Origin of the sequence: Comamonas sp. BIGb0152 (assembly GCF_024809975.1) — a bacterium.
In the GTDB taxonomy this organism is placed as follows: Bacteria; Pseudomonadota; Gammaproteobacteria; order Burkholderiales; family Burkholderiaceae_C; genus Comamonas.
In genome coordinates this window covers 171,347-223,399 of sequence record NZ_JANUDY010000011.1, presented here as the reverse complement: position 1 = coordinate 223,399, position 52,053 = coordinate 171,347, and the positions used below count along the sequence as shown (strand labels likewise).

55 protein-coding genes and 1 tRNA gene (1 of these 56 running past the window's edge) are annotated in these 52,053 nt (G+C 61.9%); 46 read left to right on the top strand and 10 right to left on the bottom strand.

Annotated elements, in window-relative coordinates; all coding sequences use genetic code 11:
• Positions 1-981, top strand: a 981-nt coding sequence (locus tag M2375_RS20050; RefSeq protein ID WP_259169859.1) for an SDR family oxidoreductase, incomplete at its 5' end; no start/stop codon positions are given.
• A 170-nt stretch (positions 982-1,151) separates the two neighbouring features.
• Here M2375_RS20050 and M2375_RS20045 read toward each other — a convergent pair.
• Positions 1,152-1,478 carry a hypothetical protein gene (locus tag M2375_RS20045; RefSeq protein WP_259169858.1) on the bottom strand — a complete coding sequence of 109 codons (327 nt, stop codon included), beginning with the start codon at positions 1,476-1,478 and terminating at the stop codon, positions 1,152-1,154.
• Between the two features lie 85 nt (positions 1,479-1,563).
• Between M2375_RS20045 and M2375_RS20040 the strand changes: the two genes are divergently transcribed.
• The 4 genes from M2375_RS20040 to arsH are packed head-to-tail and all read left to right on the top strand — an operon-like array spanning position 1,564 to position 4,187.
• Positions 1,564-1,902: a helix-turn-helix transcriptional regulator gene (locus tag M2375_RS20040; RefSeq protein WP_259169857.1), complete on the top strand. Its 339-nt coding sequence runs from the start codon at positions 1,564-1,566 to the stop codon at positions 1,900-1,902.
• A 2-nt stretch (positions 1,903-1,904) separates the two neighbouring features.
• On the top strand, positions 1,905-2,402 hold the full coding sequence (locus M2375_RS20035; RefSeq protein ID WP_259169855.1) for an arsenate reductase ArsC: 498 nt from the start codon (positions 1,905-1,907) through the stop codon (positions 2,400-2,402).
• Between the two features lie 22 nt (positions 2,403-2,424).
• Positions 2,425-3,471: an ACR3 family arsenite efflux transporter gene (gene arsB / locus M2375_RS20030; RefSeq protein ID WP_259169854.1), complete on the top strand. Its 1,047-nt coding sequence runs from the start codon at positions 2,425-2,427 to the stop codon at positions 3,469-3,471.
• Entirely contained in the window at positions 3,471-4,187 is a 717-nt protein-coding gene (gene arsH, locus M2375_RS20025; protein ID WP_259169853.1) for an arsenical resistance protein ArsH, read from the top strand. The genes arsB and arsH overlap by 1 nt, the downstream gene beginning before the upstream one ends.
• Positions 4,188-4,273: 86 nt before the next feature.
• Here arsH and M2375_RS20020 read toward each other — a convergent pair whose 3' ends face one another.
• Positions 4,274-4,636, bottom strand: coding sequence for a VOC family protein (locus M2375_RS20020; protein ID WP_259169852.1), 363 nt, complete (start codon positions 4,634-4,636; stop codon positions 4,274-4,276).
• A gap of 409 nt (positions 4,637-5,045) precedes the next feature.
• On the opposite strand from M2375_RS20020, the gene M2375_RS20015 reads away from it, so the two are divergent.
• Complete coding sequence (locus tag M2375_RS20015) at positions 5,046-7,439, top strand: TonB-dependent siderophore receptor (RefSeq protein WP_259169851.1); 2,394 nt, start codon at positions 5,046-5,048, stop codon at positions 7,437-7,439.
• A 143-nt stretch (positions 7,440-7,582) separates the two neighbouring features.
• Here the strand turns inward: M2375_RS20015 and M2375_RS20010 are convergent, their stop codons facing one another.
• Positions 7,583-8,539 carry a LysR family transcriptional regulator gene (locus tag M2375_RS20010; RefSeq protein ID WP_259169848.1) on the bottom strand — a complete coding sequence of 319 codons (957 nt, stop codon included), beginning with the start codon at positions 8,537-8,539 and terminating at the stop codon, positions 7,583-7,585.
• Positions 8,540-8,628: 89 nt separating this feature from the next.
• Here M2375_RS20010 and M2375_RS20005 point away from each other — a divergent pair, with 89 nt between their 5' ends.
• From M2375_RS20005 to M2375_RS19990, 4 genes are all read left to right on the top strand, one after another.
• Positions 8,629-9,984, top strand: a complete 1,356-nt coding sequence (locus M2375_RS20005) for an MFS transporter (protein WP_259169847.1) — start codon at positions 8,629-8,631, stop codon at positions 9,982-9,984.
• Entirely contained in the window at positions 9,977-10,381 is a 405-nt protein-coding gene (locus tag M2375_RS20000) for a DUF4440 domain-containing protein (RefSeq protein WP_259169846.1), read from the top strand. Before M2375_RS20005 ends, M2375_RS20000 begins: the two co-directional genes overlap by 8 nt.
• 148 nt (positions 10,382-10,529) lie before the next feature.
• Positions 10,530-11,789 (top strand): MFS transporter, encoded by a 1,260-nt coding sequence (locus tag M2375_RS19995; protein WP_259169844.1) that lies wholly within the window; start codon positions 10,530-10,532, stop codon positions 11,787-11,789.
• Positions 11,790-11,915: 126 nt separating this feature from the next.
• The gene (locus tag M2375_RS19990) at positions 11,916-12,476 is read left to right on the top strand and encodes a GIY-YIG nuclease family protein (protein WP_259169841.1); all 561 of its coding nucleotides are present in this window, start codon (positions 11,916-11,918) and stop codon (positions 12,474-12,476) included.
• Positions 12,477-13,030: 554 nt separating this feature from the next.
• On the opposite strand, the gene M2375_RS19985 is transcribed toward M2375_RS19990, so the two are convergent.
• From M2375_RS19985 to imuA, 3 genes are read right to left on the bottom strand one after another with little or no spacing between them, the layout of a single operon-like run.
• Positions 13,031-16,159 (bottom strand): error-prone DNA polymerase, encoded by a 3,129-nt coding sequence (locus tag M2375_RS19985; RefSeq protein WP_259169839.1) that lies wholly within the window; start codon positions 16,157-16,159, stop codon positions 13,031-13,033.
• Positions 16,160-16,183: 24 nt separating this feature from the next.
• On the bottom strand, positions 16,184-17,665 hold the full coding sequence (locus M2375_RS19980; protein ID WP_259169837.1) for a DNA polymerase Y family protein: 1,482 nt from the start codon (positions 17,663-17,665) through the stop codon (positions 16,184-16,186).
• The gene (gene imuA / locus M2375_RS19975; protein ID WP_259169835.1) at positions 17,583-18,404 is read right to left on the bottom strand and encodes a translesion DNA synthesis-associated protein ImuA; all 822 of its coding nucleotides are present in this window, start codon (positions 18,402-18,404) and stop codon (positions 17,583-17,585) included. Before imuA ends, M2375_RS19980 begins: the two co-directional genes overlap by 83 nt.
• Positions 18,405-18,574: 170 nt before the next feature.
• Here imuA and M2375_RS19970 point away from each other — a divergent pair, with 170 nt between their 5' ends.
• Both M2375_RS19970 and M2375_RS19965 read left to right on the top strand, forming a co-directional pair.
• A complete protein-coding gene (locus M2375_RS19970) occupies positions 18,575-19,618 on the top strand; it encodes an MlaD family protein (RefSeq protein WP_259169831.1) in 1,044 nt (347 codons plus the stop codon).
• On the top strand, positions 19,615-20,295 hold the full coding sequence (locus M2375_RS19965; RefSeq protein WP_259169830.1) for a hypothetical protein: 681 nt from the start codon (positions 19,615-19,617) through the stop codon (positions 20,293-20,295). The genes M2375_RS19970 and M2375_RS19965 overlap by 4 nt, the downstream gene beginning before the upstream one ends.
• 46 nt (positions 20,296-20,341) lie before the next feature.
• Here M2375_RS19965 and M2375_RS19960 read toward each other — a convergent pair whose 3' ends face one another.
• Positions 20,342-20,557, bottom strand: coding sequence for a hypothetical protein (locus M2375_RS19960; protein ID WP_259169829.1), 216 nt, complete (start codon positions 20,555-20,557; stop codon positions 20,342-20,344).
• 216 nt (positions 20,558-20,773) lie between these two features.
• Between M2375_RS19960 and M2375_RS19955 the strand changes: the two genes are divergently transcribed.
• Positions 20,774-20,902, top strand: a complete 129-nt coding sequence (locus M2375_RS19955) for a hypothetical protein (RefSeq protein WP_259169828.1) — start codon at positions 20,774-20,776, stop codon at positions 20,900-20,902.
• Positions 20,903-20,953: 51 nt separating this feature from the next.
• The gene (locus M2375_RS19950) at positions 20,954-21,274 is read left to right on the top strand and encodes a plasmid stabilization protein (protein WP_259169824.1); all 321 of its coding nucleotides are present in this window, start codon (positions 20,954-20,956) and stop codon (positions 21,272-21,274) included.
• Positions 21,275-21,328: 54 nt separating this feature from the next.
• On the opposite strand, the gene M2375_RS19945 is transcribed toward M2375_RS19950, so the two are convergent.
• Positions 21,329-21,478: a hypothetical protein gene (locus M2375_RS19945; protein WP_259169823.1), complete on the bottom strand. Its 150-nt coding sequence runs from the start codon at positions 21,476-21,478 to the stop codon at positions 21,329-21,331.
• A gap of 182 nt (positions 21,479-21,660) precedes the next feature.
• Here M2375_RS19945 and M2375_RS19940 point away from each other — a divergent pair, with 182 nt between their 5' ends.
• Positions 21,661-22,725, top strand: coding sequence for an SDR family oxidoreductase (locus M2375_RS19940; RefSeq protein ID WP_259169822.1), 1,065 nt, complete (start codon positions 21,661-21,663; stop codon positions 22,723-22,725).
• Positions 22,726-22,833: 108 nt separating this feature from the next.
• Complete coding sequence (ykgO, locus tag M2375_RS19935) at positions 22,834-22,983, top strand: type B 50S ribosomal protein L36 (RefSeq protein ID WP_116925897.1); 150 nt, start codon at positions 22,834-22,836, stop codon at positions 22,981-22,983.
• A gap of 45 nt (positions 22,984-23,028) precedes the next feature.
• Here ykgO and M2375_RS19930 read toward each other — a convergent pair whose 3' ends face one another.
• Both M2375_RS19930 and M2375_RS19925 read right to left on the bottom strand, forming a co-directional pair.
• Positions 23,029-23,424 (bottom strand): low affinity iron permease family protein, encoded by a 396-nt coding sequence (locus M2375_RS19930; RefSeq protein WP_310473191.1) that lies wholly within the window; start codon positions 23,422-23,424, stop codon positions 23,029-23,031.
• 72 nt (positions 23,425-23,496) lie between these two features.
• Positions 23,497-24,402, bottom strand: coding sequence for a LysR substrate-binding domain-containing protein (locus tag M2375_RS19925; RefSeq protein WP_259169819.1), 906 nt, complete (start codon positions 24,400-24,402; stop codon positions 23,497-23,499).
• 137 nt (positions 24,403-24,539) lie between these two features.
• Here M2375_RS19925 and M2375_RS19920 point away from each other — a divergent pair, with 137 nt between their 5' ends.
• From M2375_RS19920 to M2375_RS19775, 30 genes are all read left to right on the top strand, one after another.
• Positions 24,540-25,772, top strand: coding sequence for an amidohydrolase family protein (locus tag M2375_RS19920; protein WP_259169815.1), 1,233 nt, complete (start codon positions 24,540-24,542; stop codon positions 25,770-25,772).
• A gap of 23 nt (positions 25,773-25,795) precedes the next feature.
• Positions 25,796-27,154 carry an MFS transporter gene (locus M2375_RS19915; protein WP_259169811.1) on the top strand — a complete coding sequence of 453 codons (1,359 nt, stop codon included), beginning with the start codon at positions 25,796-25,798 and terminating at the stop codon, positions 27,152-27,154.
• Positions 27,151-27,687, top strand: coding sequence for a GAF domain-containing protein (locus M2375_RS19910; RefSeq protein ID WP_259169809.1), 537 nt, complete (start codon positions 27,151-27,153; stop codon positions 27,685-27,687). The genes M2375_RS19915 and M2375_RS19910 overlap by 4 nt, the downstream gene beginning before the upstream one ends.
• A gap of 143 nt (positions 27,688-27,830) precedes the next feature.
• The gene (locus M2375_RS19905) at positions 27,831-28,553 is read left to right on the top strand and encodes an AzlC family ABC transporter permease (RefSeq protein ID WP_259169807.1); all 723 of its coding nucleotides are present in this window, start codon (positions 27,831-27,833) and stop codon (positions 28,551-28,553) included.
• On the top strand, positions 28,550-28,879 hold the full coding sequence (locus M2375_RS19900; RefSeq protein WP_259169805.1) for an AzlD domain-containing protein: 330 nt from the start codon (positions 28,550-28,552) through the stop codon (positions 28,877-28,879). Before M2375_RS19905 ends, M2375_RS19900 begins: the two co-directional genes overlap by 4 nt.
• A 132-nt stretch (positions 28,880-29,011) precedes the next feature.
• A complete protein-coding gene (rpsO, locus tag M2375_RS19895) occupies positions 29,012-29,278 on the top strand; it encodes a 30S ribosomal protein S15 (RefSeq protein ID WP_182324383.1) in 267 nt (88 codons plus the stop codon).
• A 208-nt stretch (positions 29,279-29,486) separates the two neighbouring features.
• Complete coding sequence (pnp, locus tag M2375_RS19890; RefSeq protein WP_259169800.1) at positions 29,487-31,733, top strand: polyribonucleotide nucleotidyltransferase; 2,247 nt, start codon at positions 29,487-29,489, stop codon at positions 31,731-31,733.
• Between the two features lie 99 nt (positions 31,734-31,832).
• Positions 31,833-32,828, top strand: a complete 996-nt coding sequence (locus M2375_RS19885) for an NAD(P)H-quinone oxidoreductase (protein WP_259169882.1) — start codon at positions 31,833-31,835, stop codon at positions 32,826-32,828.
• Positions 32,822-33,565, top strand: coding sequence for a triose-phosphate isomerase (gene tpiA / locus M2375_RS19880; protein ID WP_259169880.1), 744 nt, complete (start codon positions 32,822-32,824; stop codon positions 33,563-33,565). Before M2375_RS19885 ends, tpiA begins: the two co-directional genes overlap by 7 nt.
• A 43-nt stretch (positions 33,566-33,608) precedes the next feature.
• Positions 33,609-34,079, top strand: coding sequence for a preprotein translocase subunit SecG (gene secG, locus M2375_RS19875; protein ID WP_259169799.1), 471 nt, complete (start codon positions 33,609-33,611; stop codon positions 34,077-34,079).
• Between the two features lie 115 nt (positions 34,080-34,194).
• Positions 34,195-34,279, top strand: a tRNA-Leu gene (locus tag M2375_RS19870).
• A 73-nt stretch (positions 34,280-34,352) separates the two neighbouring features.
• The gene (locus tag M2375_RS19865) at positions 34,353-34,712 is read left to right on the top strand and encodes an NADH-quinone oxidoreductase subunit A (protein ID WP_182324376.1); all 360 of its coding nucleotides are present in this window, start codon (positions 34,353-34,355) and stop codon (positions 34,710-34,712) included.
• 22 nt (positions 34,713-34,734) lie between these two features.
• Positions 34,735-35,214, top strand: a complete 480-nt coding sequence (locus tag M2375_RS19860) for an NADH-quinone oxidoreductase subunit B family protein (RefSeq protein WP_021028558.1) — start codon at positions 34,735-34,737, stop codon at positions 35,212-35,214.
• Between the two features lie 8 nt (positions 35,215-35,222).
• Positions 35,223-35,831, top strand: a complete 609-nt coding sequence (locus tag M2375_RS19855; RefSeq protein ID WP_259169797.1) for an NADH-quinone oxidoreductase subunit C — start codon at positions 35,223-35,225, stop codon at positions 35,829-35,831.
• Between the two features lie 27 nt (positions 35,832-35,858).
• Complete coding sequence (locus M2375_RS19850) at positions 35,859-37,112, top strand: NADH-quinone oxidoreductase subunit D (protein ID WP_259169793.1); 1,254 nt, start codon at positions 35,859-35,861, stop codon at positions 37,110-37,112.
• On the top strand, positions 37,109-37,600 hold the full coding sequence (nuoE, locus tag M2375_RS19845; RefSeq protein WP_259169792.1) for an NADH-quinone oxidoreductase subunit NuoE: 492 nt from the start codon (positions 37,109-37,111) through the stop codon (positions 37,598-37,600). The genes M2375_RS19850 and nuoE overlap by 4 nt, the downstream gene beginning before the upstream one ends.
• Complete coding sequence (gene nuoF, locus M2375_RS19840) at positions 37,597-38,952, top strand: NADH-quinone oxidoreductase subunit NuoF (protein WP_259169791.1); 1,356 nt, start codon at positions 37,597-37,599, stop codon at positions 38,950-38,952. The genes nuoE and nuoF overlap by 4 nt, the downstream gene beginning before the upstream one ends.
• 14 nt (positions 38,953-38,966) lie before the next feature.
• Positions 38,967-41,081, top strand: coding sequence for an NADH-quinone oxidoreductase subunit NuoG (gene nuoG / locus M2375_RS19835; protein ID WP_259169790.1), 2,115 nt, complete (start codon positions 38,967-38,969; stop codon positions 41,079-41,081).
• Positions 41,078-42,154: an NADH-quinone oxidoreductase subunit NuoH gene (gene nuoH, locus M2375_RS19830; protein ID WP_259169787.1), complete on the top strand. Its 1,077-nt coding sequence runs from the start codon at positions 41,078-41,080 to the stop codon at positions 42,152-42,154. The genes nuoG and nuoH overlap by 4 nt, the downstream gene beginning before the upstream one ends.
• 15 nt (positions 42,155-42,169) lie before the next feature.
• The gene (gene nuoI / locus M2375_RS19825; RefSeq protein ID WP_259169784.1) at positions 42,170-42,682 is read left to right on the top strand and encodes an NADH-quinone oxidoreductase subunit NuoI; all 513 of its coding nucleotides are present in this window, start codon (positions 42,170-42,172) and stop codon (positions 42,680-42,682) included.
• 35 nt (positions 42,683-42,717) lie between these two features.
• Positions 42,718-43,386: an NADH-quinone oxidoreductase subunit J gene (locus M2375_RS19820; protein ID WP_259169782.1), complete on the top strand. Its 669-nt coding sequence runs from the start codon at positions 42,718-42,720 to the stop codon at positions 43,384-43,386.
• A complete protein-coding gene (nuoK, locus tag M2375_RS19815) occupies positions 43,383-43,691 on the top strand; it encodes an NADH-quinone oxidoreductase subunit NuoK (RefSeq protein ID WP_133854614.1) in 309 nt (102 codons plus the stop codon). Before M2375_RS19820 ends, nuoK begins: the two co-directional genes overlap by 4 nt.
• 28 nt (positions 43,692-43,719) lie before the next feature.
• Complete coding sequence (gene nuoL / locus M2375_RS19810) at positions 43,720-45,759, top strand: NADH-quinone oxidoreductase subunit L (RefSeq protein WP_259169780.1); 2,040 nt, start codon at positions 43,720-43,722, stop codon at positions 45,757-45,759.
• A 12-nt stretch (positions 45,760-45,771) separates the two neighbouring features.
• A complete protein-coding gene (locus M2375_RS19805; RefSeq protein ID WP_259169778.1) occupies positions 45,772-47,241 on the top strand; it encodes an NADH-quinone oxidoreductase subunit M in 1,470 nt (489 codons plus the stop codon).
• A gap of 27 nt (positions 47,242-47,268) precedes the next feature.
• Positions 47,269-48,762: an NADH-quinone oxidoreductase subunit NuoN gene (gene nuoN, locus M2375_RS19800; protein ID WP_259169777.1), complete on the top strand. Its 1,494-nt coding sequence runs from the start codon at positions 47,269-47,271 to the stop codon at positions 48,760-48,762.
• 30 nt (positions 48,763-48,792) lie between these two features.
• Positions 48,793-49,119: a DUF2818 family protein gene (locus M2375_RS19795; RefSeq protein WP_259169774.1), complete on the top strand. Its 327-nt coding sequence runs from the start codon at positions 48,793-48,795 to the stop codon at positions 49,117-49,119.
• A 23-nt stretch (positions 49,120-49,142) separates the two neighbouring features.
• Positions 49,143-49,658, top strand: a complete 516-nt coding sequence (locus M2375_RS19790; protein ID WP_259169773.1) for a DUF1178 family protein — start codon at positions 49,143-49,145, stop codon at positions 49,656-49,658.
• 329 nt (positions 49,659-49,987) lie between these two features.
• Positions 49,988-50,758, top strand: a complete 771-nt coding sequence (locus M2375_RS19785; protein ID WP_182324354.1) for an ABC transporter ATP-binding protein — start codon at positions 49,988-49,990, stop codon at positions 50,756-50,758.
• Between the two features lies 1 nt (position 50,759).
• On the top strand, positions 50,760-51,482 hold the full coding sequence (locus M2375_RS19780) for an ABC transporter ATP-binding protein (protein WP_259169769.1): 723 nt from the start codon (positions 50,760-50,762) through the stop codon (positions 51,480-51,482).
• 75 nt (positions 51,483-51,557) lie between these two features.
• Positions 51,558-52,053, top strand: the 5' end (the start) of a protein-coding gene (locus tag M2375_RS19775; protein ID WP_259169767.1) for an ABC transporter substrate-binding protein. 701 nt of this gene lie beyond the right edge of the window; the window shows 496 of its 1,197 coding nt (coding positions 1-496); its start codon is at positions 51,558-51,560; the stop codon falls past the right edge of the window.

Below are 52,053 nucleotides of genomic sequence, written 5' to 3'. Positions count from 1 at the left end.
AAGCCAAGCCAAGCCAAGCCAAGCCAAGCCAAGCCAAGCCAAGCCAAGCCAAGCCAAGCCAAGCCAAGCCAAGCCAAGCCAAGCCAAGCCAAGCCAAGCCGGGGCGATTATCCAGGCCAGCGCATACAGCACACTTACCGCGAGAACCCCCATTGCCCGGCCTTCCAAGAGGCGAAGAACCAGAGGTGTTGGCCAAGACATGCCTCATTGCCACTATCAGGACCAGATAGACTAAAAGAGCTCCCAGTAATGTCAAATTCTCAGCGCGCTGTCGCAATAAAACCCATGGTAAAAAATATTCTGATCATTGGTGGAACCTCCGGCATCGGACTTGCACTTGCCACCCACTATTCCCAAGCAGGGCATAAAGTATGTGTCACGGGCCGCAAAGATCCCTATCTGGAAAACGTCCTATTTTTCCCTCTTTGTATTACCGCGTCATCCACCGATTTATCCCGAGACCTTGATTCCTTGGTAAAGGTATTTCCTGGGGTGCATACCTTAGTTTATTCTGCTGGGTTTCTGCAGCGCAGCACCATAGATGATCTGGATGACGACGCACTGCTGACCATGAGCTATATCGGTCTTGTTGCACCGATGCTGCTTGCGGCACGCCTAAAGCCGCTCGCCCCCACACCGCTAAAAATCATGCTGGTGACCTCTAGTTCACAGTACACGCCGCGGGCGCTTGAACCAGCTTATGCCGCAACTAAAGCAGGCCTTGGAATGCTTGGAGCTTCGCTTGCAAGGGATTCAGCCATTGGGAAAGTACTCGTTGTCGCTCCTGCCGGCACTCGTACGCCGTTCTGGGACAACACGCAGGAAGATACTTCTACCATGCTCGACCCTGACTGGGCCGCCCAACAGATTGTGGAACTGTCGGGAGGCGCATTCAAATACCGCTACGCCAAGCTGCAGCGCAATCCTGCCCGCGTTGAAGTGGTGGAAACACTGGACAATAAATTCAATTCCAGTGACTGAAAGGTCTGGTCCCGTTGCTCAGGCGGGAACATTCACGACTTGAGCCGCCTATTCTCCGTATCAAATCCATCTTAAGGACAAGTGGGCTTCCCCCGGTTTCCCGGACGATTTGCTTAGTCCATTCAGCGCTGGGTGCTGGAGTCCCATGGCAGTGTGCTTCGGCTTAAGCCTCATGGATTAGCTATGGAGTACAGCATCTGCAAGAAGACCAAACCATTGGACTGCTGCAGCGAATTCTTGGCAACAGAGCCAAGGCTTTTATAGACCGGCACTGCGGAAAGGGCCTGGCTGCCGCGATGTTTGCGCAGTTGCGACGACTGGAGCCAGGGCGTGAGGGGGTACTTTTCATCCGGGCCGACAACGAGGCATCGCTGCGCGCACACAGGCGCATGGGGATGCGGGAGGTGGCGCAGTTCAAACTCGATGGCGCCGATTTCGCTGTTTTCTCTTACATCGGCTAGTTTGGGCAGCGACGGCCGGTGGTGCCAAACTGCCATCCTGGCTAGCGGCCTGCGGCGGATAACAACCCTTTGAACGCTCTTGTTATCTGCATAATTTCAATATTTCAACTATCATTGAAATATGAATGAAGACCATGTCATCAAATCCCTGGCAGCGTTGGCCCACCAGGTGCGCTTGCGTGTCTTTCGTGCGCTCGTGGTGGCGGGGGCTGAAGGGCTCACCCCGTCCGTGTTGGCCGAGCAGTTGGAGGTGGCATCCACGGCCCTGTCCTTTCATCTCAAAGAACTGGTGAATGCGGGCTTGATCACGCAGGAGCGCGTGAGCCGCAACCTGGTCTACCGGGCGGACTTTGCGCGCATGGATGGTGTGCTTGGCTACCTGACCGAGAACTGCTGCGCGGGTGCGGGCTGCGGGCTGACCGAAGTGCTATGCTGCCCTGCCAGCGACAAAGGCTGCTGAGTATGACCACCCATGTACTGGTGCTGTGCACCCATAACTCTGCCCGCAGTGTGCTGGCCGAGGCCATGTTCAACCACTGGGCTAGCAAGCTGGGCGTGGATGCCAAGGCTTTCAGCGCGGGGGCAGCGCCAAGTGGCCGTGTTCACCCGCAGGCCATTGCCGTGCTGACGGCTGCCGGGGTGGATGTGTCCTACCTCTCCAGCAAGAATATGGACCTGTTTGCGCAGGCAGGTGCGCCAGAGATGCGTGCCGTCATCACCGTCTGCGACAGTGCGGCCGCTCAGCCCTGTCCTGTCTGGCCGGGTGCGCCTGTCCGTGCCCATTGGAGCTATCCAGACCCCTCAGCAGCGCCTGCCGACGAACAAGCCCAGCGTTTTGAGCTGACGCGCCAGGCCATTGCCTACCGCATGCTGCAGCTGCTGCAGCTGCTGCAGCTGCCGTTTGATGCGCTTGATAACCAGGCACTGCAGCAGCGGGTGCTGGGCGTGGGCGGGCTCTGAGATGCCAAAGGCAAAGCCCGCCATGGGATGGTTTGAGCGCTACCTCACGCTGTGGGTGCTGCTGTGCATCGTCGCTGGGATTGGCCTGGGCCATAGGTTGCCGGGGCTGACCCATGCGGTGGCTGCGATGGAGCTGGCCCAGGTGAACCTGCCGGTGGGCCTGCTGATCTGGGTGATGGTGATTCCCATGCTGCTCAAGATAGATTTCTCGGCCTTGTCGCAGCTGAAGTCCCATGCCCGGGGCATGGGGGTGACCTTGTTCATCAATTGGGCCGTCAAGCCGTTTTCGATGGCCTTGCTGGCCTGGCTGTTTTTACGCCATGTCTTCGCGCAGTGGCTTGACCCGGCGCAGCTCGATAGCTACGTGGCGGGCCTGATTTTGCTGGCAGCCGCACCGTGCACGGCCATGGTGTTTGTCTGGAGCCAGCTGTGCAAGGGCGATCCGTATTTCACGCTGTCGCAGGTGGCCTTGAATGACGCCATCATGCTGCTGGCCTTTGCGCCCATCGTGGCCTTGTTGCTGGGCGTGTCGTCCATCACCGTGCCTTGGGACACCTTGCTGGCCTCCGTGGTGCTCTACATCCTGGTGCCGGTGGCAATTGCCCAGCTGCTGCGCAAGTACCTGCTCAGCCGGGGCGACGATGCATTCGAGCGAGCGATGCGGGCCATGGGGCCGGTCTCCATCCTCGCCTTGCTCGCCACGCTGGTGCTGCTGTTCGCTTTCCAAGGCGCATCTATCCTGGCGCAACCCTTGGTGATTGCGCTGCTGGCGGTGCCCATCCTCGTTCAGGTCGTCCTCAATGCAGGGCTGGCATATTGGCTCAACAAAAAGCTGGGCGTGGCCCATTGCGTGGCTGGCCCTTCGGCCCTCATTGGTGCCAGCAACTTCTTTGAACTGGCTGTGGCCACGGCCATCAGCTTGTTTGGCCTGAATTCTGGTGCCGCGCTGGCCACGGTGGTGGGGGTGCTGATTGAAGTGCCCCTGATGCTGGCCGTGGTGGCTGTCGTCAACCGGTCCAAGCGTTGGTATGAAGCTGCATTGCCTGCGGCGCCTACCCAAGAACTCTGATGTCTTCTGAATCCCTCCCCAGCCACCTCGACGCCAGCAGCTTTCATGCGCCGGCACAGCAGGCACTGCGCCCTGCACAGGCATCGCGCCATGCGCCCCGCATCCTGATGCTTTATGGCTCCTTGCGTGAGCGCTCCTACAGCAAGCTCTTGACCCAAGAGTCCGCCAGACTGTTGGAGGGCATGGGGGCCGAAGTCCGTATCTACGATCCCGCAGGCTTGCCGCAGCCTGACACGGCGCCAGCGGAGCACCCCAAGGTGCAGGAGCTGCGTGCGCTGGTGAGGTGGTGCGAAGGCATGGTCTGGACTTCACCGGAGCGCCACGGCGCCATGAGCGGCATCATGAAAACCCAGGTGGATTGGATACCCTTGTCGGAAGGGGCGCTGCGCCCCACGCAGGGCAAGACGCTGGCCGTGATGCAGGTCTGTGGCGGCTCCCAGTCTTTCAACACCGTGAACCAGTTGCGCATTCTGGGGCGCTGGATGCGTTTGCTCACCATTCCCAACCAAAGCGCGGTGGCCAAGGCGTACCAGGAGTTTGAGGAAGACGGGCGCATGAAACCCTCTGCCTTTTACGACCGTGTGGTGGACGTGATGGAGGAGCTGCTGAAGTTCACCCTGCTGACCCGAGACATCGCCCCGTACTTGGTGGACCGCTACAGCGAGCGCAAAGAGGAGCGGGCCAAGATGCATGCCCAGACCTTGGCAAAGATGTAAAGCGCGCAATGGCCGCTCCTGGTCGGCAGCCAGGCATCGCTCTGCATCCCCTCAGGCCCGGGCGGCTTTCTTGCCCACCTTGTCTGTCAAGCCCGGTATTGGCGGCTGGAGACGCTGATGGCGTTGCCATCGGGGTCTTTGGTGTTGGCAAAGGCATAGCCATTGGCCCGGTGCACCGGGCCGACCTCGAGCCCCGCCGTGGCGGCGTTTGAAACGAACTCATCGACGTCGGGCACGCTGAATGAGAGCTTGAGCACGGCGGAGCCAAACTTGAGGCTTTTTGCGGCCTGGTGGACCAGGATCTCTGCGCCCCCGTTGGCGGGCTTGAGCTCGATCAGCCCATCCACCACCGCATAGTTGCTGGCATAGCCGAAGTGCGCCACATAAAACCGCGCAGTGCGCTGCATGTCTTTGGCATAGATGATCAAGGTGGTCAGGGCAATGGTCATGGCGCGCCATTATGGCCGCTGCGGCGGTCGCCTGCTGGCATCACGATGCAGCAGGGCGCATGGGGGTTCTGGCGCCTGCATGCCGGATCGATGGGCCCGGTTATTTGCGCAAACTGTTGCTGAAATGTCACTAAATAGTATTGAGTATGAGACTGATTCTCATTTGAATAAGTATCATTGATCCCGCCTTCCACAGGGCCACTGTTGGCTTTGGCAGTGCCAGTGCTGCAAGGCTTGGGCGGGGATGTCTGGCGCTGGGCTGCGATGCCATTGCGTCAGAACCCCATCAGGCATGGGTTGCGCTGGGTGTTCTGGAGCCGTTGATCGCTTGCTTTGTGCGTGCAGCGCGCCCTGACCAGCGCTGTCTTGGCAAGCGGCTGCTTTTTCATCTGACGAGAATATTTCTTTCATGTCTTCATTCACTTTCAAGCCCCGCCGCACCGTGCTGGCACATGCGGCTGTCTGCCTGGGTCTGGCCTTGCACATGCAGGCCTCCATGGCGCAAACCGCCAACTTCGACATTCCCGCGCAACCCCTGGCCAGCGCGCTGGAGCAGTTTGCCCGCCAAGCGAACCTGAAGCTTGCCGCCGCCCCCGCAGGGGCCCAAGGCCGCCAGGCGCCAGCGCTGCACGGTGCGCAGGATGTGGCGCAGGCTTTGAAGGCCTTGCTGCAGGGTTCGGGCTTGCAGGGGCGGGTGGATGCGGGCGTGCTGAGCGTGCAGCCGGCAACGTCCTCTGCCGCGAGTGATGAAGTGACCTTGTCGGAGGTGACGATCCGCTCCAACCAGCTCGGCGAGATCACCGAAGGCTCGGGCTCTTACACGCCCGGAGCCATTGCGACGGCGACACGGCTGGTGCTCACGCCGCGCGAGACGCCGCAGTCCGTCAGCGTGGTCACCCGCCAGGTGATGGATGATTTCCAGCTCCACTCCATCGACGATGTCATCAACCACACGCCAGGCGTGAGCATCGTGACCTATGACAGCGAGCGCACCGAGTATTACGCACGCGGTTTTGCGATCCAGAACTTCCAGTACGACGGTATTCCGATGACGCGCAACTCGGCTTACTCTGCTGGCAACACGCTGACCGATATGTCGATCTATGACCGGGTGGAAGTGCTCAAGGGCGCCACCGGCCTGCTCACCGGCAGTGGTGACCCGGGCGCCACCATCAACCTGGTGCGCAAAAAACCCACCAAGGAGTTCAGCGGCCATGCAACGCTGAGCGCCGGCAGCTACCAAAACTACCGCGGTGAGCTGGACGTCAGCGGCGCGCTCAATGAAAGCGGCAGCATCCGCGCGCGCGGTGTGGCGACCTACCAGGACAAGCATTCGCAGCTGGACCGCTACGAGCGCAAGACGGGCGTGCTGTACGGCATCGTCGAGGTGGACCTGACGCCGCAAACCCTGCTGACCGTGGGCGCCGACCGCCAGGACAACAAGCCCACGGCATCGACCTGGGGCGGTATCCCCTTGCTCGATGCCAAGGGCAATTTCAACGCCATGCCGCGCTCGTTCAACAACGGGGCGGACTGGAGCCATTGGGACCAGTACACGCGCACCACCTTCGCCACCCTGGAGCACAACTTTGCCAGTGGCTGGGTCACCAAGCTGCAGCTCAACCACCAGATCAACGGCTACAACGCCAACCTGGGCGCTGCTGCGGGTGGCAACCCCGATCCGGTGACCGGCGCTGGGGTGAGCATGTGGCGGGGCCAGTACATTGGCCGCACCACCAGCGATGCGGCCGACCTGTACGCCAGTGGCCCGTTCTCGCTGCTGGGGCGCCAGCATGAGCTGGTGGTGGGCGGCAGCCTGGCCAAAAGCCGTTGGAAAAACGATGGCTACTTCAACGACAACAGCGGTTTTGACGGCTCGGTGGGCAATTACTACCAGTGGAATGGCAAGGTGCCGGCCCCGGTATGGAACAGCAAGCCCGACTACACCGATGATGAAACCACGCATGAGAGCGGCATCTACACGACGGCCCGCTGGAACCTGCGCGATGACCTCAAGCTCATCACGGGCGGGCGCCTTTCCAATTACAAAAACCGGGTGCAGGACCAGAAAGAAAAGAATGTCTTCACACCCTATCTGGGCGCGGTCTATGACCTGAACCAGAACTACTCGGTCTATGCCAGCTACAGCGGCATCTTCAAACCCCAGTCTTACCAGACGGAGCTAGGCCAAACCCTGGACCCCTTGGAGGGCAAGAACTATGAGCTGGGGGCCAAGGCCTCGTTCCTGGGTGGCCGCCTCAACGCCAGCGCTGCCGTCTTCCAGACGCAGCAGAACAACTTCGCCATCGAAAGCGGCGGCATCACCCCCAGCGGCAATCCTGCCTACCGGGCGATCCAAGGCGTGAAGACCAAGGGCTGGGAGGCCGAGGTGTCTGGCCAGATCACGCCGGCATGGCAGATCCAGGCCGGCTACTCGCACAACATTGCGCGCAAGGATGGCGAGCGTGTCTCCACCCTCACGCCGTCGAACCAGTTCAATCTGTACACCAGCTACAAGCTGGCTGGTAGCCTGAGCGGTTTGACCTTGGGCGGCGGCGCCCGCTGGCAGGACAAGACCTGGGGCACCATCAATGTGCCGACCGGTGGCAAGGCCGTCCATACCGTGCAGGACTACTGGGTATGGGATGCCATGGCCCGTTACGACTTCAACAAGCAGCTGTCGGCCTCGCTCAGCGTGAAGAACCTGTTCGACAAGAAGTACTACACCATCTTCAGCTGGTACAGCACCTACACCTGGGGTGAGCCACGCACGGTGAATGTGAGCTTGAACTACAAGTTCTAAGCGGTTCCAAGCGCTGCGAAGCAGCGTTGACGCTGCGGCTATGACGGTATGCACCACGGGTCTGCAAGGGCCGGTGGTGCATTTTTCGCGGGCCCGGGCGATCCGCTGCCTTGTCTTCCTCGGCAACAGCTGCAGCTATGCCTTCAAAACACGCGGTGCGGCGCATCCCGATCTGCGTCCATTCCCTTGGGCGAGGGTGTTGCAGAGCCTCCGCTGCAGAGAAAGTCGATAAAGGCGCGTGTCTTGTGCGGCAGGTGGCTGCTGTTGGGAAAGACCACGCTGATCGACTGGCGTGGCAGCCTGTAGCCAGGCAGCACCTGCTGCAGCGCACCGCTCTCCAGGTCTTGCTCGATCAGCCAGGCCGGCAGCACCGCGATGCCCATCGAGGACAGCGCCATGAGGCGGATAGCGGCGGAGGTGTTGGACTGGTGGGCGGCCACGCCCCTGATCTCGGTTTCCGTGCCCTGGTGGTCGCGCAGAATCCAGTGCGTTGGGCTGCTGAGGTTGCTGTTGGCAACCCAGGGAATGCTGGCCAGATCAGCGGGCACCTGCACGGGATGTTTGTTGAGCAATGCCGGCGAGGCCACCAGCAGGATGTCGTACTCATCCAGTTTGCGGCTTTTGAAGGCCGAATCGGCCAGGCTGCCCAGCCGCACCACCAGATCGAGCTTTTCAGCAATCAGATCGCTGAGCGAGGAGTTGGTGTCATAGCGGATGGAGACTTCCGGGTATTGCTGCACGAACTGTGCAATCAGCGGAAGGATGTAGCGCTCGCCATACTCGCCCGTTGTGCTCATGCGCAGCGTGCCGGAAATCTGCTCGCGCCGGTGCATGGCCGCCTCAAACTTGTTTTCCAGCTGGCCGACCAGCGCCTTGAATTCGTCATAGAACTCCTGGCCCGCTTCGGTCAGCGAGATGCGGCGTGTGCTGCGCACTAGTAGCGTGACCGCCAGTGCTTGCTCCAAGGCCTTGACATGCAAGCTGGCCATGGCCTTGCTGATGGATAGATAGTCGGCTGCCTTGGTGTAGGAGCCCAGCTCCACAACTGCCAAAAAGGTCTGCACGCGATGGAGTTGTGTGGCGAGGGCGACGCGGTTCATTGTTCAATCTGACCAAACAAAGATTCAAGCATAGCGGTATCGACGGGCCGCGCAGCGATGCCTACCATCCTGGGCCAAAGGGATCAAAGATGACGTACCGCTACCGCATTGCCACCGTGTTTTTAATGGGCTTTTTTATCGACTGCATCAACATCTTCATGCCCGCAGTGGCGTTGCCGCGCATGGCCGCTGAGTTCCAGATCGACAGCGCCACCAGCGCCTGGGTGGCCAACGCCTACATCCTGGGGCTGAGCTTGAGCATTCCACTCAGCCCCTGGCTGGCTGGCCGCTGGGGCGCCCGCAGCTTGCTGACGGCATCCATGCTCGCCTTTGCGGGGGCGGTCTGGGCATGCGGCGAGGCCAGCACTTTTGGCCAGTTGGTGGGCTGGCGCTTTGTGCAAGGCATGGCCGGCGGGCTGCTCATTCCGGTGGGGCAGGCGATGAGCTTCAATCTGTTCCAAGGCCCGCAGCGCGCCCGCATCTCGACCTGGGTCATGGCGATGGCGCTGCTGGCACCGGCGCTGTCTCCCACCCTGGGCGGATGGATCGTGGACCAGGCCTCCTGGCGCTGGGTCTTTCACGCCAACATTCCGCTGGCCCTGGCTGCCGCCGCGTTGTCATGGCTATGGGTGCGCAAGCAGCCGTTGCAGGCGCAGGCACGGCCAGATTTTCAAGGCCTGCTGCTGATCAGCGCAGCGCTGACCTGTGCCTTGCTGGGCATGTCCATGTATGGGGCCGGCCAAGCGGGGGTGGCGGCAGGGGGCTGTCTGGGCGGTGCCGTGCTATTGGCCCGCTTCTATGCCAGGCATTCCCGCAGGGTGGGCCATGCCATCGTGGATTTGCGCTTGCTGAAAAGCCCCCGGCTCGCCCTGTCGATCTGGGTGTACTACGCCATCCCCGGCATTTTTACGGGGGTGAACCTGCTCAATATCTTCTATCTGCAAGACACCCTGCACATGTCGGCCGAGCAAACGGGCATGTTCATGGTGGTGTATGCCGCAGGTGCCTTGGTCGCCATGCTCGTGTGCGGGCGGATGTACAACCGCGCAGGAGCCCGGGTGCTGTTCATGCTCGCCATGCTGCTGCACAGCCTGGGGATTGCAACGCTGGCGGCCGTGGATTCCACGCAGGACCGGCCGATCCTCATCCTTGCATACGCACTGATGGGCATTGGAGGCGGGCTGGGTGCCAACACCGCCCAGACGACGGCGCTGATGGATTTTGACGGCGCTCAGACGCACCAGGCCAGCGTGCTGTGGAATATCAACCGCCAAATGGCCTTCAGCGTGGGCGCTGCGCTGTTGCCCATGCTCTTGCATGTGTTCCTCCAGCGCTACTCGGCGCCAGAGGCCTACCACCTCACATTTGCGATGGCCGCCTTGCTGGGGATGGTCCCCCTGCTTCAACTACGCCGTTTGCGTACAGAAAGAACCCACCATGACTAACGCCTCTATCCGCGCCGCCGAGCGCAGCATCCATGTGGTGCACGCACTGATTCAAACCATTTTTGCCGACGCGCGGACCCCGGCGCTGGCCGCCATAGACCAGCTGATGCCAGCCTTTGCGGAAGACTTCAGCATGGTCACCACCGCTGGAGCCGTGGTTCGGCTGCCGCAGGTGGCCGCAATGTTCCACCAGGCGGCGACCGGGCGGCCCGGACTGCGCATTGAGGTCAGCGATGTGGAGCCCGTCTGGCAGGCGGGCACCAGCGTCGCGCTGCGCTACCAGGAAACCCACCATCTGAACGGCACATCCAGCGCGCGCTGGGCCACGGCCATCCTCGACTGCGCCGATGCCTTGGTGCGCTGGCGATACCTGCATGAGACGGCATTGAACCCATGATGCAAGGCAGCCTGGGATTGGCCCTGGGGACGCGGTAAGGCCAGGGCCGCTGGGCCTGAAGCGCCAGAAATTGCAGCGCAAGATCTGCAGATATGCCGAGGCGGAGGTCAGCGACACTGCTTTTTTCCATCCCAGCAGCCCCATCGCCATGCAGCCAGTCACCCCATCGTCTCCCCGCTTTGTGCGCCTGTCTCTTGCCAATCTGGCAGCCCAGTCTGCCGAGCAGCTGAGTCTGGCCACCGTGCCGCTGGTGGCGGTGTTGGTGCTGGGCAGCAGCGTTGGTGACATTGGTCTGCTGACGGCGATGGGCACGCTGCCCTTCCTGCTGCTCTCGCTGCCACTGGGCTCACTCGCCGATCGCATGCCACGCCAGCAACTGATGCTCTGGGGGGAGCTGCTGCGGCTCATCGCACTGCTGCTGATGCTGGCGGCTTTGCACAGCGCGCAGCTGCAGGTGGGCTGGCTGGCGGTGCTCAGTTTTGTGGGGGCCATCGGCACCGTGGCTTTCAGCGTGGCAACCCCAGGGCTGGTGTCCGAGCTGGTGCCGCGCTCCGCACTGGCGCAAGCCAATGCCCGGCTGGAAGTGGCCCGCAGCATGGCCTTTGCCAGCGGCCCTGCCGTGGCCGGCAGCCTGGTCGCATGGGCGGGTGGTTTGCCCACGATAGCGCTGGCCGTGGCACTGTCGGGCCTGGCCGTTTTCGCGCTTTTTGGGCTGCGACCTGCAGCAACAGTCGCGCCACAACACCTACCAGAGCGCAACCGGCCAAAGCGCCATCTGTTGGCTGAGGTGGTGGAAGGTGTGCGCTTTGTCCGCCAGCACGCCTTGCTGATGCCGCTGCTGGTGACCGGCGCCGTGTTCAACCTGGCCTGGTTCACGCTGCAGACCGCCTTTGTGCCCTATGCCATCCACCACCTGGGCATGGGTGCCGATGCCGTGGGCCTGACCATGGCCTGCTATGGCGCGGGCATGCTGGCCGGCGCACTGGCCAGCCCCCGCTTGATCGCGGCCCTGCCTTTTGGCCGGGCCGTGCAACTGGGCCCCGTGGCGGGGTTGGCCGCTGCGGCATGCCTGGCCGCCACCTTGGTATGGCCTAGCGCCGCCCTTGCTGCGCTGTGTTTTTTCCTGCTGGGTTCTGGCCCCATGGTCTGGTCCATCAGCACCACCACCTTGCGCCAGCATGTCACCCCCCATGCCATGCTGGGCCGCGTCTCCTCCGTCTTCCTGACCGTCAACGCAGGCGCCCGGCCCATTGGCGCGGCTCTGGGCGGCTGGGTGGGAATGGGCTGGGGAGAGGGCACTTGCCTGCTGGTGGCGCTGGCGGGCTTTGCGGTGCAGGTGGTGGTGATTGTGAGCTCGCCTTTTTCGGGGTTACGGCGGTTGCCGCAGGAGCGGACTCACGTCGGTTAAGCCTTTTGAAGGCTATTGGTTACGTCCCAAGCCTTCAATGCAAGGTTAAGCCGCCTTTACGCGGCCCAGCTGAAATCGGTGGGCTGTGTCAAACTTCTGATGCACCAAACTACAAGGAGTGGGAACATGTCAAAGCTAACATCCGAACAGCTAGTTTTTCTGAAATCACAGAGTATTTCTCTTTCTCTTGCGGTCGATGCAGGCCATCTCTCCAAGGCTGCTCGTGAAGCACTCATGAAAGAGAGTGGTCATAAGTTCTACTATGGCGGAGCTCCCTGTAAAGCCGCTGGGCACACCCTGCGTAGCAAAGCAGGTCATTGCATCCAATGTGATACCTCGAAAATTGCTTATCAGCTACGGAGTTCCGCCGCCGGCTATGTATATCTTGCCCACTCCGAACGAAATGGATTTATCAAGATTGGTTTCAGCGAAGTCGAGCCTTACAACCGCGTCACTTGGCTTCAAACCAGTGCATACGGCGATGTAAATGACTGGGAGATCAAGCGAAGCATCAGAATTCAGAAAGATGCAGGCAAATGTGAATTTGAGATCCATAGCGCGCTCGAAAAATGGCGCAGGCCTATCGTGTATCAGAAGAATGGTCAGGCCATCGAATGCAGAGAGATATTTGCCTGTTCGCTGGCGGAGGCAGAAAAGCACTTTCTCGCCATCACTCGTGCCTACTAATAGTATGGTTTTCGTCTCTGTTTAGCTCCCCGTTGGCGTCAAGCCTTCAGGCGGTGTGTAAGCTGTTGCATTCCATGGGCTGCACCCAGTCCATGAAATCTGCCGGTGATAACTGCACCGAAAATCTGTCCGTCACTAGAAATCCTGACTTTGAATCAGCAGGCTGTCATACCAGTCCGAGACATCTCGTAGCTGGTGCGTGATCAGGTAATACTTCTAAGCACCTCAGCATCGTTCGCTCAGAACTGAACGAGGACGCTACTGGCAGAAGAAAAGAGAAGTGGGTTCTCTTTTTGGAATCGTTCTGGTACGCAGGAGAATTATTTGTAAAACTAACGCTCGCGAGTTCACGCGGAAAGAGCATGACCGCACAACCTCTGACTGTAAACATTGCGGTGGAACTGAACAATGTTTTGATGAAGCTTCAGTTGTTGAAGTCCACACCCCAGGCATATTAATAGAGTAAGCAAACACTTGCTTCTTTATCAGGGGCGGGCTTATCAGTGCTATATGGCTTCAGGCAGTTGTGAATTCAACTGACCCCCAACTCCCCCTCACCGAAAATCCCGGCTCCGAATCCGCAAGCTCTCAAACCAATCCGACACATCCCGCAGCTGGTGCGCGATCAGGTTGCCCACCTCGCCGCTGCGCTGCCAGCGGCCTTGTACGGCCAGAAACTGGGCGTGCAGCAGGGCATCGCGCTGGGCGCTGCGCAGGTGAGGCCAGCAGATGACTTGCAGGTTGCCGGTTTCGTCCTCCAAGGTGATAAAGACGACGCCTTTGGCGGTGGGTGGTTGCTGGCGCAGGGTGACGATGCCGCAGGCGCGCACCCAGCTGCCGTCGCGGGCCTCGCGCAGTTCTGCTTGGGTTTGGAAGCGGTGGTGTTGCAGGCGTTCGCGCAGCAGGGCCATGGGGTGGCGGCGCAGGCTCAGGCCCAGCGCGCCATAGTCCCAGTGGATGTCTTCTTGCTCGCTGGCGGCGGGCAGTTGCAGCTCGTCCTCGTCGATGGGGGCGGCGCGTAGCAAGGGGCTGTGGTGCAGGGGGGCCGAGGCCTGCCAGAGCTGGTGGCGGCGGTGGCCTTCAAGGCTGGCCAGCGCGTCGGCGGCGGCCAGGTATTTCATCGCGGGGGCGTCCAGTTGGGCGCGGCGCGCCAGGTCTTGGGCGCTGACAAAAGGAGCGGTTTCGCGGGCCTGCAGTAGGCGCTCGCCTTGCCCCTGCTGAAGCTGCTTGACCAGGCGTAGGCCCAGGCGCACGGCGGGGTGGGGGCCGCTGGCGGCTTCTGTTGTGCAGTCCATGTCGCTGTGCATCACATCAACGGGCAGCACTTGCACGCCATGGCGTTTGGCATCTTGCACCAGCTGGCTGTTGCTGTAAAAACCCAGCGGCTGGCTGTTGACCATGGCCACCAAGAATTCGGCCGGGTAGTGGCATTTGATCCAGGCGCTGAAGTACACCAGGATGGCAAAACTGGCGGCATGGCTCTCAGGAAAGCCATATTCCGAAAAGCCCTGGATTTGCTGAAAAATAGATTCGGCAAACGCGCGCGAGTAGCCATTGCCGGTCATGCCGTTGATGATCTTGTCGTAGTGCTTGTGCAGGTTGCCGGTGCGGCGCCAGGCGGCCATGGAGCGGCGCAATTGGTCGGCCTCACCGGGGCTGAAACCGGCCGCGTCAATGGCGATCTGCATCACCTGTTCTTGGAAGATGGGCACGCCCAGGGTGCGCTCCAAGGCGGGGCGTAGCAGCGCGCTTTCGTAATGGACTTCTTCCAGCCCCTGGCGGCGGCGCAGATAGGGGTGGACCATGCCGCCCTGGATGGGACCGGGCCGCACCAGGGCGACTTCGATCACCAGGTCGTAGAACGTTCGCGGGCGCAGGCGCGGCAGCATGCTCATCTGGGCGCGGCTCTCGATCTGGAAGACGCCGATGGTGTCAGCCGCGCAGATCATGTCGTAAGTGGGTTTGTCGTCGTGCGGGATATCGCCCAGCGCAAAGCTGCGGCCCTGGCGTGCGCCCACCAGGTGCAGCATTTTTTGCAGCGCGGTGAGCATGCCCAGCGCCAGCACATCGACCTTGAGCAGGCCAACAGCATCGAGGTCGTCCTTGTCCCACTGGATGACGGTGCGGTTCTCCATGCTGGCGCGCTCGATCGGCACAATGCGCGAGAGCGGGCCACGCGTGAGCACAAAGCCGCCCACATGCTGGGACAGGTGGCGGGGAAAATCACGCAGGGTTTCGACCAGCTCCTGCAGCTGGCGCACGGCCAGGTCGCCCGCCTGCAGGCCACACTGGGCCAGGGCTTCGGTGCGCAGCAGCACGTCGTCCCAGCGCGAATGGTCGCGTGCCAGCTGATCGATGCTGGGCGGCGCAAAGCCCAGGGCCTTGGCCACATCGCGGATCGCGGATTTGCGCCGGTAGCGGATGACCACGGCGGTGAGGCCTGCGCGGTGCAGGCCGTATTTCTTGTACAGGTACTGGATGACTTCTTCGCGCCGGGCATGCTCAAAGTCGACATCGATATCGGGCGGCTCGTTGCGCTCTTTGCTGATAAAGCGCTCGAACAGCACCCGGGTTTTGTCCGGGTCGACCTCGGTGATGCCCAGGCAAAAGCAGACGGCCGAGTTGGCGGCCGAGCCCCGGCCCTGGCAGAGGATGTCCTTGCTGCGGGCAAAGCGCACGATGTCGTAGACGGTCAAAAAGTAGTGCTCGTACTGCAGCTCGGAGATAAGGGCCAGCTCTTTTTCCAGGGTGGCCTGCACGGGCGCTGGTGTGCCTTGCGGCCAGCGGCGGGCCGCCCCTTCGTAGCTGAGCTGGCGCAGATAGGCCGCTGGTGTGAGCTGGGGCGGCACCACCTCGTCGGGGTACTGGTAGCGCAGCTCGGTCAGCGAGAACTGGCAACGCGCTGCGATGCCCAGGCTGGCATCGAGCAGGTCGGGCGGGTACATCTGCGCCAGCCGCAGCCGGCTGCGCAGGTGCAGCTCGGCATTGGGCTGCAGCGCGTAGCCGCATTCGGTCAGCGGGCTGCGCAGGCGGATGGCGGTGAGCACATCCTGCACGGGCTTGCGCGAGCGCACATGCATGTGCACATTGCCCGCTGCCACCAGCGGTGCGCCGCTGCTGCGGCCGGCCGCGCGCATCTGCGCCAGCCAGGCCTCGTCGCCCAGGCTGCGGTCCAGTTGCACGGCCAGCCAGCAGTGGCCGGCAAAGTGCTGCTGCAGCCAGTGGGCCTGGGCCTGGATGTGTGCGGGGCTGGCCTGACGGCTGGGAGCCAGCAGCAGCAGGCAGTCTTGCAGCGCACGGGGCTGAACGGCCGCTTGCGCCAGCGCATAGCTGCCCTTGGGCGACTTGCGCCGCAGCTGGGTGATAAGCGCGCAGAGGTTGCCATAGCCATGCAGGTTGCAGGCCAGCGCCACCAGGGTGAAGGCGGGCGCGGCCGCATCGCTGGGCTGCACCTCAAACTGCGCGCCCACGATCAGCGGCAACCCGCAGTCACGTGCGGCGACATGGGCGCGCACAATGCCGGCGAGCGAGCATTCATCGGTCAAGGCCAGCGCGCGGTAGCCCTGGGCCTGGGCGCGCTCGACCAGCTCATGCGGGTGGCTGGCGCCGCGCAGAAAGCTGAAATTGCTCAGGCACCACAGCTCGGCGTAGTCGGGGATAGAGAGGGGAGGGCGCGTGGTCATGGCTTGACGAGGATGCAGCGCTGCTCAGGCAAAGCGGCCGTGCAGAAACCAGGCGCTGCTGTTGGCCGACAGCCGGGTATGAAAAATCCACAGCAGGCCGGCATGCGGGCTGTGCGCCACCCAGTAATCACGCAGCGCGGTGTGGGCGGTTTGGGAGATGGGGGCCGGGCCGGGTGGGTTTTCGTTGTGATCGCTGGCGGGAGTCGCTTCGTCGATGCGGGTGTCTGGTGCCGGCTCGGTCACCGGCAAAAAGCCTGGGCTGCGGTGCCACCAGCCGCCTTCAATGCGCTGCGGGCCCAGCAGCAGCTGCAAGGGCCCGTGGTAGAGCGGCTGGCTCTGGGGGTCTTGCAGCAGTTGCAGGGGTGTGGGCAGCAGAAAGCTGGGTTGCGGAAGAGGTGGCAGTGAAGAAGGCGGGGCGGCCTTGGCCTTGCTGGCCGGCTGCGCGGGCAGCCACTGCACCTGCCATTCGGGGCGGTGGTCGGGCCGCAGCAGCGGGCGCTGCACCAGGTCGGCCCCCAGGCGGGCGGTGATGCGTTCTAGCACCTGCTCCAGGCTTTCGCTATCGGCGGTTTTGTCGGGCAGCAGGCTGGCGCTGCGCTCTTGCAGCGCTTCGGGGGCATCGGCATGCAGGCGCAGCTCGCCAACAGGGGCTTGCAGCTGCACATGGGCCAGGTGCTCTTGCAGCAGGCGGCAGAGGTGCTGCAGATCGCGGGTGGTGCTGGCGGTGTGCACCGTCAACTCGCCGCCATCGCCTACATGGCGGGAGCGCATTGCATCGTGGCACCAGCCCAGCCGAAAGCTGCGCACGCCCGCGCGCTGCGCCGCCAGCCAGCCGCACAGCTGCAGCAACAAGTGGCGCGCGCCGTGCATCAGCGCATCGGCTTGGTCGACGCGCATGGGCAGCTCCAGCCGGGCATCAAAGCGGGCGGGCAGGTGGATCCAGGGGTAGCGGTCGGGCAGCAGGCCATGGGCCTGGTCCAGCGCGCTGAGGATGCCGGTATCCATGCGCCGGGCCAGTGCGCCCCGGGGCAGCGCATGGACGGCGCCCAGGCTTTGGCAGCCCAGCTGGCTCAGCAGCTCGGCATGGCGGGCTACCGCATCGATCGCATGCAAGGGCAAGGGCGCCAGCACCTGGGCCAGCGGCTGGCCCATGCCGTGGCGGATGCCGCAGCGCGCTAGCGCAATGGCGGCCAGGCTGGTAGGGGCCCAGCTGATGGCCTGCACGCCCAGCTGCCGGCTCTCGCGCAGCAGGCGCCGGGCCAGTTGCTGGCGCCCGCCAAACAGGCGCTCGCTGGCGGATAGCTCCAGCACCAGCGCATCGCCAAACACACTGTCCGAGGGCACGCAGGCCAGGCGCGGCGTGAACTGCTGCGCCCACAGCGCCAGGCCCGGCACATTGGCCGATGGCATGGGGCTGGCGGCCTCAGTGCTGCAAGCTGGCGGGGCGTGCGCGCTGGCGGCTGGGCGGGGAAGGTGGGGCAGCAGAGCGGCCCAGATCGGTGTCATGGTCTGGCAAGTGGATGGCGGAGGTGGTTGCGGAGATGGGGAGGGCGATGGGCGAGAGCGGCGCGTTGCCGGGCAGCAGGCGGGCGGGCAGCACCGCTTGCAGGCTGGGCGGTATGGCGGGCAGCTCCAGCAGGCCGCTGTGCGCCGGGCCCCGGCGTTTGAGCAGCTCCAGCTGCAGCGACCAGGGCTGGCTGCTGCGCACCAAAAGCCGCAGCGGTGCGGCCGACGCCTGGTGGCGGCTGCTCTCGGGCCGAAAAATAAAGACCAGGCCTTCAAACTGCTGGGCGCTGATCTGCAGGCGGCGTATCTGCTCGGGCTGCACCTGGGGCAGCCAGGCCAGCACGGCCGCTGCGGCATTGGCCTTGAGCAGCTGCTCCAGCGCCCAGAGCTGGTCTTGCGGGCGGCTGCTGTGGATCCACACCAGCTGCGCCGGCGCCAGGCCGCATTGGGCCAGCCCGCTGGCATGGGGCGGCAGCGGCGGGCCCAGCGCGATGACGGGTTTGTGCGGCTGGCATTGCTGGCGCAAGGCCATGCCGGTCAAACGCCATTCCAAGGTACCGGCCTGGGGCTGCAGCACTTCGGTCAGGCACTGGCTGGGCCAGCCCTTGCCAGGCAGCTGGGCATCGAGCGCATCCCAGCCGGTGGGGATGCCGGCCATCGGCGCGCGCACCAGGTGGTCACCGCGCCAGAGCTGGGCGGTGACCGTGGGCGGCAGGGACAGGGCATCGAGTTTATGCATGGCAAATAACTGTATATATGTACAGTATAAGAGTTTGCGCCTGCGCTATGTGTAACAGCGGCAGGGCCCGCACGGGGCGAGCGGGCCCCTCCGTGCGTGTCTGCCTTTGAAAACAAGCCACTGCAGCTTTTTTTTGATGCTGACAGCCAGCCCGGGTAAGATCGCGGTACATGCAAATACCCGAACCCCACGACTCTGCTGACCGCCCCGCGCCACCGTCTTCTGCCGCCTCTGCGCGGCGTTCGGCCGTGGTAGATGGCGTGGCGGTGGACGGCCTGACGCCGGTGCCCCACTTGGAGCGCAAGGCCGGGGCGTTGCTGCTGTTTACCTTGCTGCTGATCCTGGGCTCGGCCTTTTATCTGATGTATGCGCGCGGCGTGTTTGAGCCCAAGCAGTCGCTGATTCTGACGGCCGATGACTCCGAGGGCGTGTCCATCGGCCTGGACATGACCTTCTCCGGCTTTGCGATCGGCAAGGTCAGCAAGATTGAGCTGGCCCCCGATGGCACGGTGCGCATCCATGTGAACGTGCCCGAAAAAGATGCGCACTGGCTGCGCAGCAGCAGCGTGTTCACCCTGGTCAAGGGCCTGGTGGGCGGCACGACAATCAAGGCCTACTCGGGCATCTTGAGTGACCCGCAGCTCGAAAATGGCGCTGTGCGCGCGGTGCTGTCGGGCGATGCCACGGCCGAGCTGCCGCAACTGATGAGCAATGCCCGCCAGCTGCTGGAGAACCTGAACATGATGACCTCGGCCGGCTCGGCGCTGGGCAACACCTTGGAGCAGCTGCGCGACCTGAGCACCAAGCTCAACGGCCCCAGCGGCGCGCTGGGCGTGGTGATGGGTGGTGACGCCGAGGCCCGCAAGATATCGCAGACCCTGGACCGCACCAACCAGCTGCTGGCGCGCCTGGATGGCCTGGCCAAGAATGCCGACAAACAGGTGTTTGGTGCCGATGGCGTGATGCCCGAGGTGCGGGCCACGGTGCAGCAGCTCAATGCCGTGCTGGGTGATGTGCGCGGCAGCCTGAAAAAGGTGGATGCCGTACTGGTGGAGGCCCAGGCCGTGGGCGCCAATGCCAAGGACGCCACGAACCAGCTGGGCGATTTGCGTGCCGATGTGGAGGCCAATCTGCGCAAGGTAGAAGGCATGCTGACCGAGCTGAACCGCAAATGGCCGTTTGCCAAAAAGGATGCCGAGGTGCGACTGCCATGACCGCCTCTATTGCCATCACCACCCGCTGGGCCGCAGCGCTGCTGGTCGCCACTGTACTGGGCGGCTGCGCCAGCGGCAAAAAGGCGCCCGACTGGGCCATCAACGAACAAGGCGCTGCCGAGCGTGCCACCGATGCCTACCTGTCCGGCAACAGCCGGGTGGCGGATGCCGAATGGCGGCGTGCGCGCGATGAGGTCAGCCGCACGGCACGGCCTGATTTGCTGGCCCGGCTGGAGCTGGCGCGCTGCGCCGCGCAGGTGGCGGCGCTCGATGCTGCGCCTTGCCTTGGTTTTGATGCGGTGGCGCAGGATGCTGCGGCCGATGAACAGGCCTATGCCCGCTATCTGCGTGGGCAACTGGCGGCGGGCGATGTGGCCCTGCTGCCCAAGGCCCAGCAAGCGGTGACGCCCCTGGCGCCCGAGCAGGCGGCCGCTGCGCTGGCTGCGATAGAAGATCCGCTCTCGCGCCTGGTTGCGGCCGGGGTGCTGGCGGTGCGCGGGCCGGTGCCCATGGCCGTGGTCACGCAGGCGGTGGATACCGCCTCTGCCCAGGGCTGGCGCCGGGCGGTGATGGCCTGGTTGATCAACCAGCAGCGCTTGGCCCGGGCGCTGGGTGATACGGGGCTGGCCGACCAGGTGCAACGCCGGTTGGACCTGTTGCAGGCCACGCAGAAATAAACCCGCTGCCGCTGCAAGAGCGGCGTTGACCTCCCGCTACGCAGATTCACTGGCCGGTCGTCGTATCGGGCGCCGGCTCTGGCTGCGTGCCCGGGTAGGGGTGCTCGGGGTTGCCGGGGTAAGGGTGCACCGGCTCGCTCGGGTAGGGGTGCTGCGGGTTGCCGGGGTAGGGGTGCAGGGGGCTGGGCTCATAGGGTGCCGGCTGCGGCTGGCCTGGAATGGGAGGCTGCGGCGAATGGCTGGGTTCATAGGGCTGGGGCATGGTCGTTCTCCTGCTGCGGCATGGGCCGCGCCTGCAAAAGCCCAGTGTGGCAAGCGATGACACAGCCGTGTGTAGGCCTCGGTAGCGCGCGGGGGTACGTGCATCGCCGTTACGCCATGTGTGAAGCGGAACAAGGTACAGCAAAGCATTTCTCCCACATGGTGGGCTTGTCGGCAGCGCTACGCTGAAAGCTCCAACCCGTTTCAGGAGGATGCCATGCACACGATGCAGTCCATGCCGATGGCGTTTGCGTTGCCCCAGGCGCAAAAACCCGTACCCACCACCCCCAAAAAGCCGCAGCCCGGCGGCGGCGGGCCGCCTGCTGATGGCGATCCCTCGCAGTAAAGCCCAGACCTACACACCCCATCCATTCGCACCAGCCCAAGGAGTTCTGTGATGCCCCAAGGAGACAAGTCCGCTTATACCGATAAGCAAAAACGCATGGCCCGCCATATCGAGAAAAGCTACGAGAAAAAGGGCGTGTCGGAAGACGAGGCCGCTGCGCGCGCCTGGGCCACGGTGAACAAGGAAACCGGTGGCGGCAAGCTCTCGGGATCGGGCCGTGGCAAGGCGACAGGGCCGGGGTCGCGGCTGTCAGCCTTGCGCTCGGCAGCGGCCAAAAAGGCGGCTGCCAGCCGCAGCCCCGAGGCGCGCTCAGCATCGGCCAAAAAGGCTGCCGCTACCCGCAAACGCAATGCAGCTGCCAAGAAGAAGTAGGGATGCAGAACAGGCCAGCCACCTCGCGGTGTGCTGGCCTGTTGGCGTGACTGCCTATACCGGCTCTGGGTCTTTGACCGGCGGTTCGTTGCCTGGCTCCTCAATCGGCAAGGTGCTGTCGGGCGGATCGATGGGCTCGGGCTTGGGCAGATCTGGCGGCGGTGGTGCCACCGGTGGCTCGGGGGGCGTGGTGGGGGTGGGCATGACAGCCTCCTTTCTGCCTTTGTTTTTACTGCGCCGCGCAGCGCCCGTATGTCGGACAAGCTTGTCAGCGGGTAAGCGCATGTAGGTCGGCCATGCACGGTGTGGCAGCGGTTTGCCATGGCGCCCTGTCGATGGCGCCAGGTTGTTTCGTTTTCAATGTTCAATATCCAAGGAGTGCCAGCATGAGTCCATCCCCCCGCAAAACCAAAAAGCCATCTACGCAGCCTAGGGCCGACAAGCGGTCGGTAGACGAGGTGGTGGCTGCGCAGCAGCGCATTCAGCAGCAGCAAACCAAAAACGATGCCCGGGACAAGGCGGCCAAGGCGCCCAAAAAAACCAAAGGCAGCCAAGACGAAAAAAGCCGCAAAAAGACGGCACCGGGGCCGGGCCATGCCGTGCCCACACCGCCGATGCCCGCCAAAAAGCTGGCCAAGCCCGGGCAGGAGAAAGCCCTTGATCTGCAGCCGCTGTACCTGGCAGAAAACTACCAGGGCAGCGGCAAGCTGGAGGGCAAGACAGCGGTCATCACCGGTGGCGATTCGGGCATTGGCCGCGCGGTGGCGGTGCTGTTTGCGCGCGAAGGTGCCAATGTGGCGATCCTGTACTTGAATGAGCATGACGATGCCAAGCAGACCTGCCGCCTGATTGAAGACGAGGGCCGGCAGAGCCTGGCGATATCCGGCAATGTGCAGGATCCGCAGTTTTGCGAGAAGGCCGTCAAGCAGGTGCTCAAGAAGTTTGGTGCGCTCAATGTGCTGGTCAACAATGCCGCGTTCCAGCAGCATGCGGCCGATATTGAGGACCTGAACACCGAGCGGCTGGACGAGACCTTTCGCACCAATATCTTTGGCTACTTCCACATGGTCAAGGCCGCCATCCCCTATCTGCAGCGCGGCGATGCGATTGTGAACACCGGCTCGGTCACCGGCCTGCGCGGCAGCAAACAGTTGCTCGATTACTCTGCCACCAAGGGCGCCATCCATGCCTTTACCAAGGCGCTGGCCCAGAACCTGATGGAACGCGGCATACGGGTGAACGCCGTCGCCCCGGGCCCGGTGTGGACTCCGCTGAACCCTGCCGACAAAAGCGGCGAGGACCTGCGCCAGTTTGGTGCCGACACCCAGATGGGCCGGCCCGCCCAGCCCGAGGAACTGGCCCCGGCCTATGTGTTTCTGGCTTCCCAGGTCTGCTCCAGCTATATCTCCGGCATTGTGTTGCCGGTGACGGGGAGCGTGGGCGAGTCCTGAACGGGCTTCGGGATGGGGGCTCTGCATGGGTCAGTGCCGGGGTGCTTGAAATGATAATGAGAATGCATTATCATTTTTGCTTCTGTTCCTGTTTTGGAGAAGCTCTGCATGCAAGTCCTGTCCTCGCTCAAAGAAGCCAAAAAGCGCCACCGTGATTGCCAGGTGGTCAAACGCCGGGGTCGCATCTATGTGATCTGCAAGTCCAATCCGCGCTTCAAGGCGCGCCAGGGTGGGGCTAAAAACAAACACAAGCGCTGACATGGGCGGTGCGCCTGCGCTTGCCTGTGCAGGCTTGACGGAGGGTCAGCGGGCTGTGTTGTCGTCCTCTTCCTGGCGGGCCTTCTCGGCCAGAATGTCGAATTCCTTGCGCAGCACGTCCAGCTCTTCTTCATCCAGCTGTTCGAGCGAGAGCATGCGATTGCGGGCTGGCTCGATGGCACGGATCAGCTCATCGAGCTTGATCTGCATGGCCTCGGTGTCGCTGTTCTGGGTGGACTGGATCAGGAACACCATCAAGAAGGTGACGATGGTGGTGCCGGTATTGATGACCAGCTGCCAGGTGTCGTTGAAGTGGAAGAAGGGGCCGCTGAGGGCCCACAGCAAAATCACCACGGCGGCCACGACAAAGCAAATGGGACGGCCACTGAACTTGGCCACCGAACGGGCAATTTTGTTGAATGCAGAGTGCTTGGTCTTCACGGGGGGACTCCTTCGGTCAGCGCGAGAGTCCAGCATAGAAGCAAGGGCATGCGGCTGCGCTGCCGCTGCAGATCAAGTGGCTGTAGGAGGGTGGCGGCATTCCAGTTGCAGCCATTCGCCAAAGCGCTGGTAGCTTTCCATATCGCTGCGCCAGGTGGGGGCGCAGAGGTAGTAGCCCAGGGGGCTTTCAAAGCGCTGGCCCAGGGGCTCGACGAGTTTGTGGGTCTCCAGTGATTCCTGGATCAGGCAGCTGGGCACCAGGGCCACGCCCAGGCCTGAGACAGCGGCCTGGATGATGAGCGTAAAGAGGTTGAAGCCCGGCCCGATGCGCGCGCTTTCATAAGGGCCGGCATAGGCGGTGAACCAGTCATCCCAGGAGGTGGGCAGCTCGATATGCTGCAACAGGCTGCACTGTTTGAGATCGCTGAAGTGCTGGATAGGGTGCTGCGCCAGGTAGCTGGGCGAGCAGACGATGCTGGTCTCGCGCCCGATCAGGTACTGGGCATCGGCAATCGGCCAGTCGCCGTAGCCGTATTGGATGGAGGCATCGAAGCCATCGCCGGTCTCGGCGCTGTCGGTGGTGCTGTAGCGCACAAAATGGATGGCGATGTGCGGGTTGCGGGCACGAAAGCTCTGCAGCCGGGGGAACAGCCAATTGGCCGCAAAGGTGGGTGCCACCGACAGACTGAGCAGGTGGGCGTTCTGCGCGGTGGAGATGACCTGGGTGGTGGCCCGCTCCAGGGATTCCATCGCTGGCCGCACGAGCTTGAGGTAGTTCTCGCCGATATGGGTCAGCGCCAGCCCGTGGCTGCGGCGTATGAACAGTGGATGGCCCAGGTAGGCCTCCAGGCCTGCAATATGGCGGCTGATGGCGCTTTGCGTGACAAACAGCTCCTTGGCGGCCTTGGAAAACGACAGGTGCTGCGCCGAGAGCAAAAACGCATTCAGCTCGGAGATGGTGGGGCAGCGTCTGCGCATGGGGTATGAGCTCCACTCATGATGGTAGAAAAAATTGGCAGATGCATCAGGCCAAGTCGCTGCCACAAATTGTTGCAGCTTGGCTACAGTTCGGGGCATTAGAGGCAACCGTGGCGCTGTGAACGCCAGAACTGATTATGCAATCCACCCTGATCCGCAATGCCAAGATTCTCGACACCCGGAATCTTGTATTGACTTCTACTCATACCATTTTGGTGCGCAACGGTCTGATCGAGAAAATCAGCGCCGAAGACTTCGAGGTGGCGGATGCCGCCGTCATCGACGCCAAGGGGATGACCTTGATGCCCGGCCTGATCGACTGCCATGTGCATGTGATGGCCTCGGGCTTCAACCTGGGTGCGGTTGCCAATTTGCCCAATGCGCTGGCGCTGCTGCGCGCGCTGCCCATCATGAAGGGCATGATCGACCGGGGTTTTACCTCGGTGCGCGATGCGGGCGGGGCGGACTGGGCGCTTTCTGAAGGGGTGCGTACCCGCCAGGTGGCTGGCCCGCGCCTGTTTTGCGCTGGCAAGGCGCTGTCGCAAACCGGCGGCCATGGCGATTTTCGGGCGCGCAATGACACGCTCGATCCCTGCTCCTGCGCCTACAAGATCGGCAATATCGGCAAGGTGGTGGATGGCGTCGATGCCTGCCGCCTGGCGGTGCGCGAAGAGATTTTGAAGGGCGCCACCCAGATCAAGGTGATGGCATCGGGCGGCGTGGCCTCGCCCAACGATCCCATCAACAACCTGGGATTTTCGGTGTCGGAGCTGACCGCCATCGTCGAAGAGGCCCACAATGCCAACACCTATGTGATGGCCCATGCCTATACGCCCCAGGCCATCACCCGTGCCATCCAGTGCGGCGTGCGCACCATCGAGCACGGCAACCTGGTCGATGAACCCACTGCCAAGCTGATGCAGGAAAAGGGTGCCTACATGGTGCCAACCCTGATCACCTACGAAGGCCTGGCCAATGACGGCGCCAAGTACGGCCTGCCCGATGAATCCGTGCAAAAGATTGCCAAGGTGCGCACCAACGGCCTCAAGGCGCTGGAAGTGCTGGACGCCGCTGGCGTGAAGATGGGTTTTGGCAGCGATTTGCTGGGCGAGACGCACTACATGCAATCGGACGAGCTGGTGCTGCGCGCCAAGGTGCTGGGCCACGCCAAGGTGGTGCAGCAAGCGACCTTGATCGGTGCCGAGATCCTGAACCACGAAGGCCTGCTGGGCGAAGTGGTGGAGAACGCCTATGCGGACTTGCTGCTGGTCGATGGCAACCCGCTGGAAGATGTCTCGGTGCTGACCCAGCATGACGCGGCGATCAAGCTGATCATGCGTGACGGCTTCATCCACAAAAACGCCTGCTAAACCCCCTGCGCGAGAACAACAATATGTATAACGCTTCGGAACGTCTGGAACGGCTGCCTTTCAGCCGCTTTCATTTCACCCTGCTCATCATTGGCGGCCTGGGCCTGGCCTTTGAGGCGCTGGATGCCGGCATCATCGCCTTTATCCTGCCCTCCTTGCGCGAGCAGTGGGGGCTCACCGGCCTGCAGGCGGGCTGGATTGCCAGCAGCACCTATGTCGGCTTTTTGGTGGGCGCGCTGCTCTCGGGCATGCTGGGCGACCGCTTTGGCCGCAAGGTCGTGATGATGTGGGCCCTGGTGCTGTTTTGCGTGGCCACCTTCATCAATGCCTTTGCCACCAACTTCCATGAGTTCTACATTTTGCGCATGATTGCCGGCGTGGGCATGGGGGCCGAGGGCGCCATCGTGGCGCCTTACCTGGCGGAGTTTGTCAGCAGCCGCTACCGGGGCCGCTTTACCGGTGCGCTGGCAGGCTTCTTCTCCTTTGGTTTTGTGATGTCGGCATTGCTGGGCTACTTCATCGTGCCGATGAGTGACGACGGCTGGCGCTGGATCATGGTCATCGCCTCGGTGCCCGTGGTGTTTTTGCTGTGGATGCGCCGCGCGCTGTTTGAATCCCCCCGCTGGTTGGAAGAGGTGGGCCGCCATGAAGAGGCCAGCCGGATCTGTACAGAGATTGAAGCGCAGGTGCTGCGCAGCAGCGGCAAGCCACTGCCCGAGCCGGTGAAGATGAGCCTGGCGGCCAAGGCGGCTGACAGCGCCGTGCAAGGCGCCTGGGCCAAGCTGGCCATGCTGGTCAAGCCCCAGTACTTGCAGACCAGCCTGGTGGTTTGGGTCTTCTGGATCACGGTGATGTTCTGCTACTACGCCTTCCTGGTCTGGATTCCCAGCCTGCTGGTGGCGCGCGGTTTTGCGGTGACCAAGAGCTTCTCCTTCACCATCCTGATCTACCTGGCGCAGATTCCGGGCTACTACTCTGCCGCTTACTTCAATGACAAGATTGGCCGCAAATACACCATCCTGGCCTATATGCTGGTGTCTTGTCTGTCCGCGCTGGGCCTGGCCTTTGCCAGTAGCGACCAGGAAATCATCTTGCTGAGCATGCTGCTGTCCTTCGGCATGAACGGCGTGATTGCCGGCCAGTACACCTACACCTCGGAGATCTACCCGACATCGATCCGCGCCACCGGCATGGGCACCGCCTCGGCGCTGGCACGTATTGGCGCGATTGCCTCGCCCACCATCGTGGGTGCTGCCTACCCGGTGCTGGGCTTTGGCGGGGTGTTTGCGATGATGACCGGCGTGCTGTTTGTGGGTGGCATGGGCATCTTGCTGTTTGGCAAGAACACCCACGGCGTATCGCTGGAGGGGATTCAGCAATGAGCACAACCCACGTCCTGGGCCGCCTGGCGCACAGCCTGGGCCAGACGGCAGATGCCGAGCGCCACTGGGCGGCCATTGCCGAAGCCTGCCAGCAGCTGTTTGGCTATGGCCTGCTCACCGGCCTGGTCTACCTGCAGCAGGACAAGCTGATGCGCCGCATCTACTCGTCCGACGAGGCCATCAGCCCGCTGGGCGGCTTCAAGGCCACCGGCAAGGGCCCCTGGTCGGCCCGGGTGCTGGACCAGGGCCTGCCGTATATCGGCCGGGATGAGGCGGACATCCGCAGCGTCTTCTCTGAGGCCGAGGACCTGGTTGCCCGGGGCCTGCATGCGGTGCTGAACATTCCCATCTGGCACGGCGGCGAGGTGCTGGGCTCCATCAATATTCTGGGCCCGCGCGGCGCCTACAACGCGGTGCCCGAGGCGCTGATCCACCTGGTGGCCGGCGTTTGCGTGCCGGCGCTGGCCTCGGCCCGCGAGACGGCGAAAGAGGCGGCGCGCGGCATTGACAGCGCCGGGCTGCAAAGCGTTTGAGCGCCTGGCTCAGCCCCATACCGGCGCCCTGGGCCCGCAAGGACAAAGTCCCTGCGGGCTTTTTTGTGGGCGCTGTTCCCCATGCGTCCCGACAGTGCGCAACTGGCCTGCGCGCCGCGCAACAGCCTCTACAATCGCCGCCCATGGCTTCTAACAGTTCAGGCATGTGGTCGTCGCCCGCCGTACGCATGGGCGTGTCGATCAGCATTGCCACCGGTTTGTATGGCATCTCCTTTGGCGCGCTGGGCGTGGCTGCGGGCCTGTCGGTTTGGCAGACCTGCGCTTTGAGCTTGCTGATGTTCACCGGCGGCTCGCAGTTTGCCTTTGTCGGCGTGGTGGCCGGCGGCGGTGCTGGCGCAGCGGCCCTGGGCGCGGCCAGCCTGCTGGGCGTGCGCAATGCGGTCTACGGCATGCAGATGGCGGCCTTGCTGGGCCCGCGCGGCCTGGCGCGCCTGCTGTCGGCGCAGTTAACGATTGATGAATCCGCGGCCACAGCCTTGGGGCAAAGCGACAAAGCCGAGCAAAAGCGCGGCTTTTGGACCGCTGGCGTGGGCGTTTACCTGCTCTGGAACCTGTTCACCGCTGCTGGCGCCTTGCTGGGCAATGCCTTGGGTGACCCGGGGCGCTGGGGGCTCGACGGCGCAGCCGTAGCCGCCTTTATGGGCCTGCTGTGGCCGCGCCTGACGCACAAGGAGCCGATAGCGTTGGCGGTGGTGGCTGCCAGTATTGCGATGCTGGCGGTGCCCTGGGTGGCGCCGGGGGTGCCGATCTTGATTGCGGCGCTGGTGGGCGCCGCCTGGGGCTATGGATCGCGCAGCAGCGGCCCAGCCGGGCAGGGCGCCAGCGCGCAGGAGGCCGCACGATGAATGCCATGGCTGACGTGGGCAACCACTGGTGGATATGGGTGCTGCTGGCCAGCGCCGTGACCTATGGCACCAAGCTGCTGGGTTACAGCGTACCGGCCCATTGGCTGCGCCACCCACGCATGGCCCGGGTGGCGGGCGCGCTGACGATTGCGCTGCTGGCGGCGCTGACTGCCATGAACACCCTCGTCAGCGGCCAGCAACTGGTGCTGGATGCCCGCCTGGCTGCGCTGGCCGTGGCCATCATCGCGCTGGCGCTGCGGGCGCCGTTTTTGCTGGTGGTGGTACTGGGCGCGGCGGCATCGGCGCTGGTGCGGTTTTGGGCCTAAACCCCATAGTTTAGAACTTGGGTATAATTGCAGGGTTTTGCATGGTGCAAGACGCACGTCGCAAGCTTTTCCGGCTGCGACGCAAGTAACCAGAATACCAGCGCAAGCCGGTGTTCCTTATAAGGAAAACACATGATCGCCGCATCTATCAAGGCCGAAGTTGTAAAGGCCAACGCACGTTCCGCTACCGATACTGGCAGCCCAGAAGTCCAAGTGGGCTTGCTGACCGCTCGTATCAACGAACTGACCCCTCACTTCAAGACGCACGCCAAGGACCACCACGGTCGTCGCGGCCTGCTGCGCATGGTGAGCCGTCGTCGTAAGCTGTTGGACTACCTCAAGTCCAAGGACGCTGACCGTTACACTGCACTGATCGCTAAGCTGGGCCTGCGTAAGTAAGCCCAGGGTGAGATGGAGACGCCTGAGTTAGTCCGCTAGCTCAGGCGTTTTTTACTTCAACGCCGCGCAAACAGAGCGAAGCTGTGTCATTCCAAGGGGGCTGAGCCGCTGGTTGAACACCTCAACCTCCCTGGAATGGCATCGTGTTCTGAATGCCGGCTCCTGCTGAAGACCGACAGGTTTTTGGCTGTTTAACCAGGAGCAATCTATGTCCATATTCAATAAAGTCACCAAGACTTTCCAGTGGGGCCAGCACACGGTCACCATGGAAACGGGTGAAATCGCGCGCCAAGCCTCGGGCGCGGTGCTGGTCAACATCGACGACACCGTCGTGCTGGCCACGGTGGTGGGCTCCAAGATCGCCAAGACCGGTCAGGACTTTTTCCCGCTGACCGTGGACTACATTGAGAAGACCTACGCCGCAGGCAAGATCCCCGGCAGCTTCTTCAAGCGCGAAGCCAAGCCCAGCGAACACGAAACCCTGACCAGCCGCCTGATCGACCGCCCGATCCGTCCGCTGTTCCCCGAAGGTTTCTTCAACGACGTGCATGTGGTCATCCACACCATCTCGCTGAACCCAGAAGTGGATGCCGACATCGCTGCGTTGATCGCCGTGTCCGCTGCACTGTCGATCTCGGGCATTCCTTTCAATGGCCCTATCGGCGCTGCCCGCGTGGGTTATATCAACGGCGAATACGTGCTCAACCCCGGCCAGACCCAGCGCAAGGATTCGCTGATGGATCTGGTGGTGGCTGGCACCGAAGCCGCTGTGCTGATGGTGGAGTCCGAAGCACAACAACTGCCTGAAGAAGTGATGCTGGGCGCCGTGGTCTATGGCCATGAGCAAAGCCAAGTGGCCATCAATGTGATCCATGAGCTGGTGCGCGAAGCCGGCAAGCCCACCTGGGACTGGACCGCACCTGCCAAGGACGAAGCCCTGATCGCCAAGGTTGGCGCTTTGGGTGAAGCCGCCCTGCGCGAAGCCTACCAAATGCGCAACAAGCAAGCCCGTACCCTGGCTTGCCGCCAAGCCTATGCCGCTGTGAAGGCTGGCCTGGCTGAGCAAGGCGTGGCCTTTGACGGCGTCAAGGTTGACGGCATGCTGTTCGACATTGAAGCCGGTATCGTGCGTTCGCAGATTCTGGCCGGTGAGCCCCGTATCGACGGCCGCGACACCCGCACCGTGCGTCCTATCGAGATCAGCACGTCCTTGCTGCCCCGTACCCACGGCTCGGCCCTGTTCACCCGTGGTGAAACCCAGGCGCTGGTGATCTCCACCCTGGGCACCGAGCGCGATGCACAGCGTATCGACGCCCTGGCTGGCGAGTTTGAAGACCGCTTCCTGTTCCACTACAACATGCCTCCCTTTGCCACCGGCGAAGTGGGCCGCATGGGTTCGACCAAGCGCCGCGAAATCGGCCACGGCCGTCTGGCCAAGCGCGCTCTGGCCGCTTGCCTGCCATCGAAGGAAGAGTTCCCCTACACGATCCGTGTGGTGTCGGAAATCACCGAATCCAACGGTTCTTCGTCGATGGCTTCGGTCTGCGGCGGCTGTCTGTCGATGATGGACGCTGGCGTACCGATGAAGGCCCACGTGGCCGGTATCGCCATGGGTCTGATCAAGGAAGACAACAAGTTTGCCGTGCTGACCGACATCCTGGGTGACGAAGATCATCTGGGTGACATGGACTTCAAGGTAGCCGGTACGACCAACGGTATCACCGCGCTGCAGATGGACATCAAGATCCAGGGCATCACCAAGGAAATCATGCAAGTGGCACTGGCGCAAGCCAAGGAAGCGCGCATGCACATCCTGGGCAAGATGCAAGAAGCCATGGGCGAAGCCAAGGCAGAAGTTTCGTCGTTTGCGCCCAAGCTGTACACGATGAAGATCAACCCCGAGAAGATCCGTGACGTGATCGGCAAGGGTGGCTCCACCATCCGTGCGCTGACCGAAGAGACCGGCACCCAGATCAACATCGAGGAAGATGGAACCATCACCATCGCCGCGACCGACGCCGCCAAGGCCGACGAAGCCAAGCGCCGCATCGAAGAGATCACTGCTGAAGTCGAAATCGGCAAGATCTACGAAGGCCCGATCGTCAAGATCCTGGAATTCGGTGCACTGGTGAACCTGCTGCCCGGCAAGGATGGTCTGCTGCACATCAGCCAGATCGCCCACGAGCGCGTGGAAAAGGTGACCGACTACCTGAGCGAAGGCCAGGTCGTCAAGGTCAAGGTGCTGGAGACGGACGAAAAGGGCCGTGTCAAGCTGTCGATGAAGGCCTTGCTGGACCGTCCAGCCGGTATGCCTGAGCGTGAGCCACGCGATTCGCGCGAACCACGCGGTGACCGTGGCGACCGTGGTGATCGCGCTCCGCGCCAGCACCGCGAACCCCGCGAGCCACGCGTTGAAGGCGACAACAACGACCAGCAGCAGCAACAACAGCAATAATCGGCTGTACGCACCCAGATGTCTTTTGGACGCTGGGTGCGTTTTTCTGCTCAATGAGCGTGCGAATTGTGATTTGCTGAGGAAACAAGCGTGGACAAGATGCGTGCAGTCGAGATCACCGCCTTTGGTGATCCGCAGGTGTTGAAGCTGGGAGTGCGTCCCGTGCCCGAAGCGGGGCAGGGCGAGCTGTGCATTCGCGTGGTTGCCAGCGGTGTGAACCGCCCCGATGTGATTCAGCGCAAGGGCCATTACGCGCCGCCCCCTGGTGCCTCGGACCTTCCCGGTCTGGAAGTGGCGGGTGTGGTGGTAGCGGGCGATGCGGCGGCCATGGCCGAGCAGGGCCTGAAGCTGGGCGACCGCGTATGCGCGCTGGTGGCGGGCGGCGGTTACGCGGAATACTGCGTGGCGCCCGTAGCCCAGTGCCTGCCTGTGCCTGAAGGCCTGTCGGATGTGGAGGCGGCTTGCCTGCCTGAGACCTTCTTCACGGTCTGGAGCAATGTGTTTGACCGGGGTGCGCTGCAGCCCGGCGAGACCTTGCTGATCCAGGGTGGCAGCAGCGGCATTGGCGTGACAGCGATCCAGCTGGCCAAGGCCTTTGGTGCCAAGGTGATCGTGACGGCGGGATCGGACGAGAAATGCCAGGCCTGCCTGGCGTTGGGCGCTGACGAAGCTATCAACTACCGCAGCCAGGATTTTGTGGCCGAAGTGGCGCGCATTACCGCTGGCAAGGGTGTAGACGTGATTTTGGACATGGTGGCGGGTGACTATGTGGCCCGCGAGGTCGAGGCCTTGGCCGAAGACGGCCGCCTGGTCATCATTGCCGTGCAAGGCGGCACCAAGGCTGAGTTCAATGCCGGTCTGGTGCTGCGTCGCCGTCTGCAGATCACGGGCTCGACCCTGCGTCCGCGTCCGGTGGCCTTCAAGGCGGCGATCGCCAAGGCCTTGCAAGCCAAGGTCTGGCCGCTGTTGGCGTCTGGCAAGGTGCGTCCCATCATTCACAGCCAATTCACGGCCGCACATGCCAGTCAGGCCCATGCGCTGATGGAATCCAACCAACATATCGGCAAGATCGTGCTGACCTGGGATCAATTGTGAAAAAACTGATTGCTGGAAACTGGAAGATGAACGGCAGCCTGGCTGCCAACCAGGCCCTGCTGGCCGAGCTGCTGCAAGGCCTGGGCCAACCCGGCTGCGACGTGGCCGTGGCCGTGCCTGCTGTCTATGTGGGTCAGGTGCAGTCTTTGCTGCAGGGCTCGGCCATCGCGCTGGCCGCGCAGGATGTGTCAGCACACGATGCGGGTGCCTACACGGGTGAGGTGTCGGCCCCGATGCTGCGCGATTTTGGCGTGCGCTATGTGCTGGTTGGCCACTCCGAGCGCCGCCAATACCATGGTGAAACCGATGCCCTGGTGGCGGCCAAGGCGCAAAAGGCGCTGGCTGCCGGCATCACGCCGATTGTCTGCGTGGGCGAGACCTTGGCCGAGCGCGATGCCGGGCAAACCGAGGCCGTGGTCAAGCGCCAGCTGGCGGCGGTGATCCACACCGTCGGTGCCTGTGTGACCGAAATCGTCGTGGCCTATGAGCCGGTCTGGGCCATTGGCACCGGAAAAACGGCGAGCCCCGAGCAGGCGCAGGCGGTGCATGCCGTGTTGCGCGCACAATTGGCAGCGGCCAGCACGCAGGCGGCCAAGGTGCAGGTGCTGTATGGTGGCAGCATGAATGCGGGCAACGCCGAGCAATTGCTGGCGCAGCCCGATATTGATGGTGGATTGATCGGTGGTGCCTCTTTGAAGGCCCAGGATTTTCTGAAAATTATTGCCGCCGCTGCTTGATGCGCAAGCCGGTGGCGACGACCAAGTTTTGATAAAAGGGTAGATGATGGTAACGATTCTGTTGACGATTCAGATGCTGGCGGCATTGGTCATGATTGGCCTGGTGCTGGTGCAGCATGGCAAGGGTGCGGATGCGGGTGCGGCCTTTGGTGGCGGTAGCAGCGCAGGCAGCCTGTTTGGTGCTTCGGGTAGCGCCAACTTCCTGTCGCGCAGCACGGGTGTGCTGGCGGCGGTGTTCTTTGCCACGACCTTGGGCCTGGCCTACCTCAGCAACCTCCGTCCTTCGACGGCCGGCAGCGTGCTGGAAAGCCCGGCAGCGACGATTCCGCAGTCGAGCGCACCGGTGGATGCGACCATTCCTCCTGCATCCACGCCTGCGCCTGCTGCAGCGCCTGTGGCGCCGGCCGCTGCACCGGCAGCTGCTGATGCTTCGGTGCCTGCGGCCAGCCCGGCAGCACCTGCTGCGGACGCCTCTGTGCCTGCTGCTGCTCCTGCTGAGCCAGCCGCCAAATAACTCAACTATTTGGATGGAATGCCTGTTATCAGGGTTTTTCCAGAGTAGAATCTGAGTCTGTCTGGTAAGCAGATTGTTTCAAAAGCAATCGATGCTTGCCAGGCAAGTCAAATCAGCCGTCGTGGTGAAATTGGTAGACACGCTATCTTGAGGGGGTAGTGGCGAAAGCTGTGCGAGTTCGAGTCTCGCCGACGGCACCAACACAATAAAAGGCCTGCCTGGGTCGCGTCTTGTGCTTACCTGGGTTGGCTCCTGCGGTGAGTAGACATCAAGATGAGCATCGAGCAATACCTCCCGGTCCTTTTGTTTATCCTGGTGGGTGCGGGCGTTGGCCTTGGCCCACTGGTCATAGGCTACATCCTCGGACCCAATCGCCCGAACGCGGCGAAAAACTCCCCATACGAATGCGGCTTTGAGGCCTTTGAAGACGCGCGCATGAAATTCGATGTGCGCTACTACCTCGTCGCCATTCTTTTCATTCTCTTCGACTTGGAAATTGCGTTCCTCTTCCCGTGGGCGGTCTCGCTGCATGAAGTGGGAATGCCAGGTTTTATCGCGGTTCTCGTGTTCTTGGCCATTCTGGTGGTGGGTTTCGCCTACGAATGGAAAAAGGGCGCGCTGACCTGGGAATAACCGGAAATCAAAAAGGTACACGATGATTGAAGGTGTGTTGGAGAAGGGCTTCGTCACCACGAGCTATGACTCGGTGGTGAACTGGGCCAAGACTGGGTCGATCTGGCCCATGACGTTTGGTTTGGCATGCTGCGCCGTCGAGATGATGCACGCGGCCGCTGCGCGTTATGACATCGGCCGTTTCGGCGCCGAAGTCTTTCGTGCCAGCCCGCGCCAGGCTGACTTGATGATTGTGGCGGGCACCTTGTGCAACAAGATGGCGCCCGCTATGCGCAAGGTTTACGACCAGATGGCCGAGCCGCGTTGGGTGATCTCGATGGGATCCTGCGCCAACGGTGGTGGTTACTACCACTACAGCTACTCGGTGGTGCGTGGCTGCGACCGCATTGTTCCCGTGGATGTCTATGTGCCCGGCTGCCCGCCCACGGCAGAGGCGCTGATCTACGGCATCATCCAGCTGCAGCAGAAAATCCGCCGCACCCATACCATTGCGCGCGCTTAGGAGTTGTGATGAGTGTAGAACTGATACAGCCTAGCGTGCTGCAAGAGACGATCGCCCGCGTGCTGGGCGACAAGGCGCGCTCGGTGACCCTGGCGCTGGGCGAAGTGACTGTCGAAGTCTCGGCCCCGAACTACCTGCAGGCCATGGAGCTGCTGCGCGATGCACCCGAGTGCAAGTTCGAGATGCTGATGGACCTGTGCGGCGTGGATTACTCCGCCTACAAGGACGTGGGTACTGATGGCCCGCGCTTTGCAGTGGTCTCGCACCTGCTGTCGATCAGCCTGAACCAGCGCGTGCGCGTACGTGTGTTCTGCCAGGACGATGACTTCCCGGTGCTCGACACCCTCAGCCAGCTCTGGGCCTCGGCCAACTGGCTGGAGCGCGAAGCCTTTGACCTGTTCGGCATCGTCTTTGAAGGCCATGACGACCTGCGCCGCATCCTGACCGATTACGGCTTTATCGGCCACCCTTTCCGCAAGGATTTCCCGCTGTCGGGACATGTGGAAATGCGCTACGACGCCGAGCAAGGCCGTGTGATCTACGAGCCCGTGTCGATCGAGCCGCGCGAGATCACGCCCCGCATTATTCGTGAAGACCATTACGGAGGCCTGCACTGAGGCGCTCTGTCCTCACGATGAAGAACCATGGCTGAAATCAAAAACTACACACTCAACTTCGGTCCCCAGCATCCTGCAGCACACGGCGTGCTGCGTCTTGTGCTGGAGCTCGATGGTGAAGTGGTGCAACGTGCAGACCCGCATATCGGCCTGCTGCACCGCGCCACCGAGAAGCTGGCGGAAAGCAAGACCTTCATCCAGTCGCTGCCCTACATGGACCGGCTGGATTACTGCTCGATGATGAGCAACGAGCATGCCTACTGCCTGGCCATTGAAAAGCTGCTGGGCCTGGAAGTGCCGATCCGCGCGCAATACATCCGCGTGCTGTTCTCCGAAATCACCCGCATCATGAACCACTTGATGTGGCTGGGCTCTTCGGGCAATGACGGCGGCAGCTCCACCATCCTGATCTACAGCTTCCGCGAACGTGAAGACCTGATGGACATGTACGAGGCCGTCTCCGGCGCGCGCATGCACGCGGCGTACTTCCGTCCCGGTGGCGTGTACCGCGACCTGCCCGACAGCATGCCGCAGTACAAGGCCAGCAAGGTGCGCAATGCCAAGTCCATCGAGCAGATGAACCGCAACCGCCAAGGCTCGATGCTGGACTTCATCGACGACTTCAGCGCACGTTTCCCCAAGTGCGTGGACGAGTACGAAACCCTTCTGACCGACAACCGCATCTGGAAGCAGCGCAATGTGGGCATCGGCGTGGTTGATATCGACCGCGCGATGAACCTGGGCCTGACGGGCCCGATGCTGCGCGGCTCGGGCCTGGCCTGGGACATGCGCAAGTCGCAGCCCTATGAAGTCTATGACCGCATGGATTTCGACATCCCCGTGGGCAAGACCGGCGACTGCTATGACCGCTACCTGGTGCGCATCGCCGAGATGCGCGAGTCCAACCGCATCATCAAGCAGTGCGTGGACTGGCTGCGTGTCAACCCCGGCCCAGTGATCACCGACAACCACAAGGTGGCACCTCCCGATCGCGAAGCCATGAAGTCCAACATGGAAGAGCTGATCCACCACTTCAAGCTGTTCACCGAAGGCTTCAAAGTGCCTGAGGGCGAGGCTTACGCATCGGTGGAACACCCCAAGGGCGAATTCGGCATCTACCTGATCAGCGACGGTGCCAACAAGCCTTACCGCCTGAAGATTCGTCCACCAGGATTTGTGCATCTCTCGGCGCTCGATGAAATGAGCCGTGGCCATATGCTGGCCGATGCCGTGATGGTGCTGAGCACCTTGGACATCGTGTTTGGAGACGTTGACCGATGATTACCGAAGCAACAAAAGCACGCTTTGCCCGCGAAGTTGCCAAGTATCCGGCAGAGCAGAAGCAGTCGGCCGTGATGGCTTGCCTGTCTATCGTGCAGCAGGAGCAAGGCTGGGTAAGCCAGGAGAGCGAGGCGGTGATCGCCGAGTACCTGGAGATGCCCGAAATCGCCGTGCATGAAGTGACCACCTTCTACAACATGTACAACCAGCACTCGGTGGGCAAGTACAAGTTGAGCGTGTGCACCAACCTGCCTTGCCAGCTGCGCCGTGGCCGCGAGGCGCTCAAGCACCTAGAAGACAAGCTGGGCATCAAGATGGGTGATACCACCGCCGATGGCGTGTTCACCATCGAACAGTCCGAATGCCTGGGCGCCTGCGCCGATGCGCCGGTGCTGCTGGTCAATGACCGCCATATGTGCAGTTTCATGGACAACGAAAAGCTCGATCAGCTGCTGACCGGCCTGCGGACAGCGGAGGACACCAAGTGACTACAGCTGCTCAAATTCTGTCGCAGTTCCAGGCCACCGGCGTGGAAACCTGCTTTCACGATCGCCACATCGAACCCCAGATCTATGCAGGTCTGGATGGCACGAACTGGTCGATCAAAGACTACGAAGCACGCGGCGGCTACCAGGCCCTGCGCAAGCTGCTGGGCAAGGATGGTGGCGAGGGTCTGACCCAGGACCAGGTCATTGCCACGATGAAAGAGTCGGGCCTGCGTGGCCGTGGCGGCGCGGGTTTCCCGACGGGTCTGAAGTGGAGCTTCATGCCCCGCAACTTCCCCGGCCAAAAGCACCTGGTGTGCAATTCGGACGAGGGCGAGCCGGGTACCTGCAAGGACCGCGACATCCTGATGTTCAACCCGCATATCGTGATCGAAGGCATGGCCATCGCCGCGTATGCGATGGGCATCTCGCTGGGTTACAACTACATCCACGGCGAAATCTTCCAGGTCTACGAACGCTTTGAAGCGGCGCTGGAAGAGGCGCGTGCTGCAGGCTACCTGGGTGACAACATCATGGGCAGCAACTTCAGCTTCGAGCTGCATGCCCACCATGGTTTTGGCGCCTACATCTGCGGCGAAGAAACCGCCTTGCTCGAATCGCTCGAAGGCAAGAAGGGCCAGCCCCGCTTCAAGCCGCCATTCCCGGCCAGCTTTGGTCTGTATGGCAAGCCCACGACGATCAACAACACCGAAACCTTTGCGGCCGTCCCCTGGATCATCCGCAACGGTGGCCAGGCTTACCTGGAATGCGGCAAGCCCAACAACGGCGGCACCAAGATCTTCTCGGTCAGCGGTGATGTGAACAAGCCCGGCAACTACGAAGTTCCGATGGGCACGCCGTTCTCCACCTTGCTGGAGCTGGCGGGCGGTGTGCGCACCGGTCGCAAGCTCAAGGCCGTGATCCCTGGTGGATCGTCGGCCCCTGTGCTGCCTGCCGACATCATGATGGCCTGCACGATGGACTATGACTCCATCTCCAAGGCCGGCTCGATGCTGGGCTCGGGCGCCGTCATCGTGATGGACGACTCGCGCGACATGGTCGAGAGCCTGCTGCGCCTGTCCTACTTCTACCAGCACGAGTCCTGCGGACAGTGCACCCCTTGCCGCGAAGGCACGGGCTGGCTGTGGCGCATGGTCGACCGCATCCAGCACGGCCACGGCCGCGCCGAGGATTTGGAGAAGCTGGATTCGGTAGCCGGCAACATCATGGGGCGCACGATTTGCGCATTGGGCGATGCGGCTGCGATGCCGGTGCGCGCAATGATCAAGCATTTCCGCCATGAATTCGAAGCAAAGATCAACGCTGCTGAAAAGCAGACCGCTGCTTCTTCCTGATCGCGAGTGAGCATATGGTTGAAATTGAAATAGACGGCCAGAAGGTCGAGGTCGCGGAAGGCAGCATGGTCATGCACGCGGCTGATGCGGCGGGCAAGTACATCCCTCACTTCTGCTACCACAAGAAACTGTCGATCGCGGCCAACTGCCGCATGTGCCTGGTAGACGTCGAGAAGGCGCCCAAGGCCATGCCCGCATGCGCCACGCCGGTGACGCAGGGCATGATTGTGCGTACCACCTCGGACAAGGCCATCAAGGCCCAGCAATCGGTGATGGAGTTCCTGCTCATCAACCACCCGCTGGACTGCCCGATCTGCGACCAAGGCGGTGAATGCCAGTTGCAGGACTTGGCGGTGGGCTACGGTGCCAGCAGCTCGCGCTACGAAGAAGAAAAGCGCGTGGTGTTCCACAAGAACGTGGGCCCGCTGATCTCCATGGAAGAGATGAGCCGTTGCATCCACTGCACCCGCTGTGTGCGCTTCGGGCAAGAAGTCTCGGGCATCATGGAGCTGGGCATGGTCAACCGCGGCGAGCACGCTGAGATCACCACCGTGGTGGGCGATACGGTGGACTCCGAGCTGTCGGGCAACATGATCGACATCTGCCCCGTGGGCGCGCTCACGAGCAAGCCTTTCCGCTACAGCGCCCGTACCTGGGAGCTGTCGCGCCGCAAGTCGGTCTCGCCGCACGATTCCACCGGTGCCAACTTGATCGTTCAGGTCAAGAACAACAAGGTGATGCGCGTTGTGCCTTTCGAGAACGATGCCGTCAACGAATGCTGGATTGCCGACCGTGACCGCTTCTCCTACGAAGCGCTCAACGGTGAAGAGCGCCTGAAGGCGCCGATGATCAAGCAAGGCGGCCAGTGGCTCGAAGTGAGCTGGCAAGCTGCGCTGGAATACGTGGCCAATGGCATCAAGAGCGTGCAGCGCGACCATGGCGCCAGCGCCCTGGGTGCCCTGGTCAGCCCGCACAGCACGCTCGAAGAGCTGTTCCTGTCCGGTGAACTGCTGCGCTCGCTGGGCAGCCAGAACGTGGACTACCGCCTGCGCAATGCCGATTTCGCCAAGGCGGACGGTGTGCGCTGGCTGGGCCGCTCGGTCGCGTCGCTGTCGGACCTGAACACGGTCTTGATCGTGGGCTCGAACGTGCGCAAGGAGCATCCGCTGTTTGCCCAGCGTATCCGCCAGGCCGCCCGCAAGGGCGCGGTGGTGACCGCTGTCCAGTCCAAGGCTTTTGATCTGGCGATTCCGCTGGCACACCAGGTCATCGCGCCTGCTGCGCAGTGGGCCTATGCGCTGTCCTCGGTGGCAGCGGCCATTGCCCAGTCCAAGGGTATTGAGGCGCCTAACAATGCCGGTACGGTGACGCCTGAGTCCATCGAGATTGCCCGCGCGCTGCAAAACGGCGAGCAAAAGGCGATCTTGCTGGGCAATGCGGTGGCACACCATGCGCAAGCCAGCACCTTGCTGTCGATTGCCAACTGGATTGGCGCGCAGACGGGTGCCACGGTTGGCTTCCTGACCGAAGCGGCCAACACCGTGGGCGCGCAGTGGGTGGGTGCGGTGCCCCAGGCCCATGGCATGCATGCCGGCGAGATGCTCGCTGGCGGCATCAAGGCAGCGATCTTGCTCAACTGCGAACCGGCATTTGACACGGCTGCTGGCAGCCAGGCGCTGCAGGGCTGCGAGATGGTGGTGAGCCTGAGCCCCTTCAAGGCCAACATGGACATCGCCGATGTCATGCTGCCGATCGCGCCGTTCACCGAGACCTCGGGCTCGTTCGTGAATGCCGAAGGCCGTGTGCAGAGCTTCCACGCGGTGGTCAAGCCGCTGGGCGATACCCGTCCCGGTTGGAAGGTGCTGCGCGTGCTGGGCAATCTGCTGGATGCGGCAGGCATGGACTTTGATTCCTCGCAGGATGTGCTGGCCGTGGCCACGGGCTCGCAAGGCCAGGTGCCTGCCGAGCTGCTGTCCAACAGCACCAAGACCAACATGGCAGTGTCGGCACCTGCAGGCCAGGAGCCGGTGGTTGCCAGCATCTACCAACTCGATGGCATCGTGCGTCGCGCGCCTTCGTTGCAAATGACGGCGGATGCCCGCCAATCCTCGGAGGTGGTGGCAGCATGATCGACGCAATTTACAACGGCGGTCTGACCCTGATCGCAGCGGACTGGTGGGCGACCCTGGTCTGGCCGGTACTCTGGAACCTGATCAAGATCCTGTGCATTGTTTTGCCGCTGATGGGCGCCGTCGCCTACCTGACCTTGTGGGAGCGCAAGCTCCTGGGCTTCATGCAGGTGCGTTACGGCCCTAACCGGGTCGGCCCTTTCGGTCTGCTCCAGCCTTTGGCCGATGGCCTCAAGCTGATGACCAAGGAAATCATCACGCCTACGGCAGCGAGCTCCGGTCTCTACCGCCTGGGCCCCATCATGGCGATCATGCCTGCGCTGGCCGCCTGGGTGGTGATCCCCTTCGGCCCCGATGTGGCGCTGGCCAACGTGAACGTGGGCCTGCTGCTGGTGATGGCGATTACCTCGATCGAAGTCTATGGCGTGATCATCGCCGGCTGGGCATCGAACTCCAAGTACGCCTTCCTGGGTGCGCTGCGCGCATCGGCCCAGATGGTGAGCTATGAAATCGCGATGGGCTTCTGTTTCCTGGTGGTCATCATGGTCACCGGCAGCATGAACCTGACCGAGATCGTGCTGGCCCAGGGCAAGGGCATGATGGCATCGTCCGGTGCCAGCATCCTGTCCTGGAACTGGCTGCCACTGTTCCCGATGTTCATCGTCTACCTGATCTCGGCCGTGGCTGAGACCAACCGCCACCCCTTCGACGTGGTCGAAGGCGAAGCGGAAATCGTCGCCGGTCACATGGTGGAATATTCGGGCATGGGCTTTGCCGTGTTCTTCCTGGCCGAGTACGCGAGCATGTGGCTGGTGTCGATTCTGGCCGTGATCATGTTCCTGGGCGGCTGGTTGCCACCGTTTGATTTCCTGTCCTTCATCCCAGGCTGGATCTGGCTGGCGGCCAAGACCTTCTTGGTGGTGTCGATGTTCATCTGGATTCGCGCTACTTTCCCACGTTTCCGCTATGACCAGATCATGCGTCTGGGCTGGAAGATCTTCATCCCCGTGACTCTGGTGTACCTGGTCTTTGTCGGCGGCTGGTTGCTGTCGCCATGGAACATCTGGAAATAAGCGGAGGAATACAACATGACTACTGCAGTTTCTCCCCGCTCTTTCTCGGTGAAGGATTTCTTCAAGAGCTTCATGCTCTGGGAGTTGATGAAGGGTATGGCCCTGACCGGCCGCTACACCTTTGCGCGCAAGATCACGGTCCAGTTCCCGGAAGAGAAGACGCCTTTGTCTCCCCGCTTCCGTGGCCTGCACGCGCTGCGCCGTTATGAAAACGGCGAAGAGCGTTGCATTGCCTGCAAGCTGTGCGAAGCCGTATGCCCCGCCATGGCGATCACGATCGAGTCGGATGTGCGTGAGGACGGCTCGCGCCGCACCACCCGCTACGACATCGACCTGACCAAGTGCATTTTCTGTGGCTTCTGTGAAGAGAGCTGCCCGGTTGACTCCATCGTGGAAACCCAGATTCTGGAATACCACGGAGAAAAGCGCGGCGACCTGTACTTCACCAAGGAAATGCTGCTGGCCGTGGGCGACCGTTACGAACCTGAAATTGCTGCAGCCAAGGCTGCGGACGCAAAGTACCGCTAACGCGGCACTTGGAGACTGATCGAAAAGAGCCCCACATGGATGTCACAACTGGTTTTTTCTATCTGTTCTCGGTAGTGCTGCTGTATGCGGCATTCCGAGTGGTCACTTCCCCAAATCCGGTGCACGCTGTGCTGCACCTGATGTTGGCTTTCTCTCAGGCAGCCGGTATCTGGTTGCTGCTCAAGGCTGAGTTCCTGGCCATCGTGCTGGTGATGGTCTACCTGGGCGCTGTCATGGTGCTGTTCTTGTTCGTGGTGATGATGCTGGATATCCGCATCGACCAACTGCGCAAGAACTTCTGGAAGAACTTCCCGCTGGCGGCGGTGATTTTTGCCATCGTTGCCTTTGAAATGGGTGTGGTGTTGATCGGTGGCTTCAGCGCCATTGATGCGCCCAAGGCCATTCCTGCGGTGGTGGATGCGGCCGGCAAGGTGGTGCCTTACAGCAACGTCAAGGCGCTGGGCACCATGCTCTACACCGAGTATCTGTTCCCGGTGCAAGTGGCTGCGGTCATCTTGCTGGTGGCGATGATTGCCGCGATTGCCCTGACCCTGCGCCAGCGCAAGGATTCCAAGGCCATCGATGCCTCGCTGCAAGTGCGCGTACGTGCTGCAGATCGTCTGCAATTGGTCAAAGTCGAGGCCAGCAAGCCCGCTGCACCCGTGGTGCCGCCTGCTGCTGATGCCGAGGAGAAGAAGGTATGACGCTCACACTGGGTCATTTTCTGACGTTGGGCGCGATGCTGTTCGCGCTGTCCGTGGTCGGTATCTTCATGAACCGCCGCAACCTGATCGTGCTGCTGATGGCCATCGAATTGATGCTGCTGGCGGTGAATACGAACTTTGTTGCCTTCTCCCACTATCTGGGAGACATGCACGGCCAGATTTTCGTGTTCTTCATCCTGACCGTTGCGGCGGCGGAGTCGGCAATTGGGTTGGCAATCTTGGTGTTGCTGTTCCGTAACAAATCCACCATTGATGCGGAAGATCTCAACTCCCTGAAGGGTTGAGGCACCCATACTTGCAAGGTTAAGAAGAATGAGTCAAACCCTTTCTGCTTCAACACTGTTGGCGGTGCCTCTGGCGCCCCTGGCAGGATCTTTGCTGGCAGGCATTTTCGGTACCGCCCTGGGTGGTAACCGCATCGGCCGCGTTGGCAGCCGCACGCTCACCATCCTGGGTGTGTTCATTGCCTTCGTCATCTCTGCGATGACGTTCCAGAGCGTTGTGTTTGAAGGTGCCACCTTCAACCAGACGCTCTACACCTGGATGACCGTCGGGTCGCTGAAGATGGAGATCGGTTTCCTGATCGACTCCATCACCGCGATGATGATGTGCGTGGTGACCTTTGTGTCGCTGATGGTGCACATCTACACGATGGGCTACATGGAAGAAGACGAAGGCTATGACCGCTTCTTCTCGTACATCTCGCTGTTCACCTTCTCCATGCTGATGCTGGTGATGAGCAACAACTTGCTGCAGCTGTTCTTCGGCTGGGAAGCGGTGGGCCTGGTGTCGTACCTGCTGATCGGTTTCTACTTCAAGAAGGAAACGGCGATCTTCGCCAACATGAAGGCCTTTGTGGTCAACCGTGTCGGTGACTTTGGCTTCATCCTGGGCATCGGCCTGATCGCTGCCTACACCGGCACCTTGAACTACACCGAGATCTTCGCCAAGACCAATGAGCTGAGCGGCATGACCCTGCCAGGCTCCACCTGGTCGCTGATGACGGTGATCTGCATCTGCCTGTTCATCGGTGCGATGGGCAAGTCGGCCCAGTTCCCGCTGCACGCCTGGCTGCCTGACTCGATGGAAGGTCCTACCCCCATCTCGGCACTGATCCACGCGGCCACCATGGTGACCGCCGGTATCTTCATGGTCTCGCGCATGTCGCCGCTCTATGAGCTGTCCGATACGGCGCTGAACTTCATCCTCGTGATTGGCTCGATCACCGCGCTGTTCATGGGTATCCTGGGCATCATCCAGAACGACATCAAGCGCGTGATCGCGTACTCCACCTTGTCGCAGCTGGGTTACATGACCATCGCGCTGGGCGTGTCGGCCTACTCGGTGTCCGTGTTCCACCTGATGACGCATGCGTTCTTCAAGGCACTGCTGTTCCTTGGCGCTGGCTCGGTCATCATGGGCATGCACCACAACCAGGACATCCGCTGGATGGGTGGCGTGCGCAAGTACATGCCCATCACCTGGATCACTTTCCTGCTGGGTAATCTGGCGCTGATTGGTACGCCGTTCTTCTCGGGCTTCTACTCGAAGGACGCGATCATCGAAGCGGTGCACGCCTCCAACCTGCCTGCTGCCGGCTTTGCCAACTTTGCCGTGCTGGCCGGTGTGTTCATCACCGCGTTCTACTCGTTCCGCCTGTACTTCATCGTGTTCCACGGTAAAGAGCGCTACGACCAGAACCCCGATGCCCACCACGATGACCACCACGCGCACGACGACCACCATGGCCATGGCCACGATGCCAAGCCGCATGAGTCGCCTTGGGTGGTGACCCTGCCGCTGGTGCTGCTGGCGATCCCTTCGGTGGTGATCGGTGCGATTGCGCTGATGCCGATGCTGTTCGGTGATTTCTTCAAGGGCGTCATCTATGTGGATGGCAGCAAGCACGGCGCAATGGCCGAGCTGGCCGAGAAGATCCATGGCTGGATTCCGATGGCACTGCACGGCTTTACCGCCGCGCCGTTCTGGCTGGCCCTGGCCGGTGTGGTGACCTCCTATGTGTTCTACATGGTCATGCCCCAGATTCCTGCTGCCATCAAGCGCATCAGCGAAAAGATTGGCCTGTACCAGGTGCTGGAAGGCAAGTACGGTGTGGACTGGGTCTACGAGAACATCTTTGCCCGCGGCTCGCGCGTGCTGGGCGGTGTGTTCTGGAAGGTGGGCGACCAGGGCCTGATCGATGGCCTGATTGTCAACGGTTCCTGGAAGGTGGTTGGCCGCATCTCCGCACTGGTGCGCTGGCTGCAGACGGGTTATGTGTACCACTACGCATTGGTCATGATTCTGGGTATCTTCCTGGCCATGACGTACTTCGTGCTGCTCAACAAGTAAGGAAGAAGAAAAATGGGATTGTTGAGTCTTGCAATTTGGACGCCCATCGTCTTTGGTGCTGCCTTGCTGGCCTTTGGCAAGCAAGAGCAGGCCAAGATGGTGCGCTGGATCGCACTGGTCGGTGCGCTGATCGGGCTGCTGGTTACGCTGCCTTTGTACACCGGCTTCCAGCTGGGCACCTCGGCGATGCAGTTCGTCGAGAAGGCATCCTGGATTCCGCGCTTTGGTATCAACTACTACCTGGGTGTTGATGGCATCTCCTTCTGGTTTGTGCCGCTGACGGCCTTCATCACGGTCATCGTGGTGCTGGCGTCCTGGGAGTCGATCACCGAGCGCGTGAACCAGTACATGGGCGCGTTCCTGATTCTGTCGGGTCTGATGATCGGTGTGTTCTCCGCACTGGACGGCCTGCTGTTCTACGTGTTCTTTGAAGCAACCCTGATCCCGATGTACCTGATCATCGGTATCTGGGGCGGACCGAACCGCATCTATGCGGCGTTCAAGTTCTTCCTGTACACCTTGATGGGTTCGTTGCTGACCTTGATCGCGCTGCTGTACCTGTACACCAAGGCGGGCAGCTTCGAGATCTTGGCCTGGCACCAGCTGCAGCTGTCGATGACTGAGCAGACCTTGATCTTCTTTGCCTTCTTCGCGGCCTTTGCGGTGAAGGTGCCGATGTTCCCGTTCCACACCTGGCTGCCCGACGTTCACGTCGAAGCACCTACCGGTGGCTCTGCCGTGCTGGCTGCGATCATGCTGAAGCTGGGCGCCTATGGTTTCCTGCGCTTCTCGATGCCCATCGCTCCCGATGCGGCGCATGAGTGGGCCTGGCTGATCATCACCTTGTCGCTGATCGCTGTGATCTATGTGGGCCTGGTGGCGATTGTGCAAAAGGACATGAAAAAGCTGGTGGCTTATTCGTCCGTCGCACACATGGGCTTTGTGACCCTGGGCTTCTTCATCTTCAATGACATCGGTGTCATGGGTGGCCTGGTGCAGATGATTGCCCACGGCTTTGTGTCGGGTGCCATGTTCCTGTGTATCGGCGTGCTGTACGACCGCGTGCATTCGCGTGACATCGCAGCCTACGGCGGTGTGGTCAACACCATGCCCAAGTTTGCCGCTTTCTCGCTGCTGTTTGCGATGGCCAACTGCGGCCTGCCAGGCACCGCCGGTTTCATCGGCGAGTGGATGGTGATTCTGGGCGCTACCAAGTTCAACTTCTGGATTGGTGTGCTGTCTGCCACGGCACTGATTCTGGGTGCTGCCTACACGCTGTGGATGTACAAGCGCGTGTACTTCGGCCCCATCGCCAATGACCATGTGCGCGAGCTCAAGGACATCGGTTGCCGCGAATTCCTTATCCTGGGCATCTTGGCCGCTGCCGTGCTGATCATGGGTATCTACCCCGCACCGTTCACTGATGTGATGGGTGCCTCGGTGGCCGACCTGCTCAAGCATGTCGCTGTGTCCAAGCTGTGATGGTCAGACAGAATTGAGAGACTTGAGATGATTGATAACATCAGCTGGCTGGCTATCTATCCTGAAATCGTGCTGTTGGTGATGGCCTGCGTCATCACCCTCGTGGACCTGGGCGTCAAGAGCCCCGGCCGCACGCTCACCTACGTGCTGTCGCTGCTGACCCTCGGGGTCGTGGCGGTCATCACCGGTATTTACGCCAGCAATGGCAATACCTTCTACGCCTTTGGCAACATGGTCGTCTCCGACGCCATGGGCAACTGGCTCAAGTGCGCTGCTGCCATCGCGATGGCGGTGACCCTGGTTTATGGCCGTGGCTACTCGCGTGACCGTGGCATGCTCAAGGGCGGCGAGTACTTCATCCTGTCGCTGCTGGCTTTGCTGGGCATGAACGTGATGATCTCGGGCAACAACTTCCTGATCATCTACCTGGGCCTGGAGCTGCTGACCCTGTCGAGCTACGCCCTGGTCTGCCTGCGCCGTGACAACTCCGCTGCGGTGGAAGCGGGCATGAAGTACTTCGTGCTGGGGGCCATGGCGTCGGGCTTCTTGCTGTACGGCCTGTCCATGATCTACGGTGCGACCGGCTCGCTCGACATCGGTGAAGTGTTCAAGGCGGTGAACTCCGGCCTGATCCGCCACCAGGTGCTGGTCTTCGGTCTGGTGTTTGTGGTCGCTGGCCTGGCGTTCAAGCTGGGTGTGGTGCCTTTCCACATGTGGGTGCCTGACGTCTACCAAGGCGCACCCACGGCCATCACCATGATCGTGGGCGGCGCGCCCAAGCTGGCAGCCTTTGCCATCGTGATCCGCCTGCTGGTCGATGGCCTGCTGCCGCTGGCCTTTGACTGGCAACAGATGCTGGGCGTGCTCGCCATCCTGTCGCTGCTGATTGGTAACCTGGCCGCTATCGCCCAGACCAATATCAAGCGCATGCTGGCCTACTCGACCATCTCGCAAATGGGTTTTGTGCTGCTGGGCCTGATGTCCGGCGTGGTCAATGGCAATGTCGAAGCCGCCACCGCTGGCAACGCCTACAGCGCATCGATGTTCTATGTGGTGAGCTATGTGCTGACCACCTTGGCCACCTTCGGTGTGATCCTGCTGCTGGCCCGCGAAGGCTTTGAGAGCGAAGAGATTGCCGACTTTGCCGGCCTGAACCAGCGCAGCCCGCTGTACGCTGGTGTGATGGCGATCTGCCTGTTCTCGATGGCCGGTATTCCTCCGCTGGTGGGCTTTTACTCGAAGCTGGCTGTGCTGCAGGCACTGGTGGCATCGGGCAGCGGCCTGTACATTGCGCTGGCCGTGTTTGCCGTGGTTATGTCGCTGATCGGCGCCTTCTACTACCTGCGTGTGGTCAAGGTCATGTACTTTGACAAGCCCATCACGGCTGCCAAGGTGCATGCACCGTTGGACGTGCGTGCGGTGCTGGTCGTCAATGGCGCGCTGGTGCTGATCCTGGGCATCATGCCTGGCGGCTTGATGAAGCTGTGCTCTGACGCCGTGCTGCGCGCGCTGGCCAGCTAAACGCCCGCGCTCAGGCCCTGCAAAGCCCGCATGTCTATCACTGCATCCATTTGGCTGGTGATCGTGGCGGGCTTTGTTGCGGCCAATCTGCCATTTCTGAACCACCGCATCCTGGCCGCTGGGCCGGTGTGCGGGCAGGGCGGCGATGACGGCAAGGCGCTGTGGATTCGCCTGGTTGAGCTGGTGCTGCTCTATTTTCTGATCGGCGCCTTTGCGATGCTGCTTGAAGGCCGGGGCGGCCAGCGCAGCAGCCAAGGCTGGGAGTTCTATGCCGTTACCGGCACCTTGTTCCTGACCTTTGCCTTCCCCGGCTTTGCCTACCAGTACCTGCTGCGCAAGGTGCGTGCAAAAGGCTAAGGACGTTCACAGGTTCTCACACCATGAAGGTCTTCAACCTGCGCTGCCCGCTGGACCATATCTTTGAAGGCTGGTTCGCGTCGGACGCCGCGTTCGAGCAGCAAAAGAGCCAGGGCTGGCTCAGCTGCCCGATGTGCAATTCGCACGAGATCGTCAAAGGCCTGAGTGCGCCGCATCTGGCGCGCAAATCCAATACCCTGGCCCAGCCGGTGCCTGCTGCGCCCACCGCGTCTGCTGCAGCTGCACAGCCCGGAAGGGCGGTGGCTTCATCCCCGTCATCCCAGGCAGCGAGCACCCCTCTCAGCGATGCCCAGCGCCTGCAGCAGGCCTGGCTGGAGCTGTCACGCCAGGTGGTGGCCAACACCGATGATGTCGGCAGCGGCTTTGCCGACTTGGCCCGGCAGATGCATGAGGGCGAGGTCGATGCGCGCCCGATACGGGGCACCGCCACCCCCGATGAGCAGCGTGCCCTGGTCGAAGAGGGCATTGACGTGCTGCCCTTGCTGCTGCCGGAAGCCAGCAAACACCGTCTGCAATAAGCGTCTGGTGTCACCAAGGCAGCAATAGCGTCTGGATGCGTCCGGCTGCATAGGCACTGCACAGCGCATGTCAAAGCTGCGCTTGCGGGGCGCTCAATTGTCGTCCCTGCTTGATTTAGATGACAAAAAGACGACCGCTTGTCCCTCAGGTGACTATCAAAAAGAGAGCGCATAAACGCCACGGGTAAACGTGTACGCAGCCACACCTACAGGCTTTCCCCAGTGTTGCATTGCAGTATTCTTTCCTAGTATTGGCAGCATCGAAGCGGCGTGCATTTCCAACCTGGAATAGGCGCCGCGCTTTTTTCCAGCGAAGCGGTGCCGTGCCCATGAGTGATGTCATTCTTCAAACCCGAGATCTCACCAAAGAATTTCGGGGATTTACAGCAGTCAGCAATGTCAACCTGTCGGTGCAGCGGGGCTCGATCCATGCGCTGATCGGCCCTAACGGTGCCGGCAAGACGACATGCTTCAACCTGCTCACCAAGTTTCTGACGCCCACCAAGGGCATCATCCATTTCAACGGAACGGATATCACCAGTGAGGAGCCAGCGCAGATCGCCCGCAGAGGGGTGATCCGCTCGTTCCAGATCTCGGCGGTGTTCCCGCACCTGAGCCTGATGGAGAACGTGCGTATCGCCTTGCAGCGCAAGCTGGGCACGTCCTTCCATTTCTGGAGCAGCGAGCGCAGCCTGGACAAGCTCAACGGCCGCGCCGTGGCCTTGCTCGAAGAGGTGGGCCTGGCCCATCTGGCCGACGAGATCACCTTGAACCTGCCTTACGGCCAGAAGCGGGCACTGGAAATTGCCACCACCTTGGCGATGGAGCCCGAGCTGATGCTGCTCGATGAGCCCACGCAGGGCATGGGCCATGAAGACGTCGAGCGCGTCACCCAGCTGATCAAGAAGGTATCGGCCGGCCGCACCATCTTGATGGTCGAACACAACATGAAGGTCATCTCCACGATTGCAGACCGCATCACGGTGCTGCAGCGCGGGGCGATCCTGGCAGAGGGCGACTACCAGACGGTGTCGCAAAACCCCCAGGTGATGGAAGCGTATATGGGAACGACCGACGGACAGCTGCAGGGAGCGCACTGACATGAGTGAAAAAAACGGAGTGCCTGCACTGGAGATCAGCGATCTGCACGCCTGGTATGGCGAATCCCATGTGCTGCATGGCGTGAACATGCGCGTGATGCCCGGCGAAGTGGTGACCCTGCTGGGCCGCAATGGCGCGGGCCGCACATCGACCATGCGCGCCGTGATGGGCCTGACGGGTTCGCGCAAGGGCTCGATCAAGATCCATGGCGTTGAAACCATCCAGATGCCTACGCACAAGATTGCGCATTTGGGCCTGGGTTATTGCCCGGAAGAGCGCGGCATCTTTGCCAGCCTCTCCTGCGAAGAAAACCTGATGCTGCCGCCGGAGCTGAAAACCGGCTCGCCCGGCATGTCGGTCGAAGAGATCTACGAGATGTTCCCCAACCTGGCAGAACGCCGCCACAGCCCGGGCACGCGCCTGTCGGGCGGCGAGCAGCAGATGCTGGCCGTGGCGCGCATTTTGCGCACCGGTGCCAAGCTGCTGCTGCTCGATGAAATCTCCGAAGGCCTGGCGCCCGTCATCGTGCAGGCGCTGGCCCGCATGATCGTGAGCCTGCGCGCCAAGGGCTATACCGTCGTGATGGTGGAGCAGAACTTCCGCTTTGCCGCGCCGCTGGCCGACCGTCTTTATGTGATGGAGCACGGCCAGATCGTCGAGCAGTTCAGCTCCAATGAACTCGAAGGCAAGATGCCTTTGCTCAACACCTTGCTGGGGGTCTAGTCCCAATTTTTTGCAACCCTGGCGCAGCGAAGACTGCCGCCATGTATTGAAAACAGATATTTTTTAGGAGACAAGATGAAAGCAAAGCTCAAAGCCCTTGCCCAGGTGGCATGTTTGGCCGCTCTGTCCGCAGGCGCAGCACAGGCACAAGAAAAGGTGAAGATCGGCTTCATCACGGACATGTCCAGCCTCTACGCCGATGTGGAAGGCAAAAACGGCGCGGTCGCCATCCAGATGGCCATCGATGACTTCGGCGGCAAGCTGTTGGGCCAGCCCATCGAGATGGTCTCGGCCGACCACCAGAACAAGGCCGACATCGCTGCTTCCAAGGCGCGTGAGTGGATCGATACCGCAGGCGTCACCATGCTGTTTGGCGGCACCAACTCTGGCACGGCACTGGCCGCTGCCAAGGTGGCCCAAGAGAAAAAGCGCGTTTACTTCAACAGCGGTGCCGGCTCTTCTGCACTGACCAATGAGCAGTGCAGCCCCTACACCGTGCACTATGCCTACGACACCGTGGCCTTGGCCAAGGGCACGGGCGGTGCGGTGGTAGACCGGGGTGGCAAGTCCT

What these genes read in the sequence shown, in the direction of transcription:
- M2375_RS19820 (WP_259169782.1), top strand. Translation starts at nt 42,718, where the DNA reads ATGGATGTCACAACTGGTTTTTTCTATCTGTTCTCGGTAGTGCTGCTG.
- M2375_RS19965 (WP_259169830.1), top strand. Translation starts at nt 19,615, where the DNA reads ATGACCGCCTCTATTGCCATCACCACCCGCTGGGCCGCAGCGCTGCTG.
- M2375_RS19990 (WP_259169841.1), top strand. Translation starts at nt 11,916, where the DNA reads ATGTCAAAGCTAACATCCGAACAGCTAGTTTTTCTGAAATCACAGAGT.
- M2375_RS19940 (WP_259169822.1), top strand. Translation starts at nt 21,661, where the DNA reads ATGAGTCCATCCCCCCGCAAAACCAAAAAGCCATCTACGCAGCCTAGG.
- arsH (WP_259169853.1), top strand. Translation starts at nt 3,471, where the DNA reads ATGTCTTCTGAATCCCTCCCCAGCCACCTCGACGCCAGCAGCTTTCAT.
- M2375_RS19995 (WP_259169844.1), top strand. Translation starts at nt 10,530, where the DNA reads ATGCAGCCAGTCACCCCATCGTCTCCCCGCTTTGTGCGCCTGTCTCTT.
- M2375_RS19900 (WP_259169805.1), top strand. Translation starts at nt 28,550, where the DNA reads ATGAATGCCATGGCTGACGTGGGCAACCACTGGTGGATATGGGTGCTG.
- M2375_RS20005 (WP_259169847.1), top strand. Translation starts at nt 8,629, where the DNA reads ATGACGTACCGCTACCGCATTGCCACCGTGTTTTTAATGGGCTTTTTT.
- M2375_RS19970 (WP_259169831.1), top strand. Translation starts at nt 18,575, where the DNA reads ATGCAAATACCCGAACCCCACGACTCTGCTGACCGCCCCGCGCCACCG.
- ykgO (WP_116925897.1), top strand. Translation starts at nt 22,834, where the DNA reads ATGCAAGTCCTGTCCTCGCTCAAAGAAGCCAAAAAGCGCCACCGTGAT.
- nuoH (WP_259169787.1), top strand. Translation starts at nt 41,078, where the DNA reads ATGATCGACGCAATTTACAACGGCGGTCTGACCCTGATCGCAGCGGAC.
- M2375_RS20045 (WP_259169858.1), bottom strand. Translation starts at nt 1,478, where the DNA reads ATGGCAGTTTGGCACCACCGGCCGTCGCTGCCCAAACTAGCCGATGTA.
- M2375_RS19905 (WP_259169807.1), top strand. Translation starts at nt 27,831, where the DNA reads ATGGCTTCTAACAGTTCAGGCATGTGGTCGTCGCCCGCCGTACGCATG.
- M2375_RS20020 (WP_259169852.1), bottom strand. Translation starts at nt 4,636, where the DNA reads ATGACCATTGCCCTGACCACCTTGATCATCTATGCCAAAGACATGCAG.
- M2375_RS19945 (WP_259169823.1), bottom strand. Translation starts at nt 21,478, where the DNA reads ATGCCCACCCCCACCACGCCCCCCGAGCCACCGGTGGCACCACCGCCG.
- M2375_RS20040 (WP_259169857.1), top strand. Translation starts at nt 1,564, where the DNA reads ATGAATGAAGACCATGTCATCAAATCCCTGGCAGCGTTGGCCCACCAG.
- rpsO (WP_182324383.1), top strand. Translation starts at nt 29,012, where the DNA reads ATGATCGCCGCATCTATCAAGGCCGAAGTTGTAAAGGCCAACGCACGT.
- imuA (WP_259169835.1), bottom strand. Translation starts at nt 18,404, where the DNA reads ATGCATAAACTCGATGCCCTGTCCCTGCCGCCCACGGTCACCGCCCAG.
- pnp (WP_259169800.1), top strand. Translation starts at nt 29,487, where the DNA reads ATGTCCATATTCAATAAAGTCACCAAGACTTTCCAGTGGGGCCAGCAC.
- M2375_RS19850 (WP_259169793.1), top strand. Translation starts at nt 35,859, where the DNA reads ATGGCTGAAATCAAAAACTACACACTCAACTTCGGTCCCCAGCATCCT.
- M2375_RS19955 (WP_259169828.1), top strand. Translation starts at nt 20,774, where the DNA reads ATGCACACGATGCAGTCCATGCCGATGGCGTTTGCGTTGCCCCAGGCG.
- M2375_RS19790 (WP_259169773.1), top strand. Translation starts at nt 49,143, where the DNA reads ATGAAGGTCTTCAACCTGCGCTGCCCGCTGGACCATATCTTTGAAGGC.
- M2375_RS19860 (WP_021028558.1), top strand. Translation starts at nt 34,735, where the DNA reads ATGATTGAAGGTGTGTTGGAGAAGGGCTTCGTCACCACGAGCTATGAC.
- nuoE (WP_259169792.1), top strand. Translation starts at nt 37,109, where the DNA reads ATGATTACCGAAGCAACAAAAGCACGCTTTGCCCGCGAAGTTGCCAAG.
- M2375_RS19960 (WP_259169829.1), bottom strand. Translation starts at nt 20,557, where the DNA reads ATGCCCCAGCCCTATGAACCCAGCCATTCGCCGCAGCCTCCCATTCCA.
- secG (WP_259169799.1), top strand. Translation starts at nt 33,609, where the DNA reads ATGATGGTAACGATTCTGTTGACGATTCAGATGCTGGCGGCATTGGTC.
- M2375_RS19920 (WP_259169815.1), top strand. Translation starts at nt 24,540, where the DNA reads ATGCAATCCACCCTGATCCGCAATGCCAAGATTCTCGACACCCGGAAT.
- nuoN (WP_259169777.1), top strand. Translation starts at nt 47,269, where the DNA reads ATGATTGATAACATCAGCTGGCTGGCTATCTATCCTGAAATCGTGCTG.
- arsB (WP_259169854.1), top strand. Translation starts at nt 2,425, where the DNA reads ATGGGATGGTTTGAGCGCTACCTCACGCTGTGGGTGCTGCTGTGCATC.
- M2375_RS19785 (WP_182324354.1), top strand. Translation starts at nt 49,988, where the DNA reads ATGAGTGATGTCATTCTTCAAACCCGAGATCTCACCAAAGAATTTCGG.
- nuoK (WP_133854614.1), top strand. Translation starts at nt 43,383, where the DNA reads ATGACGCTCACACTGGGTCATTTTCTGACGTTGGGCGCGATGCTGTTC.
- M2375_RS19865 (WP_182324376.1), top strand. Translation starts at nt 34,353, where the DNA reads ATGAGCATCGAGCAATACCTCCCGGTCCTTTTGTTTATCCTGGTGGGT.
- M2375_RS20035 (WP_259169855.1), top strand. Translation starts at nt 1,905, where the DNA reads ATGACCACCCATGTACTGGTGCTGTGCACCCATAACTCTGCCCGCAGT.
- nuoI (WP_259169784.1), top strand. Translation starts at nt 42,170, where the DNA reads ATGACTACTGCAGTTTCTCCCCGCTCTTTCTCGGTGAAGGATTTCTTC.
- M2375_RS19910 (WP_259169809.1), top strand. Translation starts at nt 27,151, where the DNA reads ATGAGCACAACCCACGTCCTGGGCCGCCTGGCGCACAGCCTGGGCCAG.
- M2375_RS20000 (WP_259169846.1), top strand. Translation starts at nt 9,977, where the DNA reads ATGACTAACGCCTCTATCCGCGCCGCCGAGCGCAGCATCCATGTGGTG.
- M2375_RS19885 (WP_259169882.1), top strand. Translation starts at nt 31,833, where the DNA reads ATGCGTGCAGTCGAGATCACCGCCTTTGGTGATCCGCAGGTGTTGAAG.
- nuoL (WP_259169780.1), top strand. Translation starts at nt 43,720, where the DNA reads ATGAGTCAAACCCTTTCTGCTTCAACACTGTTGGCGGTGCCTCTGGCG.
- M2375_RS19925 (WP_259169819.1), bottom strand. Translation starts at nt 24,402, where the DNA reads ATGCGCAGACGCTGCCCCACCATCTCCGAGCTGAATGCGTTTTTGCTC.
- M2375_RS19980 (WP_259169837.1), bottom strand. Translation starts at nt 17,665, where the DNA reads ATGACACCGATCTGGGCCGCTCTGCTGCCCCACCTTCCCCGCCCAGCC.
- M2375_RS19805 (WP_259169778.1), top strand. Translation starts at nt 45,772, where the DNA reads ATGGGATTGTTGAGTCTTGCAATTTGGACGCCCATCGTCTTTGGTGCT.
- M2375_RS20015 (WP_259169851.1), top strand. Translation starts at nt 5,046, where the DNA reads ATGTCTTCATTCACTTTCAAGCCCCGCCGCACCGTGCTGGCACATGCG.
- M2375_RS19985 (WP_259169839.1), bottom strand. Translation starts at nt 16,159, where the DNA reads ATGACCACGCGCCCTCCCCTCTCTATCCCCGACTACGCCGAGCTGTGG.
- M2375_RS19855 (WP_259169797.1), top strand. Translation starts at nt 35,223, where the DNA reads ATGAGTGTAGAACTGATACAGCCTAGCGTGCTGCAAGAGACGATCGCC.
- M2375_RS19950 (WP_259169824.1), top strand. Translation starts at nt 20,954, where the DNA reads ATGCCCCAAGGAGACAAGTCCGCTTATACCGATAAGCAAAAACGCATG.
- M2375_RS19915 (WP_259169811.1), top strand. Translation starts at nt 25,796, where the DNA reads ATGTATAACGCTTCGGAACGTCTGGAACGGCTGCCTTTCAGCCGCTTT.
- M2375_RS20010 (WP_259169848.1), bottom strand. Translation starts at nt 8,539, where the DNA reads ATGAACCGCGTCGCCCTCGCCACACAACTCCATCGCGTGCAGACCTTT.
- M2375_RS19780 (WP_259169769.1), top strand. Translation starts at nt 50,760, where the DNA reads ATGAGTGAAAAAAACGGAGTGCCTGCACTGGAGATCAGCGATCTGCAC.
- nuoG (WP_259169790.1), top strand. Translation starts at nt 38,967, where the DNA reads ATGGTTGAAATTGAAATAGACGGCCAGAAGGTCGAGGTCGCGGAAGGC.
- M2375_RS19795 (WP_259169774.1), top strand. Translation starts at nt 48,793, where the DNA reads ATGTCTATCACTGCATCCATTTGGCTGGTGATCGTGGCGGGCTTTGTT.